The sequence below is a fragment of the Pseudomonas sp. BMW13 genome (genome assembly GCF_013357275.1).
Taxonomy (GTDB): Bacteria; Pseudomonadota; Gammaproteobacteria; order Pseudomonadales; family Pseudomonadaceae; genus Aquipseudomonas; species Aquipseudomonas khazarica.
On the sequence record NZ_SUKD01000001.1, the window covers coordinates 169370 to 215375 of the forward strand.

The window sequence follows — 46006 nt, forward strand, 5'->3', positions numbered from 1 at the left end:
TGAGCTTTTACCTGTGGTCCAGGAAGCCATGGCGACGGCTTGGCCGGCATGAGCGCTCAGGCTGGCTCCAGCCTGGCGAATCCTGTCGGTCAGTTCGTAGCGACCGCTGTTCTCCACTCGGGCGCCCGTGCCAGAGAAAAAAGCCGCCGACGGATCGCTCCGCCAGCGGCTTCTTCACTTGCCGGAGATGGGTTCAGCGGCGCGCGTTGCGCACGCCTTCGGCCAGTTCGCGGCACAGGCTCAGTACGCCGTTGACCGCTTCGCTCGGCGAGGTCGCCTGGGCGATCTTGTCGATCAGTGCCGAGCCGACCACCGCACCTTCGGCGCGCTTGGCCACTTCGGCGGCGTGCTCGGGGGTACGGATGCCGAAGCCGATGCACACGGGCAGGTCGGTGTGGCGGCGCAGGCGCGCCACGGCTTCCTCGACATGATCCATGGTCGCCGCACCGGCGCCGGTGACGCCGGCCACCGACACGTAGTAGACGAACCCGGAGCTGCCGTTGAGGACGGTCGGCAGGCGCTCGTCATCGGTGGTCGGCGTGGTCAGGCGGATGAAGTCGATGCCGGCGGCCTGGGCCGGTTCGCAGAGCTCGTCGTTGTGCTCCGGCGGCAGGTCGACCACGATCAGGCCGTCGACGCCAGCGGCCTTGGCATCCGCGATGAAGCGCTCGACGCCGTAGCAGAAGATCGGGTTGTAGTAGCCCATCAGTACCAGCGGTGTGTCCTGGTTGCCGGCGCGGAACTCGCGGACCATCTGCAGGGTTTTCACCATGTTCTGCTTGCCGTCCAGCGCACGGATATTGGCCAGCTGGATGGCCGGGCCGTCGGCCATCGGGTCGGTGAACGGCATGCCCAGCTCGATCACGTCGGCACCGGCATCGGGCAGGCCCTTGAGGATCTCCAGCGAGGTGGCGTAGTCGGGGTCGCCGGCGGTGATGAAGGTGACCAGCGCGGCGCGGTTCTCCGCTTTCAGTTCGGCGAAGCGGTTGTGCAGGCGGCTCATGCGTGTTTCTCCTGTTCGCCCATGTGGTGCATCACGGTTTGCATGTCCTTGTCGCCACGACCGGACAGGTTGATCACCATCAGGTGGTCCCTGGGCAGCTTGGGCGCGCGCTTGAAGGCTTCGGCCAGCGCGTGGGACGACTCCAGCGCCGGGATGATGCCTTCCAGGCGGCAGCAGTGGTGGAAGGCCTCCAGGGCCTCGTCATCGCTGATCGGCACGTACTCGACGCGCTTGATCTCGTGCAACCAGGCGTGTTCGGGGCCGACGCCGGGGTAGTCGAGGCCGGCGGAAATCGAGTGGGCGTCGGTGATCTGGCCGTCCTCGTCCTGCAGCAGGAAGGTGCGGTTGCCGTGCAGCACGCCCGGCGCGCCGCCGGCCATGCTCGCCGCGTGCTTGCCGCTGTCGATGCCGTGGCCGGCCGCTTCGACGCCGACGATCTGCACGCCGGCATCATCGAGGAAGGGGTGGAACAGGCCAATGGCGTTGGAGCCACCGCCGATGCAGGCGACCAGCGAATCGGGCAGGCGCCCTTCCTTCTCCTGCAACTGCTCGCGCACTTCGTTGCCGATCACCGACTGGAAGTCGCGGACCATTTCCGGATACGGGTGCGGGCCGGCGGCGGTGCCGATCAGGTAGAAGGTGTTGTGGACGTTGGTCACCCAGTCGCGCAGCGCTTCGTTCATCGCGTCTTTCAGGGTGCCGGTGCCGGCGGTGACCGGGATTACCTCGGCGCCGAGCAGCTTCATGCGGAAGACGTTGGCCTGCTGACGGTCGATGTCGGTGGTGCCCATGTACACCACGCACTGCATGCCGAAGCGCGCGGCCACGGTGGCGGTGGCCACGCCGTGCATGCCGGCGCCGGTCTCGGCGATGATGCGACGCTTGCCCATGCGCTTGGCCAGGAGGATCTGGCCGATGCAGTTGTTGATCTTGTGCGCGCCGGTGTGGTTGAGGTCTTCACGCTTGAGGAAGATCTTCGCCCCGCCGAAGTGCTCGGTCAGGCGCTCGGCGAAATACAGCGGGCTGGCGCGGCCGATGTAGTCGCGCTGAAAGTAGGCCAGCTCGTCGAGGAACGCCGGATCATCCTTGGCCTTCTGGTATTCGGCGGCCAGCGAGTTGATCAGCGGCATCAGGGTTTCGGCGACGAACTGGCCGCCGAAGCGACCGAACAGGCCGCGATTGTCCGGGCCGTTACGCAGTGAAGTCATGACAAGCTCTCCTGGGATTCTCCATGTAGGAGGAGGCTCCTACGCGATGTGTCCACCCTAACTGCATGCAGCGGGGAAAAAAAGCGATAAGATCGCCGCAATACGTCAGGAAAACTCACCTATGAAGAGCAGCCTGCCTCCCCTCAATGCGCTGCGTGCGTTCGAAGCCGTGGCCCGTCTGGGCAGCCTGAAGCAGGCGGCAAGCGAGCTGAACGTGACGCACGGGGCGATCAGCCGACAGATCCGGCAACTGGAAGAGCAGCTCGACCTGAGCCTGCTGGCCAAGGACGGGCGTGGCGTAAAACTCACCGATGCCGGCCTCCGCCTGCGCGATGCCGCCGGCGAAGCCTTCGAGCGCCTGCGCAGCACCTGCGCCGAGCTGCGGCGCGAGGCCGAGGAGCGCCCGTTCGTGCTCGGTTGCCCGGGCAGTCTGCTGGCGCGCTGGTTCATTCCACGGCTGGATCGCCTGCAGCGCGAGCTGCCTGAGCTCAACCTGCAACTGTCGGCCAGCGAAGGCGAGCTGGACCCTCGGCGCCCCGGTATCGACGCCACCCTGCTGTTCGCCGAGCCGCCCTGGCCTGGCGACATGCAGGTGTACGAGCTGGCGACCGAGCGCATCGGCCCGGTGCTCAGCTCGCGTCATGCCCGTCATGCCGAACTGGCCGGGCAGGCAGCGGGCGTGCTCCTGGGTGAGCCGCTGCTGCATACCGCATCGCGGCCGCAGGCCTGGCCGCAGTGGGCGGCGGCCCAGGGCCTGGCGCCGGCGGGGCTTAAGCTGGGGCAGGGCTTCGAGCATCTCTACTACCTGCTGGAGGCCGCTGCCGCCGGGCTCGGCGTGGCCATCGCGCCGCAACTGCTGGTAGCCGACGACCTGGCTGCCGGGCGCCTGAGTGCGCCCTGGGGCTTCATCGACACGCCGGCTCGTCTGGCGCTCTGGGCGCGGCGGGACGACCCGCGCAGCGAACGCCTGGCCGCTTGGCTGCGCCATGAACTGCAGCGCGCGGCATGATCCCGGTGACGTGCGGGCGATCGGCTTCATGCTGGTGATAACTATTCTCGATTGCGTGTATGCTGGCGGCCCCTTTCAGCGGTCGGGCATGCGCCGGGCCTTCGAGAACCTTGCGATCCTCATGCGGCGCCGTGCTCCCTCCTCCCTGCTGCACAGCTTCCAGACCCACTACGGGGATCTGCTGCGCTTCCTGTCCCGGCGCCTGGGCGACTCCCAGCGTGCGGCGGACGTCGCGCAGGACACCTGGCTGCGCCTGGCCGATCATCCGGACGAGCAGCGCGTGGAGAACCCGCGCGCCTATCTGTTCCGCGTCGCCGGCAACCTGGCCATCGACAATCTGCGCCGTGACAGCCGCCTGGCCGAGCTGCACGTGGAGGAGGACGTGCTCGACGAGCTCAGCGATCCGCTGGCGGCACCGGAAAAACACCTGCTGGCGCAGGAAAGCCTGGTGCAGCTCGATGCGGCGCTCGCACAGTTGCCGGCCAAGGCGCGCGAGGCCCTGCTGCTCAACCGCCTCGACGGCCTGACCCACGCGCAGATCGCACGGCGCCTGGGGGTGTCCGAGAGCATGGTCGGCAAGTACCTGGCCCAGGCCATGCGTCATTGCCGCCAGTGGCGTAGCCAGCAGGGAGGTGAGCGATGAGCGAGGTCGAGCCTCTCAGCCTGGACGATCAGGCCGTCGATCATCTGCTGCGCCTGCACAGTGGCACTGCGGGGGCCAGGGAGCGTGCGGAGTTCCAGCGCTGGCGCAGGCAGAGCGCGGCGCACGAACATGCGGCCCGCGAAGCCGAGGTGCTGTGGCAGGCGCTGGGGCACACCCAGGCGGCGGCCCGCCATCGCCGGACCGCGCAGCGCAGCTGGCGCCTGCCGGCCATGGCCGCGGTACTGTGCCTGGCACTGCTGCTCGGCCTGCTGGCGGCGCCGCGCACCCTGGTCGGGCTGTATGCCGACCACAGTACCGCCGTCGGCGAACGACGCCTGGTGCAGCTGGATGACGGCAGCCGGGTCTGGCTCAACAGCGGCAGCGCCCTGTCGGTGGATTTCAGCGCCACGCGGCGCGATGTGCGCCTGTACCACGGTGAGGCGTTGTTCGAGGTGGCCAAGGATCGCCAGCGGCCTTTCGTGGTGAGCGCTGGCGACGGTCAGGTGCAGGCGCTGGGGACGCGCTTCGACGTGGACCTGCATGGCGCGCAGGCGCAGGTGACGGTCAGCGAGGGCGTGGTGCAGGTGGCCAGCGGTGGCGCCGCACCGCTGCGCCTCGGCGTGGGGCAGCGCGTGAGCTATCGGCCCGGCGTGGCGCCGGGTGCGGTGCAGGCGCTGGACCCGAGCAGCACCAGTGCCTGGCAGCGCGGCAAGCTGATCTTCAACCAGCGTCCGCTGGGCGAGGTGCTCGCGGAGCTGGAACGCTACCTGCCCGAGCGCATCCTGCTGCGCGACGAGGCACTGCGCCGGCGCAAGATCAGCGGCGTCTTCGACCTCGACGACCCGCAGGCGCTGCTGACCACGCTGGAGCGTCTGCAGCCGGTGCAGATCACCCGGCTGCCCTGGTTGATCCTGGTGCGATCGGCGCCACGCGGCTGACGGGCAGAATTTTTTCTGCAGGCGGCTGCAAGATCCTGGCGGCTGTTTCGTCGTGGGTATGAACGCGACTTATTCCTAAGTAGCGCCACCTGCCACACGACATGGAAACCTCTGTAATGCGCTGTCATGTTTCTCCGCTGCACCGTGCCCTGCTGCTCGCCTCGCTGCTCGGCGGCGCCACCCCGCTGGCTCTGGCCGCCGAACCGATCAGCGTCGAACTGCATATCGCCCCGCTCAGCCTGGACAGTGCGATGACCCAGTTCGCCGACCAGGCCGACCTGCACCTGATGTTCAACTCCGATGACCTGCAGGGGCTGCGCAGCGCCGGACTGGACGGCCATTTCACCGTGGAGGAGGCGTTGCAGCGTCTGCTCGCCGGCACCGACCTGAGCTGGACCTTCACCGATGCGCGCACCGTGCTGCTGCAGCGCCGCGGCCCGGACGCGTCCGGGCGGCTCAAGCTGGAGTCCATGCAGATCAGCGTGGCCGCGCGTACCCCGACCGAGATCAGCGCCATTCCCGGTACCGTCTGGGTGGTGGACCAGACCCAGCTGCGCGAACAGCTCGACGTCGGCGTCAGCCTCAAGGAAGCGCTCGGCAAGCTGGTGCCCGGCCTCGACCTGGCGCCGGAAGGGCGTACCAACTATGGCCAGAACATGCGCGGGCGCAGCGTGCTGGTGATGATCGACGGGGTCAGCCAGAACAGCTCGCGCGGGCTGTCGCGCCAGTTCGACAGCATCTCGCCGTTCAACATCGAGCGGGTCGAGGTGCTCTCGGGCGCCAACGCGCTGTACGGCGGCGGGGCCACCGGCGGCATCATCAACATCATCACGCGCAAGGGTGAGCCGGGCGAGGCCCGTTACCAGACGCGCGCCAGCGTCAGCAGCGGCTTCAACAACAGCGATGACCTGGCCATGCGCCTGGCGCAGTCGGTGAGTGGCGGCAACGAGCGGCTGAGCGGGCGCATCGGCGTTTCGGTGGAGAAGAACGAAGCCTTCTACGACGGCGACGGCGAGCAGATCTTCATCGACAACACGCAGACCGACCTGCAGTACAACCGCGCCATCGACGTGCTGGGCAACCTCAGCGCACGCTTCAGCGACGAGCAGAGCCTCGACCTGCTGGCGCAGTACTACGACTCCGGCAACGATGGCAGCACCGGTATCTATTTCCCCAACCTGAACTACCGGGCGCCGTCCGACCTCAACGACGCCGAGATTCGCAGCGGGCTGGATACCGACCTGCAGCCGCGCACCCGTCGCGCCCTGCTCAACGCCAGCTACCACCACAGCGACCTGTTGGGCCAGGATTTCTACCTGCAGGGTTATTACCGCCGGGAAGACAACAACTTCTACCCCTTCCCCTACTACAACTCCGGCAGCCCGCGCGGCAGCAACGGCGTGTATTTCGCCGGTTCGCAGCAGAACTTCGAGGTGAGCGGGCTCAAGGGGCTGTTCAGCAAGCAGTGGCAGCGCTTCACCCTCACCTACGGGCTGGACTTCGACCATGAGCGCTTCAATGCCGAGCAGAAGGTCTTCGACCAGCAGACCTCCTCCGCCAGCGGGGGCCTGGTGCTCGACACCGCCAGCAGCGCGCCGCGTTACCCCAGCTACGTGGTGGACAGCCTGTCGGCCTATGCCCAGCTGGACTGGAAGCTCACCGAGCGGCTGACCCTCTCCGGTGGCGCGCGCCACCAGCGCATGGATGTCGAGGTCGGCGACTTCAAGGGCGTGGCCGGCGGCCGCAACGACTATGACGTCAACCTGTACAACCTGGGTGTCATCTACGACTTCGCCAACGGCCACCAGCTGTGGAGCAACTACAGCGAAGGCTTCGACCTGGCCGACCCGGCCAAGTACTACGGCAAGCCCGGGTTGTCGGTGGAGGACAACCCGCTGGCCGGCATCAAGAGCCGCCAGACCGAACTGGGCTGGCGCTTTGCCGATAGCCGCTGGCAGGCGCAGGCCGCGCTCTACTACATCTGGTCGGACCAGGTGATCAGCTACGACAGCAGCACCCTGACCATCGACGTGGAAGACCAGAAGAGCCGCGATTTCGGTTTCGAGGGGGCCCTCAGCCACTACTTCGACAGCGGCTGGCAGGCCGGTGCGACCCTGCACCTGGTGCGCTCCGAGGAAGAGGACGCCGACGGTGGCTGGATCAAGCGCGATGCCCGCTACGCCTCGCTGTCCAAGTACACCGCCTTCGTCGGCTGGAGCGACGGCAACAGCAGTGCACGGCTGCAGGCCAACCATGCCGTCGACCTGGACGACGACGCCGGCCACGAAATCGACGGCTACACCACCTTCGACCTGACCGCGCAGCGCCAGACCGACTACGGTACCTTCAGCGCCGGTATCCAGAACCTGCTGGACGAGCGCTACAGCACCGTCTGGGGGCAACGCGCCACGCTGTTCTACTCGCCGACCTACGGCCCGGCCTACCTGTACGACTATCAGGGTCGCGGACGGACCTTCACCCTGGGCTACGAAGTGGCGTTCTAAGCGCCGCTCCGTGTCGGCAGCCGCGCCTGGGCGTCGCGGGCGCGGTCTGCCGACGCTTGGCAAGCGTGTCGGGATGGATGACAATGCGATTCATTGTCATTTGATCCGTATTCGCTTTCATGTCCGTCGACGCCCAGGCCCTGCACAGTCTCTATCACGATCACCACACCTGGCTGCAGGGCTGGCTGCGCCGGCGCCTGGGCAACCGCTGCGATGCCGCCGACCTGGCGCAGGACACTTTCGTGCGCCTGCTGCGTGCCGGCAATGCGGCGAGCATCCGCGAGCCACGCCACTACCTGGCCACCGTGGCGCGGGGGCTGATGGTCGACTTCCTGCGCCGGCGTTCGCTGGAGCAAGCCTACCTGGACGTGCTGGCCAGTCAGCCTGCGGCCGAACAGCCTGGTGCGGAGCAGCAGGCGCTGCTGCTGGAGGCGCTGATGGAGGTCGACCGCCTGCTCGAGGGGCTGGGCGCCAAGGTGCGCGAGGTGTTCATCCTGTCCCAGCTCGATGGCCTCACCTACGCCCAGATCGCCGCGCACCTGGGCATTTCCCTGCGCAGCGTGAACACCTACATGGCCCGTGCGGTGGAGCACTGTTGCCTGCTGCAGGCGGGCTGGCAGGCATGAGTACGCCGACCCCCGGCGAGCGCGCCGCGCTCAAGGCCGCCAGCAGCTGGTATGCCAGCCTCAACTCCGGCAGCAGTGGCGCGGCCGAGCAGCAGGCCTGGCAGCATTGGTACGACGCCGACCCCGTGCATCGTCAGGCCTGGCAGCAGATCGAACGCCTGCGCGATCAGCTCGGCCTGCTGCCGGCGCAGATCGCCGCGCCGACCCTGCGAGGCGCCGCCTACAGCCGTCGGCGCGTGCTCGGCAGCCTGTTGCTGGCCGGCGCCGCGCTGCCACTGGGCTGGTTCGCCTGGCGCAGTGACAGTCGCCGTTACTGGACCGCCGACTACCGCAGCGGGGTCGGCGAGCAACGCCACTGGCAACTGGCCGACGGCAGTCGCCTGCTGCTCGGCAGTGCCGGCGCCGCCCAGTTCGACGGCACCCGGCGCCAGCTGCAGCTGCTCGACGGCGAGGCGCAGCTGGACATTGCCGATGGGCCGCAGGCGCTGCACGTGCTGACCCGTGACGGGCTGATCCGCGCCGGCGGCGGTCGCCTCAACCTGCGCTGCGACCCGCATGGCAGCCGCATCGCCCTGCTCGAAGGCTCCGTCGAGGTCAGTTGCGCGGCGCAGCCCGCACGCTGGCAACGCCTGCAGGCCGGCCAGCAACTGCTGCTGCAGCGCGAGCGGATCGGCGCGCCGCAGCCGCTGGATGCGCGCAGCACGGCCTGGGCCGAGGGCAGCCTGCTGGCCATCGACCAGCCACTGGGCGAGGTGGTCGCGGAGCTGGCGCGCTACCGCCACGGCATTCTGCGGGTCGATCCGGCGCTGGCCGGGCTGAAGGTTTCCGGCAGCTTCCCGCTGCTCGACAGCGACCGCGCGCTGGCCGCCCTGCAACACAGCTTCCCGCTGCAGGTGGTACGGCGCAGCGACTACTGGGTGACACTGGTACCGCGTGGCGCCTGAGCGGTGCAGCCGTTTCGCGGCTGAAGCCGCTCCTACGGGGTCGTCTGGTTCTACCCGTAGGGTGGATGACGCTTCATCCATCCACCAGCAGGGCTCCCTGGCAGCCTGAGTACAGCTGAAACCATCCGCTCCCGGTTGCAGCAGGCACCCCGGCGGTGCTGTCGTTTCGCGGCTGAAGCTGCTCCTACGGGGTCGTCGGGTTCTACCCGTAGGGTGGATGACGCTTCATCCATCCACCAGCGGGGCTCCCTGACAGCCTGAGTACTGGTGAAAGCCATCCGTTCCCGGCTGTAGCAGGCACTCCGGCGGTGCTGCCGTTTCGCGGCTGAAGCCGCTCCTACGGGTCCGTCGGGTTCTACCCGTAGGGTGGATGACGCTTCATCCATCCACCAGCAGGGCGGCCTGGCAGCCTGAGCGCTGCTGAAAGCCATCCGTTTTCGGCTGTAGAGGGTATTCAACGGTGAGCCTCGATCGCGGCTGAAGCCGCTCCTACAGCCGTCCCTACAGTAGGGCGGCCTGGCGGCCTGGATACAGCTGAAACCATCCGCTCCCGGCTGCAGCAGGCACTCTGGTGGTGCTGCCGTTTCGCGGTTGAAGCCGCTCCTACGGGTGGAGCGCGGCATGGCGAGAAAAAAATCTCCGGTTCCTTGCACTTTTTGCCGCGCGGCTTCGGCCCTCCCTGCAAACACCCACTCCGCGTCTTGTCGTCAGGGATCCGCCATGCAGTCACCACGCTCCACCCGCTCTGCGCTTCGTAGCGCCATCCGCAACGCCCTGTTCTGTTCCGGCCTGGCCCTGGGCACTGCGCTGCCGACACTGGCCCAGGCCGACAGCGCGCACACGCAGGCTTACCAGATCAGTGCCGGGCCGCTGGCCGAGGTACTCGGCCGCTTCGCCAGCGCCGCCGGGGTTGCCCTGTCGTTCGACGCGGCGCTGCTGCAGGGCCGGCAGAGCCAGGGGCTGCAGGGCCAGTATGGCGTCGAGGACGGTTTTGCCCGGCTGCTGCAGGGCAGTGGTCTGCAGGCGGTGCGCCAGGCCGAGGGCGTCTACGGCCTGACCCCGCAACCACAGGCCGCTGTGGCCAGTCCGGCACCCAGCCGGGGCGCTGGCGATGTGCTGCGCCTGCAGGACACCGAGGTGACCGTCAGCACCTTGCGCGGTGATACGGCCGTGGGCCAGACCAGCCAGCGCGTCACCGTTATCGACCGCCAGCAGATCGAGCGCCAGCTGGCGCTGAGCAGCGACCCTGGGGCGGTGCTCGCCAACCTCATTCCGTCCTACTCGCCGAGCCGGCAGAAGCTGTCCAACGCCGGCGAGACCCTGCGCGGGCGGGCGCCGCAGTTCCTCGTCGACGGCGTGCCGCAGGCCAGCTCGCTGCGCAACGACGGACGCAGCAGCTACACCATCGACCTGCAACAGGTGGAGCGCATCGAGGTGATCCACGGCGCCTCGGCCGAGCACGGCGGCGGTGCCACCGGTGGCATCATCAACTTCATCAGCCGTCGTCCGCAGGGCTATGGCGTGCGCCAGCACGCCGGGGGCAGCCTGGAGAGCGACGACGCCTTCAGCAGCGACGGTTTCGGCTACAAGCTCAACTACCGCGTCAGTGCCCAGCAGGGCGACTGGGAGGCCCTGTTCGGCAGCACCTGGCAATCGCGCGGGATGTTCTACGACGGCGACAACACGCGCATCGGCGTGGCCTATCCCGGCGAGATCCAGGACACCCGTGACCGCGACCTGATGCTCAAGCTCGGCTACTGGATCGACGATGCCCAGCACCTGCAGTTCAGCGCCAACCACTACCGCCTGACCGGCAACAACGACTATCTGCCGGTGCTTGGCGACCGCGACGCCGGTATCCCCACCAGTGCGACGCGCGGCGACGTGCCCGGCGAGGCGCCGTTCAACGAGAACCGTCAGTACAGCCTCGACTACAGCCACTCGGACTGGTTCGGCAACATCCTCGACGTGCAGCTGTACCAGCAGCGCTATCGCGGCCAGTTCGGCGCCCTGCTCAGCGGCTCCTTCCAGGACCCGGGCATCGCCCCCGTCGGCACGTTCTGGGAGCAGAGCCGCAGTGACTCGGAGAAACTCGGCGGCAAGCTGACCCTGCGCCGTACGGGCCTGTTCGACGGCCTGCTGGACCTGGCCGGCGGCCTCGACCTGATGCGCGACGAGGGCGAGCAGGTGCTGGTGCTGAGCAACCGCAGCTACGTGCCGCCGTCGACCTACGACAACCAGGCCGGCTTCCTCCAGGGCGACCTGCACCTGAGCGAGCGCCTGACCCTGATGGCCGGTGTGCGTCGCGAGCATGCCGAACTGGACGTGGATGATTTCCACACCGTATGGGGCACCAACAACGCCGGCGGCGTGGATGTCGGCGGCGGTACCCTCTCCTTCGCCAAGACCCTGAGCAACTACGGCTTCACCTACCAGGCCAATGACTGGGCGCAGTTCTACGGCAGCTACTCGGAAGGCTTCGGCATGCCCGACATCGGCCGTGTGCTGCGTGCCGTCGACACGCCCGGGCAGGATGTGGAAAACCTGCTGGAGCTGGAGCCGATCATTACCCGCTCCAACGAGCTGGGCCTGCGCCTGAACTTCAGCGATGTCGACCTCGAGCTGAGCTACTACGAATCCTCCTCCAACCTCGGCGAACGGCTGTCGGTGAACAGCGCCGGTAATTACATCGCCAATCGCGAACGGGTGGAAATCCAGGGTTACGAACTGACCGGCAACTGGCGCCTGAACCAGGGCCACAGCCTGCGTGCCAGCTACACCCACAGCGAGGGCGAGTCCGACACCGATGACGATGGCAAGGTGGACACCAAGCTGACCGGCCTGAACATCGCCCCGGACCAGTTCAGCCTGAGCTGGAACGCACAGTGGAACGACGACTGGGCCAGCTACCTGCAGTACAACCTGTACCGCAGCCGCGAGTTCGATGACCCACGGCTGAAGTTCGACGGCTATGCCCTGCTCGCGGCCAGCGTCAGCCGCCGCCTGCCGCTGGGCAGCCTGTCGCTGGGCATCGACAACCTGCTCGACGAGGACTACTTCACCTACTACTCGCAGTCCGCGCGGGTCGCCGACGACTACAACTTCAAGGGCCGTGGGCGCACCTTCACCCTGGCCTACCAGGTGGAGTTCTAGAGCCCCGGCCCGGACCGCATCGGGGTGCGCCGGTGCGGCCCAACCGCTCGGGAGCGATGACGTGAAGGCATGTCCTGCGCCTGCGAGCGTCTAGTCTTCAGCGTGAGCCTTTCATCACGAGCGGAGTGCCAGCATGTCCAACCATCACACCTACAAGAAGATCGAGATCGTCGGTTCGTCGCGGACCAGCATCGAAGAGGCCATCGACAATGCCCTGGCCGAATGCGCCAAGAGCGTGCGCAACATGGACTGGTTCGAAGTGGTGGACACCCGTGGCCACATCGAGAACGGCAAGGTGGGGCACTACCAGGTGACGCTCAAGGTGGGCTTTCGCCTGAGCGGTAGCTGATGCCCTGGGCGCCGAGGAAGGCGAGCAAGGCTTCGCGACTGGTGTAGCGCAGCTGGTAGCCGAACTCCTGCTTCAGGCGCCGGTTGGCCAGAACCGGGCGGTAGCGCAGGAAGTCCAGTTGCTCCGGGCCGTACTGACTCAACCCCAGTGGCTTGAGCAGGTGCAGTGCGCCGGCGAGCAACGCCGCCGGCAGCGGGCGGTAGGGCTTGCCGAGTATCCCGGCGATCTCCGCCAGGCTCAGGGCGCCGTCGCCGGCCAGGTTGTAGATGCCCTCCCGGGCCTCTTCCAGGCCCTGGCGGATGATGCCGACCACATCCTGTTCCCAGATGAACACGAAGCGGCTGGCATGGCCGCGCACCCCCAGCACCGCGCGCTTGCTGAACAGGTCGCTGATCGGGTTGTTCAGACGCTTGCCGAGGATGGTGCCGGGGCGCAGTACCAGCTGGCGCAGCTGCGGATGTTCGCCACGGCAGCGCGCCAGCAGTTGTTCGATCTCCAGCTTGTGCCTGGCGTAGGCGAAGCGCGGATGGCCGCGCAGGGGGTGGTTCTCGTCGATCCACTCGGCGTTGTCCGCGCTGTAGCCGTAGGCAGCGCCGGAACTGGTTACGATCAGCTGGCGCACGCCGTTGGCGACGGCGCTGTCCACCAGGCACTGGGTGCCGCCGACCTCGATGGCGTGCAGATGCGCCTCGCTCATGTCGCGTGGGGGGCGAATCACCGTGGCCAGGTGCACGATGGCATCCGGCTGCCAGCCGCTGATGCACGCGCGGACCTGGGCCGGGCGGCCCATGTCCAGCAGCACCGGCTCGATGTTGGCTTTCAGCCCACGGCCATCGAGGGGGCGAATGTCGGCGGCGATCAGCGTCCACTCCGGGTGCTGGATGGCCAGCTCCTCGAGCAGTTGATGGCCGATGAAGCCGGCGGCGCCGGTGATCAGAACACGCATGGCGGTCTCCTGCCGGGCTGGCCGGGTGCGGATCGTTGCTGTCGATGTTCAGCCTAGGTGGATGGGGTGAGGCGAGCAGTGACACAGCCGGTCAGCGACACTGGCGATTCGCGCCAGGCGGATGAACGGTGTGCCCGCGCGCACAGCCTCGGCCGGCCCGGGTGGTCAGGCGGGGCCGGATCGGGCAAGCTGCCTGCACTCATTCAGGGAGGAATGCCATGTTCAGACCGATACTGTTGCTGGGCCTGCTGGCGCTCGCCGGCTGCGTCGAGGATGAAGTGCCGCTGGCCGAGGAGCAGCACCTGCTGCTCAGTGGCGAGGACTTCGCCGCCTATGAGGTGCCGGTGGACGGCCACTACGACAAGCAGGTGACCTACGCCGCGCGCACCATCGACCTCAGCTTCGAGAGCGATGACAACGAGTGGTTCTACCTCTACAGCGGGGTGTCGCTGTATCCGCGCGCCAGCGATGCGCTGATGACCAGCTACGCCGAGACCTTCGGGGCGTCGTTCGGCCTGCGCGACAGCGGCCTGGAGCAGCAGGACCTGCCCCTGGAGACCGAGCTGGCCAGCCGCATCAGCCTCAAGTTGCTGACCCAGGACGGCGAGCCGGTCGGCAACCTGTTCTATGCCACGGTGGGCAACAAATCCATGTTCACTATCTTCACCGGCATCTACTTCGAAGAGCCCGGCGACTTCGAGGCATTCATCGCTCCCAAGTTGCGCGCGCTGCGCGAGTACCGGCATGACGACCCACTGCTGACCTGGGCCGGGCGAACGCTGGGCTTCGCCGACTAGCGGACCTCAGCCGAAGAACCAGTAGCACACCGCGATGGCGGCGACGATGCCGGCCGCGTCCGCGACCAGGGCGCAGCCCACGGCGTGGCGTGCGCGTTGCAGGCCGACCGCGCCGAAGTACACCGCCAGCACGTAGAAGGTCGTCTCGGTGCTGCCCTGCACCGTGGCGGCGATCAGCGCCGGGAAGCTGTCGACGCCGAAGTTCTCCATCGTCTCGATCAGCATGGCGCGTGCGGCGCCGCCGGAGAACGGCTTGATCAGCGCGGTCGGCAGCGCGTCGACGAAGCGTGTGTCCCAGCCCAGTGCCTCGACCAGCCAGCGGATGCCGTCCAGGCCGAAATCCAGGGCGCCGGAAGCACGCAGCACGCCAATGGCGCAGAGCATGGCGACCAGGTAGGGCAGCAGGCTCTTGGCCACGTCGAAGCCTTCCTTGGCACCTTCGATGAAGCTTTCGTACACCGCGACGCGGCGCAGGGCGCCGATGACCAGGAACAGCAGGATCAGGCCGAACAGGGTGAGGTTGCCCAGCAGCGAGGACAGCGCGGCCAGGGCCGTGGCGCTCATGCCGGCGAGCAGGCTCATGAAGCCTCCCAGCAGCAGGGCGGTGGGAATCAGGTAAGCCAGCACCACCGGGTCCCACAGGCGCAGGCGCTGCATCGCCGCCACGGCCAGCAGGCCGGCGAGGGTCGAGGCGCTGGTGGCCAGCAGGATCGGCAGGAAGACCAGGGTCGGGTCGTCGGCGCCCTGCTGCACGCGGTACATGAAGATCGACACCGGCAGCAGGGTCAGGGACGAGGTGTTGAGCACCAGGAACAGAATCTGCGCGTTGCTCGCCGTGGTCGCGCTGGGGTTGAGATCCTGCAGGGCGCGCATGGCCTTGAGGCCGATGGGCGTCGCGGCATTGTCCAGGCCCAGGCCGTTGGCAGCGAAGTTCATGCTGATCAGGCCGAGCGCCGGATGGCCGCGCGGTACCTCGGGCATCAGGCGGGCGAACAGCGGCCCGAGCAGGCGTGCGAGCAGGTCGACCAGCCCGGCCTTCTCGGCGATGCGCAGCAGGCCGAGCCACAGGGTCAGGGTGCCGAACAGCACCACCATCAGCTCCACCGAGAGCTTGGCCATGGCGAACAGGCTCTCGACCATGGCGCCGAATACGCTGGCGTCGCCACCAATCAGCCAGCGTGCCAGGGCGGCGATGGCGCCCAGCACGAAGAAGCTCAGCCACAGGCCGTTGAGCATTGCGATCCCCCTTGGGTTATGGCGGGGGATGATAGCGCGCCGGCCGCTTCAATGCTGCGGCCAGCGTACGGACTTCAGTACCAGTTCGGGTCGCTGCGCAGCTGTTCTTCCAGCAGCTCACGGACCTCTTCGTCCGGATCGCCCAGCCAGCGCAGGCTGGCATGTTCGCTGGGGGCGCGGTCCTCCGGCAGACCGTCCGGCACCTGTACGTAGAGCGCATAGGCATCGTCGTCTTCCCATTCGAAGGCGACGTAGACGCGCTGGTTGAAGCAGTTGTGCGCTTCGCACACCTGACCGACCAGGAAGCGATCGCTCTCGGCCTCCACGGCCTGCATGGGGGTGGAAAGGCCGCTGAGGTTCATCAGCCATTCCGGCAGGCGCTGTTCGTCCCTGACCAGGTCTTGCCAGGCTTCGCGGTACTCGGCGTTGCTGGTCAGCAGTTCACCGGGGTGGAAGCTCGCGTCTCGATCGGCGGCCTGAGCCGCCAGGCCGCCGCCCATCAGCAGGGCGGCGGCAATGGCGTGGATCGACTGCATCTAGGTCTCCTTACACGCGGGGGCGACGGCCCATCACGAACGAGATGATGAACAGCACCAGGAACACCACGAATAGAATCTTGGCGATACCTGCAGCGGTGCCGGCGATACCACCGAAGCCCAGTACAGCAGCGATGATGGCGATGATCAGAAAGGTAAGTGCCCAGCTCAGCATGGCGTTTCTCCTCGATGACTCAGTGAGTGATGGCCCAGGCAGGCCATGGGTCTTGCGTGTCGCTCGCAACGGCCGGCTGCGGCGAGTTGCCCGTGGGCAGCTCCAGTTCGGCGGTGTTGCGGCTTGCGCACAGGGTCTGGCCGATCAGCAGGACGCTGGCGAGCGTCAGGCCGAGCAGAAGCAGCAAGCTGGCAAGTACCAGGGCGACTATCCACATGGCGGTTCTCCTGTTGCACCTGAGGCGGATCGCTCGGATTGCTGGCGGGCCCGTCTCTTCCTTCAACGCTGCGACCGGTACATGACAGGTCGCTCACTGAAGGTATTGCAGCGCCCGTGCCAGACTCCTCTGATAATTAAAGTTCTTGAAAATCATATGGTTACGAAATTACTGCGATGAACCTGGCGGGCATCCTGCCCGAATGGGCCTGCGCCGGTCGTGCGTTTTGCCCGATCGGTCAGGCGTCATGGCGCGCCAGCGCTTGCCAGAGTGGTCGCCCGTCGACTGCGCAGTCGGTATACTCGCAGCGCCTGCCATGCGGGTTCCGCGCCCAGAACAACAACCGCGCCGCGAGTCTCGAGCCGATGAACGACTACGAACAGGAAGACCCGATACCCCAGGGCGACCTCGCCCTGCAGATCACCGCGCTGCCGCGTGAGACCAATGGTTTCGGTGATATCTACGGCGGCTGGCTGGTGTCCCAGATGGACCTCGCCGGCACCGCCATGGCCAGCAAGGTCGCCGGCGGCCGGGTGGCCACCGTGGCCATCGATCGCATGGCCTTCCTGGTGCCGGTGGCGGTGGGCGCGCAGCTGTCCTTCTACACCCAGGCGCTGGAGGTCGGCCGCAGTTCGATCCAGATGATGGTCGAGGTGTGGAGCGACGACCCGCTGTCCAACGAGTGGCGCAAGGTGACCGAGGCGGTGTTCGTGTTCGTCGCCATCGACGGCAGTGGCCGCACCCGTCCGGTACCGCCACGTCGCGGCTGAGCGACCGCGCAACGGGAAAGCGAACAGCTACAACGAAAACGCCGGCGACAAGCCGGCGTTTTGTTTGCTGCCGAGTGATCAGCCGCGGATGTTGTAGATGTCCTTGTCGGCCACTTCCGCATAGTCGTACAGGCGCTGCAGGTAGGCCTTCTGGTGTTCCCAGACCTTGGCCGCTGCCGGGTCGGCCGCTGCGCTGGCCTCGACCACTTCACCCGCCACTTCCTTCAGGCGTGCCAGCACCTCGTCGGGCAGGCGACGCACTTCGACGCCATCGGCCTTGAGTTGCTCCAGGGCTTCCATGTTCTTGGCGTTGTAGTCGTCGAGCATGTCGCCGTTGACGTCACGCGCGGCGGCACGAACGATCGCCTTGAGGTCGGCCGGCAGGGTTTCCCAGGCCTTGATGTTGATGTCCAGTTCGAACAGGACGCTCGGCTCCTGCCAGCCCGGGGTGTAGTAGTACTTGGCTGCCTTGTGCAGGCCCAGGGCCAGGTCGTTGTATGGGCCGATCCACTCGGTGGCGTCGATGGCGCCGGTCTGCATGGCGGTGAAGATCTCACCGGCCGGCATGTTGACCACGGTGCCGCCCATCTTGGTCAGCACTTCGCCGCCCAGGCCCGGGGTACGCATCTTCAGACCCTTGAAGTCGTCGACCGAGTTCATTTCCTTGTTGAACCAGCCAGCGGTCTGTACGCCGGTGTTGCCGCAGGCCATCGGCAGCACGCCGAACGGCTTGTAGACTTCTTCCCAGAGGGCCTGACCGCCGCCGTAGTGCAGCCAGGCGTTCATTTCCTGGGCGTTCGGGCCGAACGGCAGGGCGCAGAAGAACTGTGCGGCCGGCACCTTGCCCTTCCAGTAGTACGGTGCGCCATGACCCATTTCGGCGGTACCGCGAGAGACTGCATCGAACACTTCCAGGGCCGGCACCAGTTCACCGGCCGCGTACACCTTGACCTTCAGGCGGCCGTTGCTCATTTCATCGACCAGCTTGGCGAAGCGCTCGGCCCCCACGCCGACGCCAGGGAAGTTCTTCGGCCAGGAGGTGACCATCTTCCAGGTGAAGGTCTGGGCACTCGAACCCTCTTGAGGTGCTGCGCTGCTCTTGGCCTCTTCTTTGCAGCCAGCCAGTGCGGTTGCTGCAAGGCCTACGCCCGCTGCGGCGAGTATGTCGCGACGTTTCATGCAATGCTCCTTCTTGTTGTATTGGTCTGACCACGGGATCGCCGAAGGTAGACCGGGCGTGAATAACATAGGGGGTCGTGACCCACAAGCCTAGTTGCTACGACTAAAGTAGTACGGGCATTGCTGCATCACCGGTAGCCTGCCTAGAATCCCCGGCCTGCGGCCCACAAGGACGCGGGCGGCGTGATGTGCAGCCAACCGGTTTGCTGTCCTGTCTCCTACTCATAACGATAAAGGACTCACTATGTCCGACAAGCCTCCACTCCCCCTCGCTCTTGCGTACCTGATCGATGCTCTCAACGCCTGGCTGGGCAAGGCCTGCGCCTGGCTGACCCTGTTCCTGGTGATCGGCACCGCCATCGTCGTGGTGCTGCGTTACGGTTTCGGTATCGGCGCCACCGCCCTGCAGGAGGCGGTCCTCTATGCGCATGCCCTGGTCTTCATGGGTGCTGCCGCCTGGGTTCTGCAGCGCAACGGCCACGTCCGCGTGGACATCTTCTATCAGAACTTCAGCGGCCGCCGTCAGGCGCTGGTGGAGGTGCTCGGCAACCTGCTGCTGCTGTTGCCGGTGGCGCTGTTCCTCGGCTGGGCCAGCTGGGACTACGTCAGCAACTCCTGGTCGACGCTGGAGGCCTCCAGCGAGTCGGGCGGCCTGAAGTTCGTCTACCTGCAGAAGAGCATCATCCTGGTGCTGGTCGCCAGCCTGGTGCTGCAGGGCATTTCCAACCTGATCAAGGCACTTTGCGTCATCAGCGGTCGCCTGCCGGCTCCGGAGGTGAAACATGGCTGAGTTGATGGCGATTCTGCTGTTCGTCAGTATCTGCGTGGCCCTGATGGCCGGCTTCCCGGTGGCGTTCACCCTGGCCGGCGTGTCCCTGCTGTTCGCCGGTATCGGCGTGCTCACCGGAACCTTCGACGCGGGCTATCTGAGTGCCCTGCCGAACCGTCTGTTCGGCATCATGAACAACCAGACCATGCTCGCCGTGCCGTTGTTCGTGTTCATGGGGGTGATGCTGGAACGCTCACGGGTGGCCGAGGACCTGCTCGAGTCCATGTCGCGCCTGTTCGGCACCCTGCGTGGCGGCCTGGCGATCTCCGTGTGCGTGGTCGGCGCCCTGCTCGCCGCGAGCACCGGCATCGTCGGCGCCACCGTGGTGACCATGGGTCTGCTGGCGCTGCCGACCATGCTGCGGCGTGGCTATGACCCGGCGATCGCCACCGGTACCCTGGCTGCCACCGGCACCCTGGGGCAGATCATCCCCCCGTCCATCGTCCTGGTCCTGCTCGGTGACGTGATGTCCAGCGCCTACCAGCAGGCGCAGTTGAAGATGGGTATCTTCTCGCCGAAGACCGTGTCGGTCGGTGACCTGTTCGTCGGCGCGCTGCTGCCCGGCCTGCTGCTGGTCGGCCTGTACATCGCCTACATCATCTTCGTCGCGATCTTCCAGCCGAAGAAGCTGCCGGCGCTGCCGCAGGAAGAGCTCGGCCCGATCGAATGGGGCAAGCTGGCCAAGGCGCTGATTCCGCCGCTGATCCTCATCGGCGCGGTGCTCGGTTCCATCCTCGCCGGCTACGCGACGCCCACCGAGGCGGCTGCGCTGGGCGCGGTCGGTGCCATGCTGCTGGCGCTGAGCAAGAACAAGCTGAACCTCGGCCAGCTCAAGGAAGTGGCCTACGGCACCACCGAAATCAGTGCCATGGTCTTCATGATCCTGATCGGTGCCTCGCTGTTCTCCCTGGTGTTCCGTGGCTTCGGTGGCGAAGTGCTGATCGAGGACGTGTTCGCCCAGTTACCGGGTGGCGTGCTTGGTGCGTTCTTCCTGGTGATGCTGGTGATCTTCCTGCTCGGCTTCATCCTCGACTTCATCGAGATCACCTTCGTGGTGGTGCCGATCGTCGGGCCGGTGCTGCTGGCCATGGGGCTGGACCCGATCTGGCTGGGCGTGATGATCGCCCTCAACCTGCAGACCTCGTTCCTCACCCCGCCGTTCGGCTTCGCGCTGTTCTACCTGCGGGGCGTGACACCGGCCAGCGTGGCGACCAGCACCATCTACAAGGGCGTGCTGCCGTTCATCCTGATCCAGATTCTGCTGCTGGTGATCGCCTACCTGTTCCCGGGGCTGATCACCTGGCTGCCGGAACAGGTTTATGGTCCGTAGGTCATAGCTTGCAGTGAGCAGACGCCCGTCCCTGTGATGGGCGTTTTTGCTTCCTGTGCACGGCATGCTTCAACCAGACCCTACTTCGTGGAGCGAGAGGCCCTCATGAGCAAGACCCAAGTCGAACGCGTGGAGCTGGACCAGCTCACCTGCTGGCGCATACGGGCGCAGCGCAGCGAGCTGCTGGTTGCCCAGCAGGGCGCGCAGATTCTCAGCTACCAGCAGGATGATCAGCCCCCGCTGATCTGGCTGAGCCCCGACGCGGCCTATCGGCATGGCCAGAGCGTGCGTGGCGGCGTGCCTGTCTGCTGGCCCTGGTTCGGCGATCTGCGGCGCAACCCCGAGGCGGTGCAAGCGCACTATCAGCACGACGAGGCGCCGGCGCACGGCCTGGTCCGTGGCCTGGACTGGCAACTGCTGGGCATCGCCGAGGAGGATGGCGCGGTCAACCTGCGCTTTGCCTTCGACAGCCGCGAACAGCCGCTGCCCGGCTGGCCGCGCGATGCCGCCGTGCACTTCGACATCCGCCTGGGAGACGACCTGCAGCTGCGCCTGGAGACGCAGAACCGCAGCGACCACCCGTTGACCCTGAGCCAGGCACTGCACACCTATTTCGCCGTCAGCGACGTGCGCCAGGTTCACGTGGAAGGGCTGCAGGGATGCCGCTACATCGACACCCTGCAGGACTGGCAGGAGCTGCGCCAGGAGGCCGCGCCAGGATTCGCCGGCGAGACCGACCGCATCTACCTCGACACGCCGGCTCGCCTGAGCATCGTCGACCCGGCCTGGGGGCGGCGCATTCACCTGGACAGCACCGGGTCACGCTCGGCGGTGCTGTGGAACCCGTGGGTCGACAAGGCCAGGCGCCTGTCGCAGTTTCCCGATGAGGCCTGGCAGAACATGCTGTGCATCGAGACCGCCAACCTGCTGGAGGATGTCGTACAGCTGGAAAGCGACGAACGGCATCGATTGCAGCTACGCCTGTCCAGCGAGGCTACGGCGCCCTGACGGGCGTCGTCCCCGCCTGTCGCTCTGGCATAAAGCCAGCACTGCAAACAGTGGTCGGCATCACAAAAAGACAATATCAATAAGCCATCAAATGTGATGCGCCACTAATTTGCTAGTAAGTTATTTCCTACAACTATCGAAGAACTTATCCGTACGGCAAAACATCGATAACAACTTGTTGGAAGTGCGCGACAAATACCAGGTACTGACGTTCCGGCAATAATCCGTAAGATGTCGACGAATGTTAGGCATTTCACACTTTGGGCGGTTGCCCACCTTCGATCATGGGGCTAGGATGCCCGACTCATAAGGATCTTGCGCAATTTGTTGCACAAACAACTGCGCAAAAAGTTGCGCACTGCGGTGTTTTTGCGATGGCCGGATGGCCGTTTGCGATGCCGTGGAAGTTGCCCACTTTAATAGTCGAGTCATGGAATGACGTACTCCAGCAAGCTGACAGCGCATTATCTCGATCTGGCCAGGACGCCTATTAATGAAGGCAACTTCGCCGGCGAGGATGTGCGCTATTCCAGCGAATACGAATTGCTGGAAACCGAACTCGGCAAAGCGGCCTCCCTGCATGAAACCGGCGGCATCGACTGGCAGAAAGTGCGTGAGGGCAGCGAGAGCCTGCTGAGCACCCAGTCCAAGGACCTGCGGGCCGCCACCTGGCTGACCTGGGGGCTGTTCCAGCGTGAATCCTTCGCCGGTCTTCAGGCCGGCCTCAACCTGCTGCACTACCTCTGCGAACAGCACTGGCACGAGCTGCATCCGCGCAAGGCCCGTACCCGCACCGCCGCCATCAACTGGTTGTTGCCCCGCCTGGAACAGGCGCTGGCCGAACACGTGCCGATCAGCGAGCAGCTGCCGCTGTTCCGGCGCATCGCCGAGCACCTGCACGGGCTCGAAGCCAGCCTGTCCAGCCACCTGGGCGAGGACTCGCCCCTGCTGCTGCCGCTGTGCCGGCGCCTGGACGAGCAGATCAAGCGCGCCAGCCAGGGCCAGGCCGAGCCCGGCGCGGTGGGAGCGGCGATTGCGCAGGTCAAGCAGGTCGCGACCCAGATCATCACCGGCACTGGCCCGATCGAGAGCGAGAAGGATGCGCACAAGGCCCTGCGCACCCAGCAGGACGCGGCTCGGCCATTGTGCAGCTGGTGGCTGAAGAACAAGGCCACCGACCTCAAGCCGCTGCGCCTGTCACGCACCCTGCTCTGGCTGCCCATCGAGTCGCTGCCGGAGCGCAACGCTGAACAGATCACCGCCCTGCGTGGCCTGCCGGCCGACAAGCTGGCGTCCTATAAGGAGCGCTTCGCCCAGGGCGCCTATGCCGACCTGCTGGCCGACCTCGAGGCCAGCATCGCGCGTGCGCCGTTCTGGCTCGATGGTCAGCGCCTGGTCTGGGAGTGCCTGCAGGAACTCAAGTCCGAGCAGGCCGTGCGCGAGGTGGAGATCCAGCTGGCGCTGTTCCTGCAGCGCGTGCCCGGTCTCGACGAACTGCGCTTCCACGACGGCGTGCCGTTCGCCGACGCCGAGACCCGTGCCTGGATCGGCGCTCACGTGCTGCCGCACCTGCAGGCCCCGGAAGTCGAGAAGAAGCCCAGCGCCACTGAGCAAGGCGCCACGCCGCCATGGGAAGAGGCCCTGCAGCAGGTGTTGCCTGGCCTGCGCAAGGACGGCCTGAAGCCCGCCGTGCAGCAGCTCAAGCAGGGCATGTCGCGCGCCCGTGGCGGCCGCGAGCGCTTCTTCTGGCAACTGACCCTGGCCCGTCTGTGCTTCGCGGCGAAGAAGTACGACCTGGCCAAGACCCAACTCGAATCGCTCGACCAGACGCTGCAGGCCTCCGGCCTCGGCGAGTGGGAACCCGATCTCGCCCTGGACGTGCTGCGTCTGCTGCACAACTGCTGCGAGCTGCTGCCGCAGAACCATGCGGTGCGTGACAGCAAGGACGAGATCTATCGCAGGCTGTGCCACCTCGATCTCGAGGTGGTGCTGGAGTAAGGCGCCAATACGCCAATCAAGGCCTCCGGGCCATCAACGCAAAGGAGAACACCCATGGCCAAAGAAGGCTCGGTAGCCCCCAAGGAACGCATCAACGTCACTTTCAAACCCGCCACTGGCGGCGCCCAGGAAGAAATCGAACTGCCCCTGAAGCTCATGGTGCTCGGTGATTTCACCCAGCGCGCTGACGATCGCAAGATCGAAGACCGCAAGCCGATCAGCATCGACAAGAACAGCTTCGACGAAGTGCTGGCCAAGCAGGAACTGAACCTGACCTTCGCCGTACCGAACCGTCTGCAGGACGAAGAGACCGACGACGAGCTGGCCGTGCAGCTGAAGATCAACTCCATGAAGGACTTCAACCCGGCCAACCTGGTCGATCAGGTCCCGGAGCTGAAGAAGCTGATGGAACTGCGCGACGCCCTGGTCGCGCTGAAAGGCCCGCTGGGCAACGCCCCGGCCTTCCGCAAGGCCATCGAGAGCGTGCTCTCCGACGACGACTCGCGTGACCGCGTGCTCGGCGAACTGGGCCTGGCCGCCAAAGACAAGCTCGACTCCTGATACTCACTGACAAGGACGCATATTCATGAGCACGACCAGCGCAGCCGTAGAAAGCAGCCAAAGCGCCGCTGACCTCGGTATCCTCGACCGCATCATCGCTGAAACCAAGCTGACTCCGGACGACGAAGCCTACGACATCGCCAAGCGTGGCGTGTCGGCCTTCATCGAAGAGCTGCTCAAGCCGCAGAACGAAAACGAGCCGGTGAAAAAGGCCATGGTCGACCGCATGATCGCGGAGATCGACGCCAAGCTCAGCCGGCAGATGGACGAAATCCTCCACCACCAGCAGTTCCAGTCCCTGGAATCCTCCTGGCGCGGCCTCAAGCTGCTGGTGGATCGCACCAACTTCCGCGAGAACATCAAGCTGGAGATCCTCAACGCCTCCAAGCAGGATCTGCTCGATGACTTCGAAGACAGCCCGGAAATCGTTCAGTCCGGCCTGTACAAGCACATCTACACCGCCGAGTACGGCCAGTTCGGTGGCCAGCCGGTCGGCGCCCTGATCGCCAACTACTTCTTCGATCCGAGCGCCCCGGACGTCAAGACCCTGCAGTACGTCGCCTCGGTGGCCTGCATGTCCCACGCGCCGTTCATCGCTGCTGCCGGCCCGAAATTCTTCGGCCTGGAAACCTTCACCGGCCTGCCGGACCTGAAGGATCTCAAGGATCACTTCGAAGGCCCGCAGTTCACCAAGTGGCAGAGCTTCCGCGAACAGGAAGACGCCCGCTATGTCGGCCTGACCGTACCGCGCTTCCTGCTGCGCAACCCGTACGACCCGGAAGACAACCCGGTGAAGACCTTCGTCTACAAGGAAAACGTGGCCAACAGCCACGAGCACTACCTGTGGGGCAACACCGCCTACGCCTTCGCCAGCCGTCTGACCGACAGCTTCGCCAAGTTCCGCTGGTGCCCGAACATCATCGGCCCGCAGAGCGGTGGCGCGGTTGAAGACCTGCCGCTGCACCACTTCGAGAGCATGGGCGAGATCGAGACCAAGATCCCGACCGAGGTGCTGGTTTCCGACCGTCGCGAGTACGAACTGGCCGAGGAAGGCTTCATCGCCCTGACCATGCGCAAGGGCAGCGACAACGCCGCGTTCTTCTCCGCCAACTCGGCGCAGAAGCCGAAGTTCTTCGGCATCAGCGAAGAAGGCAAGACCGCCGAGCTGAACTACAAGCTGGGCACCCAGCTGCCGTACATGTTCATCATCAACCGTCTGGCCCACTACCTGAAAGTGCTGCAGCGCGAGCAGATCGGCGCCTGGAAAGAGCGCACCGACCTCGAGCTGGAACTGAACAAGTGGATCCGCCAGTACGTGGCCGACCAGGAGAACCCGAGCGCCGAAGTGCGTAGCCGTCGTCCGCTGCGTGCCGCCCAGGTCATCGTCAGCGATGTCGAAGGCGAGCCGGGCTGGTACCGCGTCGGCCTGAACGTGCGTCCGCACTTCAAGTACATGGGTGCCGACTTCACCCTGTCGCTGGTCGGCAAGCTGGACAAGGAGTAAGCATCGATGGCCTACGGCAGCCTGTTCGAGCGCCTCGGTGGCGAGGCCGGCCAACGTGCCGGCTGGAGCCGCGAGGTCGCCGCCATGGCCTCGGTGGCTGCCCATCTGGCCAAGATGCTCAGCACCCGTGCGGGCAGCGTGCAGACGCTGCCCGACTACGGGTTGCCCGATTTGAACGATATGCGCCTGTCGCTGCACGACTCGTTGCAGCAGGCGCGTATCGCCATCGAACGCTTCATCGAAGCGTACGAACCGAGACTGTCCCAGGTGCGCGTGATTTCCCTGCCGCGCACGCACGATCCGCTGCGTCAGGCCTTCGCCATCGACGCGATGCTGGAGATGGACGGTATCAAGCGTCAGGTCAGTTTCTCCGCGAGCCTGGATGGCAGCGGTCAGGTCAACGTCAACCCAGGAGCCTCACATGTCCGGTAAACCCGCCGCTCGCCTGAGTGATCCCACCGCATGCCCGATCCCGGGCCACGGCACCAACCCGATCGCCGCCGGTTCGCCCGACGTGCTGTTCGACGCCCTGCCCGCCGCGCGCATGGGCGATGCCTCCGCCTGTGGCGGCGCCATGGCCGGCGCGGTGATTCCCACCGTGCTGATCAACGGCAAGCCGGCGGCGGTGGTCGGTAGCGTCGGTAGCCATGGCAATACCGTGGTTGCAGGCTCCGGCACCGTGTTGATCGGTGCGAGTGGCGGTGGGGCAGCGTTTTCTGGGATATCACCGCTAGCAATAACGGGGGCCTTTGACGAGCAGTTCCGTGTTCTGAGTGACTCTGGAGAGCCTCTAGCGGGCATTCCCTATCACATCCGTGATGCGAAAGGACGTATTTACAAAGGATTCACTGACGAGTCCGGAAAAACGCCTCGCATCTTCACCGCTGGTAAGCAAGAACTCCAAGTTTCAGTAGGTGTGCATGCGTTGGAATTGTGGGGGCAGGCATGAGTCAGTTCCAGTGCACGGCGGAAACGAGCCAACAAGCTGGTTCGTTGCAGGACTTGCCAGGATATCTGATGCCGGCGCGTGCATTTTTCTTCGTGATTGTCGAAGAGCCTGGAAGAGACGGTTTTCTCGTGCGAAAGATCTACGCGTCGAGCAAAAGCCCTTATCTATCAAACATGCAACTTTCTCCTCTGCAAATGCTTTCGGAAACTCACCCCGAGCGTTACGGGCTATTACCTAAAAGCCCTGGATCCTCTGTGAGCGTTGCGGAGCATGTGATGGGCAAGAACCAGTCGTCCTTCATTTCGACCAGTTCTATCTTTCCGGAAGGTTCTCCCCGTTTTGAAGGGCGCAGCATTTTCATCGATGTGCAGAAGATTCAGCAGGCTGGGGCTCGCCTTGTAACCACGGACGAGATTCTGCGAGATCTGGCTCAGTACAAGGCACAGCATCCCCACCTGGCTAAGCGTATCGATCAGATAGCGTCCTATGTTCGCGACATTGACAAAGAAGTATTAATCGAAGGGAAAAGGGTTCCAGCTAGTGCCGTGTTCACCCCCAATTCATTGAGCGCCACACAGGGGCTCGTGCGGACGGCCCGTGTTGTCCAGGTTCTGGGAATCGCTTTGACGGCCTATGACCTTACAACTGCCACTCAAGAGTCCATCCGAGTTGGGAATGCCAAACCAATCAGCGCCGAGCTGGTACGCCAGGCAGGTGGCTGGGGGGCTGCGTGGGCGGGCTTCAAGGTTGGAGGTTTGGCTGGGGCAGCACTGGGTGTGGAAACAGGCCCGGGGCTGATTGCTACGGGTTTGGTCGGTGGAATTATTTTCGGCACCGCAGGCTACTTTGGTGCCGATTGGGTCGCTGATCATATCTACGAGAACTAAGCATGAACCTTTTCGCATTCTTTCGTAGGAAGACGTCGGCTGAGCAAGCACGGAATCAAGAAGTCCGTGCCGAACTAAAGCCACTGCTGTCTCTCTACCCTCTGCGTGACGTCTTCATTCCGGAGGCTCAAGGTCATTACCCGAGAGTTGTCTCTTTGGTGGCCAATGGTTTGGGTGCCTATCTGGTGAGTGCGCATGTGACCGCCGAGGTGGTCTCACGGTTGGAGCAGCGAATTGCAGAGCTTGGTTTCCTGGCGCGGGTTCAGAGCGGTGCTTTCCAAACCTATCGTCGAGGTCAGGAAGCAGTATCCCTGCAAACCGAGTCCATCGGTGAAGGAACCACGCTTCTGCTGGTGAGCAACAGCGCTGACCTGCTCCAAGCGTTGCCCGATTTGTCTCCTCCTGCCCCATGGCAGGTCTTTCCCAATATCGACGCAAGCGGGCTGGGCAGCCTGCAAGGCAGCCTCGATTACTGGTGGCAGCACTACTGGTGGCCTTACTGGCAGTCCCTGACTCAGGAACAGCGCAGTGACTGGTTGCACAACCCCGCTCACCCTGAAGCCTGGCGTGAGTATGTGCAGTTGCAGGACGCCTTTGCCGGCAATGACCTGGAGTCGTCTGTCTGATGTCTTTCCATCATGGCTATCAGGGCGACTTTGCGCCTCAGGGAACACTGGGCTTCAGCGTGGCGCTCGCTGCGTTCTCTGCACTCGGTGCCTGTGTTCCCTACCCGCACTCGGTGACCCGGAACGCTGCCATCGAGGGCCGTGTGCTGTCTGCCGAGACAGGGTTGGGCGTGGCGGGCGCCACGCTCGAGCTGCAGGTTCGCAGTGACGCGTCGTGGGTATCCGAAACCCTCAGCGATTCCGCTGGGCGCTTCGCCTTTGCCGAGCGACGCGACCATCGCCTGATGGCCCGGCTGGCCGATGCGCCACGCTGCCTGACCGCGCTCTCGGTCAGTGCCCCGGGTTATCACACGCGTCGCTGCGGCTGGATCAGCCTGCAGGGATGCTCGTCAGAACCGATGAAGCTGCCACGGCTGCTGCTGCAGCCGGAACACCTCGCAGAGCGCGAAGAAGAGATGCCGGACAGCCTCTGGCAATGCACCGAATCGGCCATGGAGAAGGCCCGCTAATGTCTTTCAACCATTACTACCAAAGCGAACTCACGGCCCTGCGCCAACTGGGTAAGCGCTTCGCCGAGCGCAGCCCGGCGCTGGCGCCGTTCCTTGGCCAGGCGGGGCGCGATCCGGACGTCGAGCGCCTGCTGGAGGGCTTCGCCTTCCTCACCGGGCGCCTGCGGCAGAAGCTCGATGACGAGCTGCCGGAGCTGACTCACTCGCTGATGCACCTGCTGTGGCCGAACTACATGCGCCCGCTGCCGGCCTTCAGCATGCTGCAGTTCGATCCGCTGACCCGGCCCGGCCCGGCGCTGCCGGTCAATCGCGGTACGCCGGTGGAGGCCAAGGCCATCGAGGGCGTTACCTGCCGCTTCCGCACGTGCTTCCCCACCGAGGTGCTGCCGCTGTCGCTGAACGGCCTGGATTACTCGGTCAAGGGCGATGGTGCGCTGCTCAGCCTGCGCCTGGGCATGACCGCCGATGGTCATATCGGCGAGATCGGCCTGAACAAGCTGCGCCTGCACCTGGCCGGCGAGCGATACATCGGCCAGATGCTCTACCTGGCGCTGCTGCGCAACCTCGGTGGCATCCAGGTGGTGCCCCTCGATGCCGCAGGCAAGCCGCTGCTGGATGCCTTCGGCCAGGCCCTCGGCACCCTCCAGCTCAAGCCCGAGCTGGTGCAGCCGGTAGGTTTCGCCGAAGACGAGGCGCTGATTCCCTACCCGCTCAACACCTTCCGCGGCTACCGCTACCTGCAGGAGTACTTCGCCTTCCAGGAGAAGTTCCTGTTCGTCGACCTGCTCGGCCTGGATGCCGTCAACAGCCTGCCCGAGGACCTGCTCAAGCAGGCGCGCGGCCTGGAGCTGCGCTTCGATATCCACAAGGCCGGCGTGCAGCGTATTCGCCCGACCCTGGAAAACGTCCGCCTGTACTGCACGCCGGTGGTCAACCTGTTCCAGCACGACGCCATTCCCATCCGCCTCGACGGCAAGCAGGACCAGTACCTGCTGCTGCCCGCCGAGTTCGATGCACAGCACTGCGGTGTGTTCTCGGTCGACCGTGTCACCGGCTGGAAGCCGGGCGGCATGGGCTACGAGGAGTACGTGCCGTTCGAGTCGTTCGAGCACGACCCCAGCTTCGACGTGCCGATGGCGCGCCCGCACTACAGCGTGCGCCAGCAGCCGTCGATGCTCGGTGATGGCCTGGAGACCTGGCTTAGTTTCGGCCTGCGCAACCTGGACCGCCACGAGACGCTGTCCATCGAGCTGACCTGCACCAACCAGAACCTGCCGCGTCAGCTGAGCCTAGGCGACATCTGCCTGCCCAGCGAGGACACCCCGGACTTCCTCAGTTTCCGCAACATCAGCGCGGTCACGCCGTGCTACGCGCCACCGCTGCATCGCGACTTCCTCTGGAAGCTGATTTCCAACATGTCGCTGAACTACCTGTCGCTGGCCAACGTCGAGGCGCTCAAGGTGATCCTCGAGACCTACGACCTGCCGCGCTACTACGACCAGCATGCCGAGCGGGTCAGCAAGCGCCTGCTGGGCGGCCTGAAGAAGATCGGCCACCGCCATGTCGACCGCCTGCACCGTGGCCTGCCAGTGCGCGGGGTGCGCACCGAGCTGGTGATGAACCCGGAGGGCTACCTGGGCGAAGGCGACCTGTTCCTCTTCGCTTCGGTACTCAATGAATTTTTCGCGCTGTACGCCAGCCTCAACTCGTATCACGAGCTGCAGGTACAGAGCACACAGGGAGAGTTGTACAAATGGACGCCACGTATGGGGCAGCAGCCCCTACTCTGAATCGGTTCAGCCGAGGCATCCGCGAGTACAGCCTGTTCCAGGCCGTGCAGCTGGTGCTGGAGCGCCTCGGGGCCGCCCATCCGCATCTGGATGAAGAGCGCCTGTACGAGTACCTGGAATTCCAGGCCAACCCGAGCCTGGGCTTTCCGGGCAGCGATATCGATCGCGTGCAGTTCTTCGAGGAGCACGGTGAGCTGCGGGCGCGCATGCGCGTCAACCTGGTCGGCCTGTTCGGTGGCGGCTCGCCGCTGCCGGCGTTCTACAGCGAGCAGGCCCTGGGGGACAGCGAGGACGGCAACCCGACGCGCGACTTCCTCGACCTGTTCAATAACCGCCTGCAACGCCTGTTGCTGCCGATCTGGCGCAAGTACCGCTATCGCGCCTGCTTCCAGAGCGGTGCGCTGGATGCGTTCTCGGCGCACCTGTTCGCCCTGATCGGGCTGGGCAGCGAGCAGATTCGCCAGGCCCAGGAGCTGAACTGGAAGCGCCTGCTGCCCTACCTCGGCCTGCTCAGCCTGCGCGCCCACTCCGCAGCGCTGATCGAGTCGGTGCTGCGTTACTACTTCAAGCATGCCGAGCTGTTCATCGAGCAGTGCCTGGAGCGCCAGGTGGTGGTGCTGGAGGAGCAGCGCAATCGCCTCGGCCGCGCCAACAGCCTGCTGGGCGAGGACACCGTGCTCGGTGAGCGCGTGCGCGACCGTGGCGGCAAGTTCCGCATCCACGTGCGCCAGCTGGGCTGGACACGCTTTCACGAATTCCTGCCGATCGGCACGGGGTACCAGCCGCTGTGCGCGCTGGTGCGTTTCACCCTGCGCGATCCGCTGGATTACGACATCCGCCTGGAGCTGCGTCAGGACGAAATCCGCGACCTGCGCATCGGCGAAGGCAACCCCTGCCTGCTGGGCTGGACCACCTGGCTCGGTCGTGAGAACGCCGACGGCCTGGTGACGCTCGGCAGCAAGATTCATTAAGGACAGATGAAATGATCAACGTCGATCTGCAACAACTGGTTCAAGCCCTGGACGCCGCGAGCAAGCGCGATCTGGAGATGGCCGCCGAGCGCTGCGTGGTGCGTGGCGGCAACAAGATCCTCGTCGAAGACCTGCTGCTGGGCCTGCTGGAGCGCCCGGAGAGTCTGCTGGCGCGTGCCCTGCAGGATGCCGAGCTGGACGCCGGTGAACTGGCTCAGGCGCTGCAGCCGCGCGGCGAGCACAGCGAGTCGCGCAACCCGGTATTCAGCGCCGAACTGGTGCAGTGGCTGCAGGATGCACTGCTGGTGGCCAACCTGGAGCTGGGCGCCAGCCAGATCGACCAGGCGGCGCTGATTCTCGCCCTGCTGCGCAATCCCATGCGTTATGCCGGCAGCCGTTACCAGGCCCTGCTCGGCAAGCTCAACGCCGAGCGGCTGCGTGACTTCGCCCTCAGCCAGCAGCCGCAGAGCGCAGGCGGCAAGCCGGCCGCGCCTGGCGAGTCGAACCTGGCGCGCTTCACCCACAACTTCACCCAGCAGGCCCGTGACGGCAAGCTCGACCCGGTGCTGTGCCGTGACGGCGCGATCCGCCAGATGGTCGATATCCTCGCCCGTCGCCGCAAGAACAACCCGATCGTGGTGGGTGAGGCCGGCGTCGGCAAAACCGCCATCGTCGAAGGCCTGGCCCTGCGCATCGCCACCGGCGAGGTGCCGCAGGTGCTCAAGGGCGTCGAGCTGCTGTGCCTGGACCTCGGCCTGCTGCAGGCCGGTGCCAGCGTCAAGGGCGAGTTCGAACGTCGTCTGCAGGGCGTGATCGATGAAGTGAAGGCCTCGCCCAAGCCGATCATCCTGTTCATCGACGAAGCCCACACCCTGATCGGTGCCGGTGGCCAGGCGGGCAGCGGCGATGCCGCCAACCTGCTCAAGCCGGCCCTGGCCCGTGGCGAGCTGCGCACCATCGCCGCCACCACCTGGAGCGAATACAAGAAGTACTTCGAGAAGGACCCGGCCCTGGCCCGCCGCTTCCAGCCGGTGCAGCTGCACGAGCCGACCGTGGAGGAGGCAGTGACCATCCTGCGCGGCCTGGCGCCGGTGTACGAGAAGAGCCACGGCATCTACCTGCGCGACGATGCGGTGGTTGCTGCCGCCGAACTGTCGGCGCGCTACCTGGCCGGCCGCCAACTGCCGGACAAGGCCGTGGACGTGCTCGACACCGCCTGCGCCCGTGTACGCATCAGCCTGGCGGCGGCCCCCGAAGCGCTGGAGCGCCTGCGTGGCGAGATCGCCGAGGGCGAGCGTCAGAGCGAGGCCATGCGCCGTGACCTGGACGCGGGCCTGAACATCGACGGCGAAGCGCTGGATACCCTGGAGAGTCGTCTGGTTGCCGCGCGCGCCGAGCTGGAACAGGTGGAAACGCGCTGGAGCGTGCAGCGTGAGCTGGCCGAGCGCCTGCTGGAGCAGCGCAAGCAATGCGCCGCCGCCCGCCTGGCCGGCGACGAGGCACTCAGCGACGAGTCGGCTGAAGCGCCGCGTGCGAGCCTGGAAGAACTGGAAGAGCAACTGCGCGCCATTCAGGTCGAACTGGCCAGCGCCCAGGCCGGCGAGCGCCTGGTCAGCTTCGAGGTCTGCCCGCGTCTGGTGGCGGAAGTGATCAGCCACTGGACCGGGGTGCCGCTGAGCCAGCTGGCCCGTGAGCACAATACCAAGGTCATCACCTTCGCCGACGACCTGCGCCAGCGCGTGCGCGGCCAGGAGCAGGCGATCCAGGCGCTGGACAAGGCCATGCGCGCCACCGCCGCCGGCCTGAACAAGCCCGATGCGCCGGTGGGCGTGTTCCTTCTGGTCGGCCCCAGTGGTGTCGGCAAGACCGAGACCGCGCTGGCCCTGGCCGACCTGCTGTACGGCGGCGAGCGCTTCCTTACCGTGATCAACATGTCCGAGTTCCAGGAGAAGCACACCGTTTCGCGTCTGATCGGCGCACCGCCCGGCTACGTTGGCTATGGCGAGGGCGGCATGCTCACCGAGGCGGTGCGGCAGAAGCCCTACTCGGTGATTCTCCTCGACGAAGTGGAGAAGGCCGATCCGGACGTGATGAACGTCTTCTACCAGATCTTCGACAAGGGCGTGGCCAACGACGGCGAAGGCCGCGAGATCAACTTCCGCAACACCCTGATCCTGATGACCAGCAACCTGGCCAGCGAGCGCATCGCCAGCCTCTGCGCCGGCGGTGAGCGTCCGGCGGCCGAGGACCTGGAGCTGGCCATTCGTCCGCAGCTCAGCCAGCACTTCAAGCCGGCGCTGCTCGGGCGCATGCGCGTGGTGCCCTACTACCCCATGGACGGCGACCTGCTGCGCCAGCTGGTCGGTCTCAAGCTGGCCCGTTTCGGCGAGCGCCTGGCGCGTCGCCAGCTCGCGTTCAGCCACTGCGACGGTCTGGTCGAGCACCTGGCCGAGCGGTGCACCCATGGCGACAGCGGTGCCCGCCTGATCGATCACCTGATCGACCAGCACCTGCAGCCGCTGGTGGTCGACCGCCTGCTCGACGCCATGGCCGCAGGGGAGACCCTGCAACGTGTGCACGCCACGCTGGACGCCGATTCGGCCGTGACCTGCGAGTTCGTCTGAGGTGCCGCCGATGTTCGCCGAAGTCCCGCAACCCCTGCGCTACGCCGAGGCCCTGCTCGGCCGCTATGCCGAGCTGGCTGGAGCGGCCAGTGCCGAGAGCCTGCTCGCCGGCCTGGTGCGCGCGGCAGCGGAGCTGGCCGACTGCGCGTTGGGGCAGCTCTACCTGCTGGACCACACCAATACCCGGCTGGCGCTGACGGCCGAGTGGCTCGATGGCGTGCTGCAACCGCGTGAGGCGGCCAGCCTGCCCAGCGACTACGACGGCGAGCAGTTGCTGCAGTACTGCCTGTGCCAGAACCAGGTGCTGTGCATCACCGAACTGGACAGCGCGCTGCATTCCATCGCCTGCCTGCCGGAGACCAACCGTGCCTGGCGCAGCCTGCTGTGCCTGCCGCTGCATGACGGCGCCGGTCACGTCCGTGGCCTGCTGCTGGTCGCCAGCCACGAGCGGCGCATCCTGCAGGGCTTCGCCAGTTCCTTCGCCCAGCTGGGTGGCTTCGCCCTGGCTCAGTTGCACCTGCTGCAGCGCCTGCGTGCGCCGACGGCCGACGGCGAGGCGCTGGCCGCGCCCGCGGCCTCCGCTCCCGGTACGCCCTGCGCCAGTGGCTATGGCCTGCTCGGCCAGAGCCAGGCCATGCGCCGCGTCTACCAGTTGATCGGCAAGGTGCTGCACAGCCCGGTCAGCGTCCTGCTCACCGGCGAGACCGGCACCGGCAAGGAACTGGTCGCCCGCGCCATCCACGATTGCGGGGCGCGGCGAAGCAAGGCGTTCATCGTGCAGAACTGCGCGGCGTTGCCGGAGAACCTGCTGGAAAGCGAGCTGTTCGGCTATCGCAAGGGCGCCTTCACCGGCGCCGACCGTGACAAGCCGGGCCTGTTCGATGCAGCCGACGGCGGCACTTTGTTCCTCGATGAGATCGGCGACATGCCGCTGGCGCTGCAGGCCAAGCTGCTGCGCGTGCTGCAGGAAGGCGAAGTGCGCCCCCTGGGCAGCAGCGAAACGCACAAGGTGGATGTGCGCATCGTCGCCGCCACCCATCAGGAGCTGCGCAAACGCGTCGAGGACGGCCGCTTCCGCGAGGACCTGTTCTATCGCCTGTCGCACTTCCCCATCGAGCTGCCGCCGCTGCGTGAGCGCGACGAGGACATCTTGCTGCTGGCACGCCACTTCGCCAGCACGGCCAGCGGCCTGCTGCAGCGTGATGCCTGCCGCTGGAGCGACGCCGCGCTGGGGCACCTGGCCGGCTACGGCTTCCCGGGCAACGTGCGTGAGCTGAAGGGCCTGGTCGAGCGCGCGGTGCTGCTCTGCGAAGGCGGAGAGCTGCTGCCCGAGCACTTCAACCTCGAACAGATGCAGAGCACGGGCAACGAGCCGCTGAGTCTGCGCGAGCGCATGGACCGTCTCGAGCGCAACCTGCTGCTCGACTGCCTGCGCAAGAACCGCGGCAACCAGACCAACGCCGCCAACGAACTGGGTCTGCCCCGGCGCACCCTCCTGTACCGCATGAATCGGCTGAAGATCAGCCCGAGCGAGGTCTGAGCATGCTCGCCCGTTTCTTATCCACTTACCTCCTAGGAGCGCATTCCATGTTGCATCGCTATCGCGCCGCCGCCCTGCTGGCGCTGGCCATCGTTCTGGCCGGCTGCTCCGGCAACTACAAGTTCAGCGACGATCAATACCGCCCGCTGGGCGATCCGCAAGCCGAGAAACGCGGCCACTGACCGCAAGGAGTAGGTTCACCATGGAACTGGTATTCGATGTGGTCAGCGCACAGCAGTTCGTGCCAGGTCTATTGACCACCAAGACCTTCAAGCAGGCCGGCGGGGTGATTGGCCGCGCTGAGGAGTGCGACTGGGTGATCCCGGATCGCAAGCGCGTGCTGTCCAGCCGTCATGCGGAAGTCAGCTACCGTGATGGCGCCTTCTACCTGACCGACACCAGCAGCAACGGCATCGCCCTCAAGGACAGCGGCGCCAGTCTCGGCAAGGGGCGGCCGCAGCGTATCGAGCACGGCAGCGTCTACTGCCTGGGCGACTTCGAGATCCGCGCCCGGCTGATTCAGGACCCGGCGATGTTCGAGGGCGATATCGGCCTGCCGCAGGCCGCCGGCAGCATCATTCCCGACGACGCCTTTCTCGACCTCGACCCGCTGACCGCCCTGGATCAGCAGGAGCGCGTTTACGCCGAGGTGGATGACCTGACCGCCGTATTGCGGCCCGACACCGCCCATGCGCAGCAGCGCGACTACGCGCAGATCGACGAGGAAAACCTGCTGGTTCCCGAGCTGGTCGTGCCGCAGTCCGCGCCGCAACTGAAGCCTGCGCCGGAGCCCGAGCGCCTGCCGCCGAGCTTCTGGGAGAAATTCTCCGACGCGCTCGGGGTTCGCCTCGACGACCTCGACGAAGACGCACGTCAGGCCCTGGCGCTGAATGCCGCCCGGCTGCTCAAGCAGAGCGTCGGCAGCCTGCAGCAGGCGTTGCGTACGCGCAGCGAGCTGAAGAACGAACTGCGTCTGGCCCTGACCACGGTGCAGAGTGCCGGCAACAACCCGCTCAAGCACGGCCTGGACAGCAGCGAGACGCTGGGCGCCCTGCTGCGTGGCGGCAAGGCCGGGCAACTGCCCGCGGAGCAGGCCATCAGCCGCAGCTTCCGTGACCTGCAGGCACACCAGGTGGCGCTGCTCGCCGCCAGCCGTGCGGCGGTCAAAGGCATGCTGGAGCAGTTCGACCCCGAGCAACTGACCCTGCGCTTCGAGCGCAGCGGACGCAAGCCGCTGCTGGCCACCGACGGCAGCCGCTGGCGTGCCTACCGTCGTCTGCATGCCTCGCTGGAGCAGAACGACGACTGGAGCGATCGCCTGTTCGCCCGCGACTTCGCCAATGCCTACGAAGAACAGGTCCGCCTGATCGCCACCCTCAATACCGACCTTCAAGGATGATGCCCATGCCTCGCCTGTTTTCTCTGGCGCTGTGCGCCCTGTTGCTGACCCTGAGCGGCTGCTCCGCCCTGTCGCCCTACTCGCACATGACCAAGCTGGACCTGAGCCTGGCCGGCAGCGATCAGCTCAACCCCGACCTCAATGGTCGTCCGTCGCCGATCGTGGTGCGCCTGATGGAGCTCAAGCACCCGGTCGCCTTCGAGAACGCCGATTTCTTCTCCCTCTACCAGCGTCCCAAGGAGGCCCTGGCCCCGGACCTGGTGGCCCAGGAAGAGCTGGAGCTGCGCCCGGGTGAAACCCGTGAGCTGAAGCTCTCGGTGCAGGAAGGCAGCCGTTACGTCGGCGTGCTCGCCGCCTACCGCGACCTGCCGGAAGCCAGCTGGCGGTTCGTGATCGACATCGACGAGCAGGAGCGCAACGCGGCGAACCTGCGCCTCGACGAGCGCGGCATCCGCAACCTCGACGACGAGCAGGAGCAGAGTCGATGAGCCAGCACAAAGTCATCTGGCAGGAAGGCATGCTGCTGCGCCCGCAGCACTTCCAGCAGAACGATCGCTACTTCGATCAGCAGCTCAAGCTGCGTACGCAGAAACTGGCCAGCTACGCCTGGGGGTTCTTCGAGCTGGAGATCGACCGCCAGTTCCTCAACATGGGCAAGCTGGTGGTGAGCAAGGCCAGCGGCGTGCTGCCTGACGGCAGCCTCTTCGACCTCGGTGCCGAGCGCGAGCCGCTGGGCCTGGATGTGCCGCCGAATACCGGCAATACCCCGGTCTACCTGGCGCTGCCGTTGGTCACGGGCAACCATATCGAGAGCCGCCGTTCCGAACAGCAGGACGTGCTGGCCCGCTACATCGCCTTCGACGAGGAAGTGACCGACTCCAACGCCGGTGACAGCAGCGTCAGCCAGGTCAGCACCGGCCGCCCGGATTTCCGCCTGCTGCTCGGCGAGCAGCAGAGCGATCAGGGCTATGTGCGGATCAAGCTGTGCGACGTGCTCGACACCACGCCTGACGGGGTGATCAGCCTCGATCCGGAATTCAGCCCGACCTACGTCAACTTCCAGGCCTCCGGCTACCTGCTGAGCTGCCTCAAGGAAGTGATCAGCATGCTGGCGCACCGCGGCGACATCCTCGCCGAGCGTATCCGCGCCACGGGCAAGGTGGGCGGCGCCGAGGTCGGCGACTTCATGATGCTGCAGCTGATCAACCGCTACGAGCCGATCCTGCGCCACCACTTGGGGGTCGAGCAGGTCCACCCGGAGCAGATCTACCGTGAACTGGTCGGGCTGCTCGGCGAGCTGGCCACCTTCTCCAGCGAGACCAAGCGTCCGCGCCTGGAGGGCCGCTACCTGCACAGCGACCAGGGCATGAGCTTCCGCAAACTGATGGACGCCATCCGCCAGGTGCTGTCGATGGTGCTCGAACAGCACGCCATCGAGCTGCTGCTGCAGCAGCGCCAGTACGGTATCCAGGTCTCGCCGCTGCACGACCACAAGCTGCTCGGCACCTCCAGCTTCGTGCTGGCCGCCAGCGCCCAGTGCGATTCCGAAGAGCTGCGTCAGCGCCTGCCGGCCCACCTCAAGGTCGGCCCGGTCGAGCGTATCCGCCAGCTGGTCAACCTGCACCTGCCGGGGATCAAGGTCAAACCGCTGCCGGTGGCGCCGCGCCAGATTCCCTTCCACTCGGGCAAGACCTACTTCGCCTTGGAGCTCAGCTCCGAGGAACTGGCGCAGCTGGAACGCTCCGGCGGCTTCGCCTTCCACGTGTCCGGCGAATTCTCCGGGCTTGAGCTGAAATTCTGGGCGATCAGGAACTGACCATGACAACCAAGGAAATGGAATACGGCCAGGATGACAAGACCGTCATCCTCAACCGCCAGGGTGAAGCCCGCGCCGAAAGCCCGCTGACCGACTTCAGCGCGCCGCCGAAATTCGAACAGCTGGAAGAGCGCATGATCTTCGCCGCGCGCCTGCGCCCGGCGGAGAGCTTCAATATCAGCCTCAACCCGCTGGTGGCGGCGGCCTCCTCGCTGCTTTCCGAGGTGGTGCGCCTCAAGCACAGCTTCGAAAGCGAGGACCTGGACGCTCTCAACCAGCGCCTGACCCGTGAGATCAAGGTGTTCGAGCACCGGGCGCTGCACGATGGCGCCGAGAGCAGCCAGGTGATGGCCGCGCGCTACGTGCTGTGCACCGTGGTCGACGAGGCCGTGGTGACCACGCCCTGGGGCAACGAGAGCGAATGGTCGCAGATGAGCCTGCTGTCCTCGTTCCACAACGAGACCTTCGGTGGCGAGAAGTTCTTCCAGCTGCTCGAGCGTCTGTCGCGCAACCCGGTCAAGCACCTGCCGATGCTGGAGCTGATGTACCTGTGCCTGTCGCTCGGCTTCGAGGGCAAGTACCGCGTGCTGCAGCGCGGCATGCTCGAACTGGAGGCCGTGCGCGACAGCCTCTACCGGCAGATCCGCCAGCTGCGGGGCGACGTCCCGCGTGAAGTCTCGCCGCACTGGCAGGGGCTCAAGGACACCCGTCGGCGCCTGGTGCGCATCGTGCCGTGGTGGCTGGTGGCGCTGTTCACCCTGATGTGCCTGGTGATGATGTACGCCGGTTTCGCCTGGGTACTCGGCGAGCAGCGCGACACCGTCCTCAAGCCGTATCAGCAACTCGACCCGGCCTCGGGTGTCAGCATGGATGACGTGAAATGAAGAGCTTCTTCGCCAAACTTGGCGCCTTTTTCCGCAAGACCTGGGTCTGGAGCCTGCTCCTGGTCCTGATTCTCGCGCTGCTGGTGTGGTTCGTCGGGCCGTTGCTGGCCGTCAACGACTACAAGTTCTGGGAGTCCGCCACCAGCCGCCTGCTGACCATCAGCCTGCTGTTCCTGCTCTGGGGCCTGGCCATGGTGTTCGCCAGCTGGCGCGCCACCGCACGCAAGAAGGCCGCCGAGAACGATGCCGATGCCCAGGAGCGCATGCGCCGGGAAGAGCAGATCAACGAGGAACAGGCCGAGCTGCGTCACCGCTTCAAGGACGCCCTGCGCACCCTCAAGCGTTCCAGCCTGTATCGCGGGCGCAGCGAGAAGTGGCGCAACGACCTGCCCTGGTACCTGATCCTCGGTCCGCAGGGCAGCGGCAAGACCAGCCTGCTGGACTTCTCCGGCCTGGATTTCCCGCTCAATCGCGGTGAAAACCAGCGCCTGACCAAGGACGTTTCCGGTACCCGCTACGCCGACTGGTATTTCGCCGATCACGCCGTGCTGATCGACACCGCCGGCCGCTACCTGACCCAACCCGATGCGCAGATCGATGGCCGTGCCTGGGGCACCCTGCTCGGTCTGCTGCGCCAGCGCCGCGCGCGTCCGCTCAACGGCGTGCTGGTGAGCATTCCCGTCGAGCAGCTGCAAGGCGGCAGCGAGGTGGAGCTGGAAACCCTGGCCCGCCAGACCCGCCAGCGCCTGCAGGAGATCCATCAGCGCCTGGGCGCCGACGTGCCGGTCTATCTGGTGCTCAACAAGGCCGACAAGATTCTCGGCTTCGACGAGTTCTTCGACCAGCTGTCGCGCGAGGAAAGCGAGCAGGTACTGGGCGCCAGCTTCCGCAAGGAGCAGAACGCCACCGACGTGGCCGTGGTGCGCCAGGAGTTCGAAGAACTGCTGCGCCGCCTGAACAGCCAGGTAATCCTGCGCATGCACCAGGAGCGCGACACCCAGCGCCGTGGCCGCATCCTCGACTTCCCGCACCAGCTCGGCCAGATCGGCGAGCGTCTGTGCCTGTTCGTCGAGCTGGCCTTTGCCGGCAACCGCTACCAGCGGGCCAGCAAGCTGCGCGGCTTCTACCTGACCAGTGCGCCGCAGCTCAACGAGCAGCTCGATCCGCTGACCGCCGGCATCGGCCGCAACCTCGGTCTGGCGGGCAGCGCGCTGCCGACCTTCCGCAGTGGTCGGGCGCGTTTCATCCATCACCTGCTCAGCCGGGTGATCTTCCCCGAGGCCGACCTGGCCAGCCTGGACCAGAAGGAAGTGCGCCGTATCGACTGGGGCCAGCGTGCGATGTACGCCACCGCTTTCGCGGTGCTGGCGCTGTTCGGCGTGCTCTGGGCCACGGGTTTCTCGGCCAACCACGGACGCCTGGAAGAACTGCGCGAGATCGCCCAGAAGCTGACCCGCGAGCATGATGCGGTCAATCCTCAGGACGACGCCCTGCAGGTCCTCAAGGCACTGGACAGCAGCTACGCCGCGACCCAGGTATTCCCGCCCAAGGGTGACGTTTCCTACCTGCAGCGTACCGGCCTGTTCCAGGGTGAGGCGGTCAATCCGCCCGTGTACTCGACCTACCGTGCCGAACTGGAAAACCTGCTGCTGCCGCGCGTTGCCCGTCAGCTGGAGGCGCAGATTCGTGCCAACCTCAGCGACCGCGAGCGCCTGCTCGGCAGCCTGCGTGCCTACCTGATGCTCAACCTGGAAGAGCGTCGCGACGCCGACTTCCTCAAGGAGTGGGTGGCCGCCGACTGGTCGCTGCGCTACACCGGCAACAGCCCGGCGCAGCATGGCCTGAACACGCACTTCGCCCGTCTGCTGGACGAGTCGTTCGCGCCTTACGCGCTCAACGCCCAGCTGGTCGCCCAGGCGCGCCAGGTGCTGCGCAGCGAGTCGCTGGCCAACGTGGTCTATCGCATGCTGCGTGAACAGGCGCGCAGCCTGCCCGACTATCGTCTGAGCCAGAAGCTTGGCCCGCAGGCGGCCCTGATCGTGGGCAGCGACTACGCCATCCCCGGCTTCTACACCCAGACCGGCTACAGCAAGACCTTCACCGCCCAGGGCGCCAACCTGGTGCGCGAGATCCTGCGTGACAACTGGGTGCTGGGCGAGGGTGAAACCCTCAGCGCCGCCGACCTCAGCCGCCTGATGGTCGAGCTGGAGCAGCTGTACTTCCGCGACTACGGCAACTACTGGGGTGAGGCCATCGCCCAGCTCAGCCTGGAGCCGATCGGCAGCGCCGGTCGTGGCGCCGCGTTGCTGGGCGGCCTGACGGCAGCCAATTCGCCGCTGCTGCAAATGCTCGTCGAGGTGCGTGACAACACCCGCTTCAAGGGGCTTGCCGAGGCTGCCGATGACGCCGGCGCTGCCGCCGACGCGCTGGAAGGCGCCAAGGGCAAGGTGGGCAAGGCCGCCAAGCTGGCCAGTGCCGCCGCCGAGCAGGCGCAGCAGGCTCTGGCCAAGAACACCCCGGATACCGCGCGCAAGACCCTGGAGCGCCGTTTCGAGAGTCTGCACAAGCTGCTCGACGAGAACGGTGGCGCGGGTGTCGATCTGGCCGCTGGCCTGCAGGCGCTGGATGACCTGCAGCGTCAGCTGGCCAGCCTGGCCAATGCCGGTGCCAGCGACCAGGCCGCGTTCGAGATGGCCAAGGCACGCATGGGCGGCAAGCGCGACGCCATCAACCAGGTGCGCAGCGCCGCGGCACGCCTGCCGCAGCCGGTGGGCAACTGGCTGGCGCTGCTGGCCGAGGACAGCTGGAGCCTGGTGTTGAACGACGCCTACCAGTTCCTCAACCAGCGCTATCAGAGCGAGCTGTACGCGGCCTACGACAACTCGTTGAAGCAGCGCTACCCGTTCAGTGCGCACAGCGAGAGCGACGTGGCGGTGGCCGACTTCCGCGAGTTCTTCAAGGCCCAGGGCATTGCCGAGCGCTTCTTCGACAGCTACCTGCGGCCGTTCGTCAGCGGCAGCGCCGACCAGTATCGCCTGCGTCGCGTCGACGGCCGTGGCCTGCCGCTGTCGCGTGAGTTCCTGCTGCAGATGAGCCGTGCCCAGGTGATCCGCCGCAGCTTCTTCGCCGAGAACCCGGCCGAGCCGCAGGTGCTGTTCAAACTCGAGCCCTACTCGCTGGACTCCAGCCTGAGCCGCGCCGACTTCCGCTTCGGCAACCAGCAGATGGAGTATCGCCATGGCCCGATCGTCGCGACGGCCTTCCGCTGGCCGGCGGCAAGCGACGAGGACCGTACCAGCCTGGTGGTCGAGGAGCTTGGCGGTCGCCGTGTCGGCATCGAGAAGAACACCGGCCCCTGGTCGCTGTTCCGCCTGCTCGACCTGATGGACGTGGATTACCACAGCGGCCGTGACGTGCTGATCCTCAAGGCCAACCTCGGCGGTCTGCACGCCAACTACCTGCTGCACAGCCAGCGCTCGCCGAACCCGTTCGACATCGGCCTGCTGCGCAGCTTCAAGTTGCCGGCGACACTCTGATGAGTGAAGTCGCCAACGCCTGGCGCAGCGCTGCGCGCACTGACACCGGCAAGGTGCGGGCGCGCAACGAGGATGCCTTCCTGGCCCTGCCCGAGCAGGGCCTCTGGGTGGTGGCCGACGGTATGGGAGGGCACCAGAACGGCGCCCTGGCCAGCCGTCTGATCGTCGAGCAACTGGCCGAGATACCGGAAGGTGACCTGACGCAGCGCCTGGCGCAGCTGCGCCAGAGTCTGCACCGGCTCAACCACCGTCTCGGCCAGGAGCTGACGGTGACTGCCGAGCGCCCGGACACGGTGATCGGCAGTACCGTGGTCGCCCTGTTGCTGGAGGGCGAGCGCGCCGCCTGCGTCTGGGCGGGTGACAGTCGCTGCTACCTGTGGCGCGGCTCGCGGCTGTATCAGCTGAGCCGGGATCACTCGCTGGAGCAGCAACTGATCGACGAGCAGGGCATGACCCCGCAGGAAGCCGCGCGCCATCCGGCGGCTCATGCATTGACGCGTGCCATCGGCGCCTGCGAGACGTTGCAGCTGGATATCCTCGAGCTCGACGTATTGCCGGGCGATGTCTTCCTGCTGTGCAGCGACGGGCTCTATCAGGGCCTCTCTGCCGACGAGCTGGGCGCCTGCCTGAACCTGCCTTCGCCACACCTGGCCGTGGAGCGACTGTTCCAGCGCGTGCTCGACGGCCCGGCCCGTGACAACCTCAGCGCCGTGGTGATTCGCCGATGACCGAAGCCGCCGAAGCCAGTGACCTCACCTACTTTGCCCTGGCCGCTACCGCAGCCAGCCCGCCCGTGCGCGAAACGCCGCGTCAGGCGCCGGGCGAGCTGCCGGACGTGCTCGGCGGCCGGTACAAGATCGAACGCCTGCTCGGCGTGGGCGGCATGGGCGCGGTGTACCGTGCCCGCGACCTGTTGCGCGAGCAGTTCGGCGACCCCGAACCCTATGTCGCGCTGAAGACCCTCAGCGACGACTTCGCCGAGTACCCGGATGCCAATGCCCTGCTCTACAGCGAGTTCGCCCTCACCTCGCGGCTCAACCACCAGCATGTGGTGCGGCTGTTCGGCTTCGAGGTGGATACGACGTGCGAGCGCGCCTTCATCACGCTGGAGCTGATGCGCGGTCTGACCCTGGATCAGCTGCTCTGCGAGCGTCCCGAGGGCCTGCCCTGGGACGAGTTGCGCAGCATCGCCATCGCCCTGCTCGATGCGCTCGCCTACTCCCATGAACTGGGCGTGCTGCACGGCGACCTGAAACCCAGCAATGTGATGTTGGCCGAAGACGGTCTGCGGCTGTTCGACTATGGTCTGGGGCAGCCCGTGGAGGGCCTGTTGCCGGGCCTGCCGCGCTTGTGCCGAAACCGCATCGCCGCCTGGACGCCACGCTACGCCGCCCTGGAACTGCTCGAGGGCGCCGCCCTGTCGGCGGCTGCGGATGTCTATGCGGTGGCCTGCGTCCTGGTCGAGCTGGCCTGCGGGCAACACCCGTTCCGTCGCCTCAGCGCCAAGCAGGCCAAGAGCATGGAACTGGACAAGCAACTGCAACGACCGGCGCAGGTACCGCTGCATTGCTGGCAGGCCCTGCGTACCGCACTGGCCTTCGACGAAGGCCAGCGGCAGATAGGTTGCAGCGAGCTGCTGGAGGCATTTCGCCGGCCGCCGGCGTCGCGCCTGCAACGCTGGCTGGGCAGAGCATGACAGGCTGTTGAAAAGGACTCACTCGAAAGGATACGTATATGTTCAACCCGGCCAACGAAACCCATTTCAGCCTGAACATCGAAGGCGTCGAGCATGACCTGCAGGTGCTCGAGTTCAGTGGCCGCGAGGCCATCAGCCAGCCCTATCGCTTCGATGTGGAGCTGATCAGCGAACGCCCGGACATCGATCTGGAAAGCCTGCTGCACCAGCGTGCCTTTCTCGCTTTCAGCCCGAACGGCGAGGGTATTCACGGCCTCATCCACCGTGTCGAGCAGGGCGAGTCCGGCAAGCGCATGACCCGCTACCGACTGGCCATCGTGCCGCAGCTCAGTTACCTGGCGCACCGCACCAACCAGCGTATCTTCCAGCACCTGACGGTGCCGCAGATCGTTGCCCAGGTGCTCGAAGAGCACGGCATCGTGGAAGGTGGCTACCAGTTCCAGCTCGGTCCGACCGTCTACCCCGAGCGCGACTACTGCGTGCAGTACGACGAGAGCGACCTGCACTTCGTCCAGCGCCTGTGCGAAGAGGAAGGTATTCACTATCACTTCCAGCACAGCGAAAGCGGCCACGTGCTGACCTTTGGCGATGATCAGACGGCATTCGCCAAGCTGGGCCGACCGACGCCCTACATCCAGGACAGCGGCATGACCGCCGACGACCCGGTGATCAAGCGCCTGGCCCTGCGCCTGGAGACCCGGACCCGCAGCACCACGCGGCGCGACTATGATTTCGAGCAGCCACGCCTGTTGCTCGAGGCGACCTACCAGGGCGAGCAGGCCGGTGAGAACGACGGCCTGCCGGATCTGGAAGACTACGATTACCCCGGTCGCTACACCGACCGAGCGCGCGGCAAGCACCTGGCCAAGCGCGCTCTGGAGCGTCACCGCGCGGACTACCAGCAATTGCAAGGCAATAGCGACGAACCGCGCCTGGTCAGCGGCCACCTGCTGGAAATCTCCGAACACCCACGCAGCGAGTGGAACGACCTCTGGCTGCTCACCGAAGTGCTGCACGAAGGCAAGCAGCCCCAAGTGCTGGAGGAGTCCATCACCAGTGATTCGGTGCTGGGCAAGGGCCTCTCCAGACTGCTGCGTGGCGTGACTGGCGAAGCGGACTCCAGCGAGGGTGCTGACTTCCACCAGGGCTACCGCAACCGTTTCCTCGCCACGCCCTGGGATGTGCCCTATCGCCCGCCACTCGAGCATCCCAAACCCAAGGTGCTGGGTAGCCAGACGGCCGTCGTCACCGGCCCGGCCGGCGAAGAGATCCACTGCGACGAATACGGCCGGGTGAAGGTGCAGTTCTTCTGGGAC

At 66.0% G+C, this 46006-nt stretch carries 43 protein-coding genes (1 of these 43 only partly in view); 35 read left to right on the forward strand and 8 right to left on the reverse strand.

What is annotated here, in order from left to right; all coding sequences use genetic code 11:
- Positions 1–52, forward strand: the 3' end of a protein-coding gene (locus tag E4487_RS00780; RefSeq protein ID WP_175252530.1) for a hypothetical protein. Its footprint begins 383 nt before the window's first position; 52 of the gene's 435 nt are visible here — the last part of the coding sequence; its start codon lies off the left edge, out of view; it ends in the stop codon at positions 50–52.
- Positions 53–193: 141 nt separating this feature from the next.
- Here E4487_RS00780 and trpA read toward each other — a convergent pair whose 3' ends face one another.
- Positions 194–1003, reverse strand: coding sequence for a tryptophan synthase subunit alpha (trpA, locus tag E4487_RS00785; protein WP_134676655.1), 810 nt, complete (start codon positions 1001–1003; stop codon positions 194–196).
- On the reverse strand, positions 1000–2211 hold the full coding sequence (gene trpB / locus E4487_RS00790; RefSeq protein ID WP_134676656.1) for a tryptophan synthase subunit beta: 1212 nt from the start codon (positions 2209–2211) through the stop codon (positions 1000–1002). The genes trpA and trpB overlap by 4 nt, the downstream gene beginning before the upstream one ends.
- A 121-nt stretch (positions 2212–2332) precedes the next feature.
- Here trpB and E4487_RS00795 point away from each other — a divergent pair, with 121 nt between their 5' ends.
- The 8 genes from E4487_RS00795 (at position 2333) to E4487_RS00830 (ending at position 12377) form a co-directional block, all read left to right on the forward strand.
- Positions 2333–3220 (forward strand): LysR family transcriptional regulator, encoded by an 888-nt coding sequence (locus E4487_RS00795; RefSeq protein ID WP_134676657.1) that lies wholly within the window; start codon positions 2333–2335, stop codon positions 3218–3220.
- Between the two features lie 121 nt (positions 3221–3341).
- Positions 3342–3863: an RNA polymerase sigma factor gene (locus tag E4487_RS00800; protein WP_175252531.1), complete on the forward strand. Its 522-nt coding sequence runs from the start codon at positions 3342–3344 to the stop codon at positions 3861–3863.
- Positions 3860–4801, forward strand: a complete 942-nt coding sequence (locus E4487_RS00805) for a FecR family protein (protein WP_175252532.1) — start codon at positions 3860–3862, stop codon at positions 4799–4801. The genes E4487_RS00800 and E4487_RS00805 overlap by 4 nt, the downstream gene beginning before the upstream one ends.
- Positions 4802–4917: 116 nt before the next feature.
- A complete protein-coding gene (locus E4487_RS00810) occupies positions 4918–7305 on the forward strand; it encodes a TonB-dependent receptor (RefSeq protein ID WP_175252533.1) in 2388 nt (795 codons plus the stop codon).
- A gap of 119 nt (positions 7306–7424) precedes the next feature.
- Positions 7425–7931, forward strand: coding sequence for a sigma-70 family RNA polymerase sigma factor (locus E4487_RS00815; RefSeq protein ID WP_152487488.1), 507 nt, complete (start codon positions 7425–7427; stop codon positions 7929–7931).
- Positions 7928–8875, forward strand: a complete 948-nt coding sequence (locus E4487_RS00820) for a DUF4880 domain-containing protein (protein ID WP_037052191.1) — start codon at positions 7928–7930, stop codon at positions 8873–8875. Before E4487_RS00815 ends, E4487_RS00820 begins: the two co-directional genes overlap by 4 nt.
- A gap of 720 nt (positions 8876–9595) precedes the next feature.
- Positions 9596–12028, forward strand: coding sequence for a TonB-dependent receptor (locus E4487_RS00825; RefSeq protein WP_175252534.1), 2433 nt, complete (start codon positions 9596–9598; stop codon positions 12026–12028).
- Between the two features lie 133 nt (positions 12029–12161).
- Positions 12162–12377: a dodecin gene (locus tag E4487_RS00830; RefSeq protein WP_037052187.1), complete on the forward strand. Its 216-nt coding sequence runs from the start codon at positions 12162–12164 to the stop codon at positions 12375–12377.
- Here E4487_RS00830 and E4487_RS00835 read toward each other — a convergent pair.
- Positions 12346–13323 carry an NAD-dependent epimerase/dehydratase family protein gene (locus E4487_RS00835; protein WP_037052182.1) on the reverse strand — a complete coding sequence of 326 codons (978 nt, stop codon included), beginning with the start codon at positions 13321–13323 and terminating at the stop codon, positions 12346–12348. The genes E4487_RS00830 and E4487_RS00835 overlap by 32 nt on opposite strands.
- Before the next feature lie 218 nt (positions 13324–13541).
- Here E4487_RS00835 and E4487_RS00840 point away from each other — a divergent pair, with 218 nt between their 5' ends.
- Positions 13542–14120, forward strand: a complete 579-nt coding sequence (locus E4487_RS00840; RefSeq protein WP_037052179.1) for a hypothetical protein — start codon at positions 13542–13544, stop codon at positions 14118–14120.
- A 6-nt stretch (positions 14121–14126) separates the two neighbouring features.
- On the opposite strand, the gene E4487_RS00845 is transcribed toward E4487_RS00840, so the two are convergent.
- The 4 genes from E4487_RS00845 to E4487_RS00860 form a co-directional block, all read right to left on the reverse strand.
- The gene (locus tag E4487_RS00845; RefSeq protein WP_037052173.1) at positions 14127–15356 is read right to left on the reverse strand and encodes a nucleoside recognition domain-containing protein; all 1230 of its coding nucleotides are present in this window, start codon (positions 15354–15356) and stop codon (positions 14127–14129) included.
- A 74-nt stretch (positions 15357–15430) separates the two neighbouring features.
- Complete coding sequence (locus E4487_RS00850) at positions 15431–15892, reverse strand: inhibitor of vertebrate lysozyme family protein (RefSeq protein ID WP_037052171.1); 462 nt, start codon at positions 15890–15892, stop codon at positions 15431–15433.
- A 10-nt stretch (positions 15893–15902) separates the two neighbouring features.
- Positions 15903–16067, reverse strand: coding sequence for a DUF1328 domain-containing protein (locus E4487_RS00855; protein WP_037052169.1), 165 nt, complete (start codon positions 16065–16067; stop codon positions 15903–15905).
- A 19-nt stretch (positions 16068–16086) separates the two neighbouring features.
- Positions 16087–16284 (reverse strand): hypothetical protein, encoded by a 198-nt coding sequence (locus E4487_RS00860; protein WP_037052167.1) that lies wholly within the window; start codon positions 16282–16284, stop codon positions 16087–16089.
- A 365-nt stretch (positions 16285–16649) separates the two neighbouring features.
- On the opposite strand from E4487_RS00860, the gene E4487_RS00865 reads away from it, so the two are divergent.
- Entirely contained in the window at positions 16650–17054 is a 405-nt protein-coding gene (locus E4487_RS00865; RefSeq protein ID WP_021442733.1) for an acyl-CoA thioesterase, read from the forward strand.
- A gap of 78 nt (positions 17055–17132) precedes the next feature.
- Here E4487_RS00865 and E4487_RS00870 read toward each other — a convergent pair whose 3' ends face one another.
- Positions 17133–18233 carry a TRAP transporter substrate-binding protein gene (locus E4487_RS00870; protein WP_037052165.1) on the reverse strand — a complete coding sequence of 367 codons (1101 nt, stop codon included), beginning with the start codon at positions 18231–18233 and terminating at the stop codon, positions 17133–17135.
- 244 nt (positions 18234–18477) lie between these two features.
- On the opposite strand from E4487_RS00870, the gene E4487_RS00875 reads away from it, so the two are divergent.
- The 24 genes from E4487_RS00875 to tssI all read left to right on the forward strand — a co-directional run.
- On the forward strand, positions 18478–19023 hold the full coding sequence (locus tag E4487_RS00875) for a TRAP transporter small permease subunit (RefSeq protein ID WP_037052162.1): 546 nt from the start codon (positions 18478–18480) through the stop codon (positions 19021–19023).
- Positions 19016–20392 (forward strand): TRAP transporter large permease subunit, encoded by a 1377-nt coding sequence (locus E4487_RS00880; protein WP_037052157.1) that lies wholly within the window; start codon positions 19016–19018, stop codon positions 20390–20392. Before E4487_RS00875 ends, E4487_RS00880 begins: the two co-directional genes overlap by 8 nt.
- A gap of 105 nt (positions 20393–20497) precedes the next feature.
- On the forward strand, positions 20498–21400 hold the full coding sequence (locus E4487_RS00885; protein WP_152487493.1) for a D-hexose-6-phosphate mutarotase: 903 nt from the start codon (positions 20498–20500) through the stop codon (positions 21398–21400).
- A 435-nt stretch (positions 21401–21835) separates the two neighbouring features.
- Positions 21836–23398: a type VI secretion system protein TssA gene (tssA, locus tag E4487_RS00890; protein ID WP_134676666.1), complete on the forward strand. Its 1563-nt coding sequence runs from the start codon at positions 21836–21838 to the stop codon at positions 23396–23398.
- A 54-nt stretch (positions 23399–23452) separates the two neighbouring features.
- On the forward strand, positions 23453–23959 hold the full coding sequence (gene tssB / locus E4487_RS00895; protein WP_037052146.1) for a type VI secretion system contractile sheath small subunit: 507 nt from the start codon (positions 23453–23455) through the stop codon (positions 23957–23959).
- Positions 23960–23984: 25 nt separating this feature from the next.
- A complete protein-coding gene (tssC, locus tag E4487_RS00900) occupies positions 23985–25463 on the forward strand; it encodes a type VI secretion system contractile sheath large subunit (RefSeq protein WP_037052143.1) in 1479 nt (492 codons plus the stop codon).
- 6 nt (positions 25464–25469) lie between these two features.
- A complete protein-coding gene (tssE, locus tag E4487_RS00905; protein ID WP_037052140.1) occupies positions 25470–25895 on the forward strand; it encodes a type VI secretion system baseplate subunit TssE in 426 nt (141 codons plus the stop codon).
- Entirely contained in the window at positions 25885–26412 is a 528-nt protein-coding gene (locus E4487_RS00910; protein ID WP_037052137.1) for a PAAR domain-containing protein, read from the forward strand. Before tssE ends, E4487_RS00910 begins: the two co-directional genes overlap by 11 nt.
- Positions 26409–27299 carry a glycine zipper family protein gene (locus E4487_RS00915; protein ID WP_175252535.1) on the forward strand — a complete coding sequence of 297 codons (891 nt, stop codon included), beginning with the start codon at positions 26409–26411 and terminating at the stop codon, positions 27297–27299. The genes E4487_RS00910 and E4487_RS00915 overlap by 4 nt, the downstream gene beginning before the upstream one ends.
- Positions 27300–27301: 2 nt before the next feature.
- Positions 27302–27925: a hypothetical protein gene (locus E4487_RS00920; protein WP_175252536.1), complete on the forward strand. Its 624-nt coding sequence runs from the start codon at positions 27302–27304 to the stop codon at positions 27923–27925.
- Entirely contained in the window at positions 27925–28434 is a 510-nt protein-coding gene (locus E4487_RS00925) for a carboxypeptidase-like regulatory domain-containing protein (RefSeq protein WP_175252537.1), read from the forward strand. Before E4487_RS00920 ends, E4487_RS00925 begins: the two co-directional genes overlap by 1 nt.
- On the forward strand, positions 28434–30224 hold the full coding sequence (gene tssF, locus E4487_RS00930; protein WP_134676672.1) for a type VI secretion system baseplate subunit TssF: 1791 nt from the start codon (positions 28434–28436) through the stop codon (positions 30222–30224). The genes E4487_RS00925 and tssF overlap by 1 nt, the downstream gene beginning before the upstream one ends.
- Positions 30188–31195, forward strand: a complete 1008-nt coding sequence (gene tssG / locus E4487_RS00935; protein ID WP_037052128.1) for a type VI secretion system baseplate subunit TssG — start codon at positions 30188–30190, stop codon at positions 31193–31195. The genes tssF and tssG overlap by 37 nt, the downstream gene beginning before the upstream one ends.
- 11 nt (positions 31196–31206) lie before the next feature.
- A complete protein-coding gene (tssH, locus tag E4487_RS00940; protein WP_175252538.1) occupies positions 31207–33819 on the forward strand; it encodes a type VI secretion system ATPase TssH in 2613 nt (870 codons plus the stop codon).
- Positions 33820–33829: 10 nt separating this feature from the next.
- On the forward strand, positions 33830–35359 hold the full coding sequence (locus E4487_RS00945) for a sigma 54-interacting transcriptional regulator (RefSeq protein WP_175252539.1): 1530 nt from the start codon (positions 33830–33832) through the stop codon (positions 35357–35359).
- A 47-nt stretch (positions 35360–35406) separates the two neighbouring features.
- Positions 35407–35541: a hypothetical protein gene (locus E4487_RS00950; RefSeq protein WP_037052120.1), complete on the forward strand. Its 135-nt coding sequence runs from the start codon at positions 35407–35409 to the stop codon at positions 35539–35541.
- 20 nt (positions 35542–35561) lie between these two features.
- Positions 35562–36758 carry a type VI secretion system-associated FHA domain protein TagH gene (gene tagH / locus E4487_RS00955; RefSeq protein WP_175252540.1) on the forward strand — a complete coding sequence of 399 codons (1197 nt, stop codon included), beginning with the start codon at positions 35562–35564 and terminating at the stop codon, positions 36756–36758.
- Positions 36759–36763: 5 nt separating this feature from the next.
- The gene (gene tssJ, locus E4487_RS00960) at positions 36764–37246 is read left to right on the forward strand and encodes a type VI secretion system lipoprotein TssJ (protein WP_037052114.1); all 483 of its coding nucleotides are present in this window, start codon (positions 36764–36766) and stop codon (positions 37244–37246) included.
- The gene (gene tssK, locus E4487_RS00965) at positions 37243–38574 is read left to right on the forward strand and encodes a type VI secretion system baseplate subunit TssK (RefSeq protein WP_037052112.1); all 1332 of its coding nucleotides are present in this window, start codon (positions 37243–37245) and stop codon (positions 38572–38574) included. The genes tssJ and tssK overlap by 4 nt, the downstream gene beginning before the upstream one ends.
- A 2-nt stretch (positions 38575–38576) precedes the next feature.
- Complete coding sequence (icmH, locus tag E4487_RS00970; protein WP_037052109.1) at positions 38577–39458, forward strand: type IVB secretion system protein IcmH/DotU; 882 nt, start codon at positions 38577–38579, stop codon at positions 39456–39458.
- A complete protein-coding gene (gene tssM, locus E4487_RS00975) occupies positions 39455–42994 on the forward strand; it encodes a type VI secretion system membrane subunit TssM (protein WP_037052107.1) in 3540 nt (1179 codons plus the stop codon). Before icmH ends, tssM begins: the two co-directional genes overlap by 4 nt.
- Positions 42994–43722, forward strand: coding sequence for a PP2C family serine/threonine-protein phosphatase (locus tag E4487_RS00980; RefSeq protein ID WP_037052104.1), 729 nt, complete (start codon positions 42994–42996; stop codon positions 43720–43722). Before tssM ends, E4487_RS00980 begins: the two co-directional genes overlap by 1 nt.
- Positions 43719–44690 (forward strand): serine/threonine-protein kinase, encoded by a 972-nt coding sequence (locus tag E4487_RS00985; protein WP_134676676.1) that lies wholly within the window; start codon positions 43719–43721, stop codon positions 44688–44690. The genes E4487_RS00980 and E4487_RS00985 overlap by 4 nt, the downstream gene beginning before the upstream one ends.
- Before the next feature lie 38 nt (positions 44691–44728).
- A partial coding sequence (gene tssI / locus E4487_RS00990; RefSeq protein ID WP_175252541.1) for a type VI secretion system tip protein TssI/VgrG occupies positions 44729–46006 on the forward strand: 1278 nt, incomplete at its 3' end.

Coding starts and splice junctions, on each gene's coding strand:
- E4487_RS00910 (WP_037052137.1), top strand. CDS start 25,885: ATGTCCGGTAAACCCGCCGCTCGCCTGAGTGATCCCACCGCATGCCCG.
- E4487_RS00870 (WP_037052165.1), bottom strand. CDS start 18,233: ATGAAACGTCGCGACATACTCGCCGCAGCGGGCGTAGGCCTTGCAGCA.
- E4487_RS00985 (WP_134676676.1), top strand. CDS start 43,719: ATGACCGAAGCCGCCGAAGCCAGTGACCTCACCTACTTTGCCCTGGCC.
- E4487_RS00860 (WP_037052167.1), bottom strand. CDS start 16,284: ATGTGGATAGTCGCCCTGGTACTTGCCAGCTTGCTGCTTCTGCTCGGC.
- tssC (WP_037052143.1), top strand. CDS start 23,985: ATGAGCACGACCAGCGCAGCCGTAGAAAGCAGCCAAAGCGCCGCTGAC.
- E4487_RS00795 (WP_134676657.1), top strand. CDS start 2,333: ATGAAGAGCAGCCTGCCTCCCCTCAATGCGCTGCGTGCGTTCGAAGCC.
- E4487_RS00830 (WP_037052187.1), top strand. CDS start 12,162: ATGTCCAACCATCACACCTACAAGAAGATCGAGATCGTCGGTTCGTCG.
- E4487_RS00825 (WP_175252534.1), top strand. CDS start 9,596: ATGCAGTCACCACGCTCCACCCGCTCTGCGCTTCGTAGCGCCATCCGC.
- tssF (WP_134676672.1), top strand. CDS start 28,434: ATGTCTTTCAACCATTACTACCAAAGCGAACTCACGGCCCTGCGCCAA.
- E4487_RS00915 (WP_175252535.1), top strand. CDS start 26,409: ATGAGTCAGTTCCAGTGCACGGCGGAAACGAGCCAACAAGCTGGTTCG.
- E4487_RS00885 (WP_152487493.1), top strand. CDS start 20,498: ATGAGCAAGACCCAAGTCGAACGCGTGGAGCTGGACCAGCTCACCTGC.
- tssM (WP_037052107.1), top strand. CDS start 39,455: ATGAAGAGCTTCTTCGCCAAACTTGGCGCCTTTTTCCGCAAGACCTGG.
- E4487_RS00805 (WP_175252532.1), top strand. CDS start 3,860: ATGAGCGAGGTCGAGCCTCTCAGCCTGGACGATCAGGCCGTCGATCAT.
- E4487_RS00850 (WP_037052171.1), bottom strand. CDS start 15,892: ATGCAGTCGATCCACGCCATTGCCGCCGCCCTGCTGATGGGCGGCGGC.
- E4487_RS00980 (WP_037052104.1), top strand. CDS start 42,994: ATGAGTGAAGTCGCCAACGCCTGGCGCAGCGCTGCGCGCACTGACACC.
- E4487_RS00950 (WP_037052120.1), top strand. CDS start 35,407: ATGTTGCATCGCTATCGCGCCGCCGCCCTGCTGGCGCTGGCCATCGTT.
- tagH (WP_175252540.1), top strand. CDS start 35,562: ATGGAACTGGTATTCGATGTGGTCAGCGCACAGCAGTTCGTGCCAGGT.
- E4487_RS00835 (WP_037052182.1), bottom strand. CDS start 13,323: ATGCGTGTTCTGATCACCGGCGCCGCCGGCTTCATCGGCCATCAACTG.
- tssE (WP_037052140.1), top strand. CDS start 25,470: ATGGCCTACGGCAGCCTGTTCGAGCGCCTCGGTGGCGAGGCCGGCCAA.
- E4487_RS00820 (WP_037052191.1), top strand. CDS start 7,928: ATGAGTACGCCGACCCCCGGCGAGCGCGCCGCGCTCAAGGCCGCCAGC.
- tssA (WP_134676666.1), top strand. CDS start 21,836: ATGACGTACTCCAGCAAGCTGACAGCGCATTATCTCGATCTGGCCAGG.
- tssK (WP_037052112.1), top strand. CDS start 37,243: ATGAGCCAGCACAAAGTCATCTGGCAGGAAGGCATGCTGCTGCGCCCG.
- tssG (WP_037052128.1), top strand. CDS start 30,188: ATGGACGCCACGTATGGGGCAGCAGCCCCTACTCTGAATCGGTTCAGC.
- E4487_RS00880 (WP_037052157.1), top strand. CDS start 19,016: ATGGCTGAGTTGATGGCGATTCTGCTGTTCGTCAGTATCTGCGTGGCC.
- E4487_RS00855 (WP_037052169.1), bottom strand. CDS start 16,067: ATGCTGAGCTGGGCACTTACCTTTCTGATCATCGCCATCATCGCTGCT.
- trpB (WP_134676656.1), bottom strand. CDS start 2,211: ATGACTTCACTGCGTAACGGCCCGGACAATCGCGGCCTGTTCGGTCGC.
- E4487_RS00840 (WP_037052179.1), top strand. CDS start 13,542: ATGTTCAGACCGATACTGTTGCTGGGCCTGCTGGCGCTCGCCGGCTGC.
- tssJ (WP_037052114.1), top strand. CDS start 36,764: ATGCCTCGCCTGTTTTCTCTGGCGCTGTGCGCCCTGTTGCTGACCCTG.
- trpA (WP_134676655.1), bottom strand. CDS start 1,003: ATGAGCCGCCTGCACAACCGCTTCGCCGAACTGAAAGCGGAGAACCGC.
- E4487_RS00920 (WP_175252536.1), top strand. CDS start 27,302: ATGAACCTTTTCGCATTCTTTCGTAGGAAGACGTCGGCTGAGCAAGCA.
- E4487_RS00800 (WP_175252531.1), top strand. CDS start 3,342: ATGCGGCGCCGTGCTCCCTCCTCCCTGCTGCACAGCTTCCAGACCCAC.
- E4487_RS00865 (WP_021442733.1), top strand. CDS start 16,650: ATGAACGACTACGAACAGGAAGACCCGATACCCCAGGGCGACCTCGCC.
- E4487_RS00945 (WP_175252539.1), top strand. CDS start 33,830: ATGTTCGCCGAAGTCCCGCAACCCCTGCGCTACGCCGAGGCCCTGCTC.
- icmH (WP_037052109.1), top strand. CDS start 38,577: ATGACAACCAAGGAAATGGAATACGGCCAGGATGACAAGACCGTCATC.
- E4487_RS00925 (WP_175252537.1), top strand. CDS start 27,925: ATGTCTTTCCATCATGGCTATCAGGGCGACTTTGCGCCTCAGGGAACA.
- E4487_RS00845 (WP_037052173.1), bottom strand. CDS start 15,356: ATGCTCAACGGCCTGTGGCTGAGCTTCTTCGTGCTGGGCGCCATCGCC.
- E4487_RS00815 (WP_152487488.1), top strand. CDS start 7,425: ATGTCCGTCGACGCCCAGGCCCTGCACAGTCTCTATCACGATCACCAC.
- tssH (WP_175252538.1), top strand. CDS start 31,207: ATGATCAACGTCGATCTGCAACAACTGGTTCAAGCCCTGGACGCCGCG.
- E4487_RS00810 (WP_175252533.1), top strand. CDS start 4,918: ATGCGCTGTCATGTTTCTCCGCTGCACCGTGCCCTGCTGCTCGCCTCG.
- tssB (WP_037052146.1), top strand. CDS start 23,453: ATGGCCAAAGAAGGCTCGGTAGCCCCCAAGGAACGCATCAACGTCACT.
- E4487_RS00875 (WP_037052162.1), top strand. CDS start 18,478: ATGTCCGACAAGCCTCCACTCCCCCTCGCTCTTGCGTACCTGATCGAT.